Origin of the sequence: Dyadobacter sp. CY351, assembly GCF_021502625.1 — a bacterium.
Taxonomy (GTDB): Bacteria; Bacteroidota; Bacteroidia; order Cytophagales; family Spirosomataceae; genus Dyadobacter; species Dyadobacter chenhuakuii.
In genome coordinates this window covers 403,701-461,371 of record NZ_JAKFFU010000001.1, presented here as the reverse complement: position 1 = coordinate 461,371, position 57,671 = coordinate 403,701, and the positions used below count along the sequence as shown (strand labels likewise).

The 57,671-nt window shown below is 44.5% G+C and carries 44 protein-coding genes and 1 pseudogene (2 of these 45 cut by a window edge); 19 read left to right on the top strand and 26 right to left on the bottom strand.

Going from position 1 to position 57,671, the window contains the following annotated elements; genetic code table 11:
• On the top strand, window positions 1-54 hold the 3' end of the coding sequence (locus L0660_RS01935) for an asparagine synthase-related protein (protein WP_235157306.1). 1,722 nt of this gene lie to the left of the window's left edge; 54 of the gene's 1,776 nt are visible here — the last part of the coding sequence; the start codon falls outside the window, past its left edge; the stop codon is at window positions 52-54.
• A 4-nt stretch (window positions 55-58) separates the two neighbouring features.
• On the opposite strand, the gene L0660_RS01930 is transcribed toward L0660_RS01935, so the two are convergent.
• Together L0660_RS01930 and L0660_RS01925 are read right to left on the bottom strand one after the other, a co-directional pair.
• The gene (locus L0660_RS01930; protein WP_235157303.1) at window positions 59-3,391 is read right to left on the bottom strand and encodes a C25 family cysteine peptidase; all 3,333 of its coding nucleotides are present in this window, start codon (window positions 3,389-3,391) and stop codon (window positions 59-61) included.
• A 66-nt stretch (window positions 3,392-3,457) separates the two neighbouring features.
• Window positions 3,458-6,454, bottom strand: a complete 2,997-nt coding sequence (locus L0660_RS01925; RefSeq protein WP_235157302.1) for a C25 family cysteine peptidase — start codon at window positions 6,452-6,454, stop codon at window positions 3,458-3,460.
• A 471-nt stretch (window positions 6,455-6,925) separates the two neighbouring features.
• On the opposite strand from L0660_RS01925, the gene L0660_RS01920 reads away from it, so the two are divergent.
• The 5 genes from L0660_RS01920 (at window position 6,926) to L0660_RS01900 (ending at window position 13,063) form a co-directional block, all read left to right on the top strand.
• Window positions 6,926-8,452: a malate:quinone oxidoreductase gene (locus tag L0660_RS01920; RefSeq protein WP_235157300.1), complete on the top strand. Its 1,527-nt coding sequence runs from the start codon at window positions 6,926-6,928 to the stop codon at window positions 8,450-8,452.
• Between the two features lie 322 nt (window positions 8,453-8,774).
• A complete protein-coding gene (locus tag L0660_RS01915) occupies window positions 8,775-9,740 on the top strand; it encodes a C1q-like domain-containing protein (RefSeq protein ID WP_235157298.1) in 966 nt (321 codons plus the stop codon).
• Window positions 9,741-10,297: 557 nt separating this feature from the next.
• A complete protein-coding gene (locus L0660_RS01910; protein ID WP_235157297.1) occupies window positions 10,298-10,447 on the top strand; it encodes a hypothetical protein in 150 nt (49 codons plus the stop codon).
• A 194-nt stretch (window positions 10,448-10,641) separates the two neighbouring features.
• Window positions 10,642-11,736, top strand: coding sequence for a hypothetical protein (locus L0660_RS01905; RefSeq protein WP_235157294.1), 1,095 nt, complete (start codon window positions 10,642-10,644; stop codon window positions 11,734-11,736).
• Complete coding sequence (locus L0660_RS01900) at window positions 11,711-13,063, top strand: C1q-like domain-containing protein (protein WP_235157291.1); 1,353 nt, start codon at window positions 11,711-11,713, stop codon at window positions 13,061-13,063. The genes L0660_RS01905 and L0660_RS01900 overlap by 26 nt, the downstream gene beginning before the upstream one ends.
• Window positions 13,064-13,134: 71 nt before the next feature.
• Here the strand turns inward: L0660_RS01900 and L0660_RS01895 are convergent, their stop codons facing one another.
• The 4 genes from L0660_RS01895 to L0660_RS01880 all read right to left on the bottom strand — a co-directional run bounded on the left by L0660_RS01895 (window position 13,135) and on the right by L0660_RS01880 (window position 18,646).
• Window positions 13,135-13,980 carry a sugar phosphate isomerase/epimerase gene (locus L0660_RS01895; protein ID WP_235157289.1) on the bottom strand — a complete coding sequence of 282 codons (846 nt, stop codon included), beginning with the start codon at window positions 13,978-13,980 and terminating at the stop codon, window positions 13,135-13,137.
• Between the two features lies 1 nt (window position 13,981).
• On the bottom strand, window positions 13,982-15,187 hold the full coding sequence (locus tag L0660_RS01890) for a VCBS repeat-containing protein (protein ID WP_235157288.1): 1,206 nt from the start codon (window positions 15,185-15,187) through the stop codon (window positions 13,982-13,984).
• Window positions 15,188-15,266: 79 nt separating this feature from the next.
• A complete protein-coding gene (gene rhaT / locus L0660_RS01885; protein ID WP_235157285.1) occupies window positions 15,267-16,349 on the bottom strand; it encodes an L-rhamnose/proton symporter RhaT in 1,083 nt (360 codons plus the stop codon).
• A gap of 47 nt (window positions 16,350-16,396) precedes the next feature.
• Window positions 16,397-18,646 (bottom strand): T9SS type A sorting domain-containing protein, encoded by a 2,250-nt coding sequence (locus L0660_RS01880; RefSeq protein ID WP_235157282.1) that lies wholly within the window; start codon window positions 18,644-18,646, stop codon window positions 16,397-16,399.
• A gap of 104 nt (window positions 18,647-18,750) precedes the next feature.
• On the opposite strand from L0660_RS01880, the gene murF reads away from it, so the two are divergent.
• The 3 genes from murF (at window position 18,751) to L0660_RS01865 (ending at window position 21,427) form a co-directional block, all read left to right on the top strand.
• Entirely contained in the window at window positions 18,751-20,055 is a 1,305-nt protein-coding gene (gene murF, locus L0660_RS01875; protein WP_235157279.1) for a UDP-N-acetylmuramoyl-tripeptide--D-alanyl-D-alanine ligase, read from the top strand.
• A gap of 230 nt (window positions 20,056-20,285) precedes the next feature.
• Entirely contained in the window at window positions 20,286-20,825 is a 540-nt protein-coding gene (locus L0660_RS01870) for a peroxiredoxin (RefSeq protein WP_409013377.1), read from the top strand.
• 11 nt (window positions 20,826-20,836) lie between these two features.
• Window positions 20,837-21,427 (top strand): carboxymuconolactone decarboxylase family protein, encoded by a 591-nt coding sequence (locus L0660_RS01865; RefSeq protein WP_235157277.1) that lies wholly within the window; start codon window positions 20,837-20,839, stop codon window positions 21,425-21,427.
• Between the two features lie 117 nt (window positions 21,428-21,544).
• Here the strand turns inward: L0660_RS01865 and L0660_RS01860 are convergent, their stop codons facing one another.
• The 7 genes from L0660_RS01860 to L0660_RS01830 all read right to left on the bottom strand — a co-directional run bounded on the left by L0660_RS01860 (window position 21,545) and on the right by L0660_RS01830 (window position 27,426).
• On the bottom strand, window positions 21,545-22,303 hold the full coding sequence (locus L0660_RS01860) for a carboxypeptidase-like regulatory domain-containing protein (protein WP_235157273.1): 759 nt from the start codon (window positions 22,301-22,303) through the stop codon (window positions 21,545-21,547).
• Window positions 22,303-23,136: a hypothetical protein gene (locus tag L0660_RS01855; RefSeq protein WP_235157269.1), complete on the bottom strand. Its 834-nt coding sequence runs from the start codon at window positions 23,134-23,136 to the stop codon at window positions 22,303-22,305. Before L0660_RS01855 ends, L0660_RS01860 begins: the two co-directional genes overlap by 1 nt.
• Before the next feature lie 61 nt (window positions 23,137-23,197).
• The gene (locus L0660_RS01850) at window positions 23,198-23,674 is read right to left on the bottom strand and encodes a hypothetical protein (RefSeq protein WP_235157266.1); all 477 of its coding nucleotides are present in this window, start codon (window positions 23,672-23,674) and stop codon (window positions 23,198-23,200) included.
• Window positions 23,661-23,978 (bottom strand): hypothetical protein, encoded by a 318-nt coding sequence (locus tag L0660_RS01845; protein WP_235157264.1) that lies wholly within the window; start codon window positions 23,976-23,978, stop codon window positions 23,661-23,663. Before L0660_RS01845 ends, L0660_RS01850 begins: the two co-directional genes overlap by 14 nt.
• Window positions 23,979-23,980: 2 nt before the next feature.
• Window positions 23,981-25,450, bottom strand: coding sequence for a PKD domain-containing protein (locus L0660_RS01840; RefSeq protein WP_235157256.1), 1,470 nt, complete (start codon window positions 25,448-25,450; stop codon window positions 23,981-23,983).
• Between the two features lie 150 nt (window positions 25,451-25,600).
• Entirely contained in the window at window positions 25,601-26,326 is a 726-nt protein-coding gene (locus tag L0660_RS01835; RefSeq protein ID WP_235157255.1) for a LytTR family DNA-binding domain-containing protein, read from the bottom strand.
• Entirely contained in the window at window positions 26,326-27,426 is a 1,101-nt protein-coding gene (locus L0660_RS01830) for a sensor histidine kinase (protein ID WP_235157251.1), read from the bottom strand. The genes L0660_RS01835 and L0660_RS01830 overlap by 1 nt, the downstream gene beginning before the upstream one ends.
• A gap of 299 nt (window positions 27,427-27,725) precedes the next feature.
• Between L0660_RS01830 and ahcY the strand changes: the two genes are divergently transcribed.
• The 3 genes and pseudogenes from ahcY to L0660_RS01815 form a co-directional block, all read left to right on the top strand.
• Window positions 27,726-29,042 carry an adenosylhomocysteinase gene (ahcY, locus tag L0660_RS01825; protein ID WP_235157249.1) on the top strand — a complete coding sequence of 439 codons (1,317 nt, stop codon included), beginning with the start codon at window positions 27,726-27,728 and terminating at the stop codon, window positions 29,040-29,042.
• 226 nt (window positions 29,043-29,268) lie between these two features.
• Window positions 29,269-31,332: a T9SS type A sorting domain-containing protein gene (locus L0660_RS01820; RefSeq protein WP_235157247.1), complete on the top strand. Its 2,064-nt coding sequence runs from the start codon at window positions 29,269-29,271 to the stop codon at window positions 31,330-31,332.
• 39 nt (window positions 31,333-31,371) lie between these two features.
• Window positions 31,372-31,718 (top strand): annotated as a pseudogene (locus tag L0660_RS01815) (adenosylhomocysteinase); the annotation flags it as partial.
• Between the two features lie 82 nt (window positions 31,719-31,800).
• Here L0660_RS01815 and L0660_RS01810 read toward each other — a convergent pair.
• The 4 genes from L0660_RS01810 to L0660_RS01795 form a co-directional block, all read right to left on the bottom strand.
• A complete protein-coding gene (locus L0660_RS01810) occupies window positions 31,801-32,175 on the bottom strand; it encodes a T9SS type A sorting domain-containing protein (RefSeq protein ID WP_235157243.1) in 375 nt (124 codons plus the stop codon).
• 2 nt (window positions 32,176-32,177) lie between these two features.
• Window positions 32,178-36,716: a M4 family metallopeptidase gene (locus L0660_RS01805; protein ID WP_235157242.1), complete on the bottom strand. Its 4,539-nt coding sequence runs from the start codon at window positions 36,714-36,716 to the stop codon at window positions 32,178-32,180.
• A 155-nt stretch (window positions 36,717-36,871) separates the two neighbouring features.
• Complete coding sequence (locus L0660_RS01800; protein WP_233795277.1) at window positions 36,872-37,738, bottom strand: mechanosensitive ion channel family protein; 867 nt, start codon at window positions 37,736-37,738, stop codon at window positions 36,872-36,874.
• Between the two features lie 101 nt (window positions 37,739-37,839).
• Window positions 37,840-38,661, bottom strand: coding sequence for an SHOCT domain-containing protein (locus L0660_RS01795; RefSeq protein ID WP_235157239.1), 822 nt, complete (start codon window positions 38,659-38,661; stop codon window positions 37,840-37,842).
• Window positions 38,662-38,935: 274 nt separating this feature from the next.
• Here L0660_RS01795 and L0660_RS01790 point away from each other — a divergent pair, with 274 nt between their 5' ends.
• The 3 genes from L0660_RS01790 to L0660_RS01780 all read left to right on the top strand — a co-directional run bounded on the left by L0660_RS01790 (window position 38,936) and on the right by L0660_RS01780 (window position 41,848).
• Window positions 38,936-39,853, top strand: coding sequence for a hypothetical protein (locus L0660_RS01790; protein WP_233795275.1), 918 nt, complete (start codon window positions 38,936-38,938; stop codon window positions 39,851-39,853).
• Window positions 39,854-40,019: 166 nt separating this feature from the next.
• Window positions 40,020-40,856: a hypothetical protein gene (locus L0660_RS01785; RefSeq protein ID WP_235157238.1), complete on the top strand. Its 837-nt coding sequence runs from the start codon at window positions 40,020-40,022 to the stop codon at window positions 40,854-40,856.
• Between the two features lie 143 nt (window positions 40,857-40,999).
• The gene (locus L0660_RS01780; protein ID WP_235157237.1) at window positions 41,000-41,848 is read left to right on the top strand and encodes a hypothetical protein; all 849 of its coding nucleotides are present in this window, start codon (window positions 41,000-41,002) and stop codon (window positions 41,846-41,848) included.
• A gap of 84 nt (window positions 41,849-41,932) precedes the next feature.
• Here the strand turns inward: L0660_RS01780 and L0660_RS01775 are convergent, their stop codons facing one another.
• The 6 genes from L0660_RS01775 to L0660_RS01750 all read right to left on the bottom strand — a co-directional run bounded on the left by L0660_RS01775 (window position 41,933) and on the right by L0660_RS01750 (window position 48,836).
• Window positions 41,933-43,297, bottom strand: a complete 1,365-nt coding sequence (locus L0660_RS01775; protein WP_235157234.1) for a TolC family protein — start codon at window positions 43,295-43,297, stop codon at window positions 41,933-41,935.
• A gap of 32 nt (window positions 43,298-43,329) precedes the next feature.
• The gene (locus L0660_RS01770) at window positions 43,330-46,455 is read right to left on the bottom strand and encodes an efflux RND transporter permease subunit (protein ID WP_235157231.1); all 3,126 of its coding nucleotides are present in this window, start codon (window positions 46,453-46,455) and stop codon (window positions 43,330-43,332) included.
• A gap of 15 nt (window positions 46,456-46,470) precedes the next feature.
• A complete protein-coding gene (locus tag L0660_RS01765; protein ID WP_235157229.1) occupies window positions 46,471-47,547 on the bottom strand; it encodes an efflux RND transporter periplasmic adaptor subunit in 1,077 nt (358 codons plus the stop codon).
• A gap of 191 nt (window positions 47,548-47,738) precedes the next feature.
• The gene (locus L0660_RS01760; protein ID WP_026630514.1) at window positions 47,739-48,014 is read right to left on the bottom strand and encodes a helix-turn-helix transcriptional regulator; all 276 of its coding nucleotides are present in this window, start codon (window positions 48,012-48,014) and stop codon (window positions 47,739-47,741) included.
• A gap of 130 nt (window positions 48,015-48,144) precedes the next feature.
• Complete coding sequence (locus tag L0660_RS01755; protein WP_235157227.1) at window positions 48,145-48,531, bottom strand: helix-turn-helix domain-containing protein; 387 nt, start codon at window positions 48,529-48,531, stop codon at window positions 48,145-48,147.
• Window positions 48,532-48,542: 11 nt separating this feature from the next.
• Window positions 48,543-48,836: a type II toxin-antitoxin system HigB family toxin gene (locus L0660_RS01750; RefSeq protein ID WP_235157224.1), complete on the bottom strand. Its 294-nt coding sequence runs from the start codon at window positions 48,834-48,836 to the stop codon at window positions 48,543-48,545.
• 198 nt (window positions 48,837-49,034) lie between these two features.
• On the opposite strand from L0660_RS01750, the gene L0660_RS01745 reads away from it, so the two are divergent.
• From L0660_RS01745 to L0660_RS01735, 3 genes are all read left to right on the top strand, one after another.
• On the top strand, window positions 49,035-49,301 hold the full coding sequence (locus L0660_RS01745) for a filamentous hemagglutinin (RefSeq protein ID WP_235157222.1): 267 nt from the start codon (window positions 49,035-49,037) through the stop codon (window positions 49,299-49,301).
• A gap of 94 nt (window positions 49,302-49,395) precedes the next feature.
• A complete protein-coding gene (locus tag L0660_RS01740) occupies window positions 49,396-50,784 on the top strand; it encodes a hypothetical protein (protein WP_235157220.1) in 1,389 nt (462 codons plus the stop codon).
• A gap of 72 nt (window positions 50,785-50,856) precedes the next feature.
• Complete coding sequence (locus L0660_RS01735) at window positions 50,857-55,017, top strand: carbohydrate-binding protein (protein ID WP_235157216.1); 4,161 nt, start codon at window positions 50,857-50,859, stop codon at window positions 55,015-55,017.
• Between the two features lie 78 nt (window positions 55,018-55,095).
• Here L0660_RS01735 and L0660_RS01730 read toward each other — a convergent pair whose 3' ends face one another.
• Window positions 55,096-56,109 (bottom strand): GlxA family transcriptional regulator, encoded by a 1,014-nt coding sequence (locus L0660_RS01730; RefSeq protein WP_235157213.1) that lies wholly within the window; start codon window positions 56,107-56,109, stop codon window positions 55,096-55,098.
• A gap of 230 nt (window positions 56,110-56,339) precedes the next feature.
• On the opposite strand from L0660_RS01730, the gene L0660_RS01725 reads away from it, so the two are divergent.
• Window positions 56,340-56,837, top strand: coding sequence for a DUF1579 domain-containing protein (locus tag L0660_RS01725; RefSeq protein ID WP_235157211.1), 498 nt, complete (start codon window positions 56,340-56,342; stop codon window positions 56,835-56,837).
• 2 nt (window positions 56,838-56,839) lie between these two features.
• On the opposite strand, the gene L0660_RS01720 is transcribed toward L0660_RS01725, so the two are convergent.
• Both L0660_RS01720 and L0660_RS01715 read right to left on the bottom strand, forming a co-directional pair.
• Window positions 56,840-57,289, bottom strand: a complete 450-nt coding sequence (locus L0660_RS01720) for a PDDEXK nuclease domain-containing protein (RefSeq protein ID WP_235157209.1) — start codon at window positions 57,287-57,289, stop codon at window positions 56,840-56,842.
• Window positions 57,279-57,671, bottom strand: the 3' portion of a protein-coding gene (locus tag L0660_RS01715) for a DUF1016 N-terminal domain-containing protein (protein WP_235157204.1). The gene runs 285 nt beyond the window's last position; only the last 393 of its 678 coding nucleotides appear in the window; its start codon lies off the right edge, out of view — the gene reads right to left on this strand; it ends in the stop codon at window positions 57,279-57,281. The genes L0660_RS01720 and L0660_RS01715 overlap by 11 nt, the downstream gene beginning before the upstream one ends.

Genomic DNA, 57,671 nt, shown 5'->3' with positions numbered 1-57,671 from the left:
ATATCGCTGTCTATCTGGCTGAATTGGTTAAAAAGCAAAGGATACAATAGCTAGTGCCTCATTTGATGATCACAACCTTCCCCGTCACAGTCTTATCTTCCTCTGAGTTAAGATATCTAAATATGACCTGGTAAATGTAAAGTCCATCGGAAACGTAATTTGGCTTCCAATACCATTCGTTTGTACCGGATAACGGCGCTGTGCGTTCCCCTTCATCCATAAGCTTGCCCGCAAGGTTAAAGACTTTCCAATGAATACTCGCTGCTGGTTGCTTGGAATTCAATTGTGTTTCAAACCGAATGTAATCAACGGCTGGGTTAGGACTTGCAATCACCTTCACATTTTCATCATTGTCGCCTATTAAAAACTGAATTGTGAAAGGCGATGCAATGCTATTTCCAGCATCATCACTTGAAATCACGAGCATTTCGTAATTTCCGTCTTCGGCAAGCAGATCCGGGTCTAAGTTTAATTGTATAACGCGATCTGAAATATTTTTCAGATCCATCTTCCACTTGTCCGAAAAATTAACCCGCTCAAATTCGCAGCTATTGTCTTCGCAGGTCTTTAAGAAAATACTGATCCGGGCGGTATCAGCTGTCAAAACCCGGTCATCTTGTAAAGTCAGTGTTACTTGCGGTTTAGGGCTGATCTGCTCACCATTTTTGATCGTCCGATCATTGAAGGTAACATCCAGCAACGGCGCGATAATGTCTTTACCACTCGTTAGCGGGTAATAACTTTCATTTTTAGCAATTTCCCAATCAACCAGCAGTTCAGCCGTGTTGTTCTGCTTGTTCAATTCCTTTAATGTATTCTGGGGATCAATTTTAACAACGATGCTTTGCAATTCCTTTTGATTCTGTACATCCAGGATCAATGTGTCGCTGTAAGCAAACCCTTGCAAAGTTTGCGCAGACTTGGTTTGTGAATCCTTATAAATGTAGGTAATCTCCACAGGGACTTTTTCAGTCTTGACAAATCGGCCCAGATTGCGAATGAGCAGGTTGACCTTTAATTTGGAAGAACTGGCTATCGTCTTGTCCGGACTTTCAGAAAATATCTTTATTCCATTATCCGCATTAATGGCATAGTCAGAACTTGCCACAGAAACCAGCTTTAACGCAGGGTCACCTTGTAAGATAGACTGATGTATATTAGCCACGCTGTACATTCCTGAATCTTCCGCAAGAATTTTCCTGGCAACAATCCGCTGAATATCACCAATGGGAAGATTATAGCTGGTTGAATCCGTGAACATGGATGTGTACAACTGACTTAAATATTTCGAGGAAGGTCCGACGAAGCTTTCAAAAGAATTGGCAATGACGGCAATGGCCCCACCATTCGGAGCAAGTAACCAGTCCATTGATAAGGTGTATCTGTCCGTAGCTGCTGGATTAGGATTGAATCGTCCCGCGAAAATATTTCCAACCCCACATCCATTAAAATACATCATCGGATACATTCCCTTGTTGTTATAACCACGGTTTGCATCTGTAATGTAGCCCATATTAAGATCTGTTACGGTGGTCGAGCCGTGTCCGAAGTAGGTTATTAGCCCAACTCCGTTATTAACCTCAGGCGTAATGTTCACATATTCAACCTCGCCGATTGCCTGCTGCTTCACAAATGGGATTACTTTCCCACCAACCACACCATTCACAACTTTCGGCTCCAATGCCGCTAACAGATTTTTCAATTGAGTAATTTCCCCAACTGTTTTGCCACCATTCAAATGCAAAACATCCTTCTTCCAGCCAAAATCCCTGGTTGCACCTTGCTCGTAGTCTTTCACCTTTTGCAGGTAATCCAGAACATTCTGGTTCGTCACCGCGCTTAGCCGGCCTATGGAAACAGCGGGCACGTCTTTCGGTACTCCGCCCAATCCTTCAACCAAAAGTATATCCGAACCGGGATAGCCCACAGAGGGAACTTCATCAGGCAGTTCACGTATCATCCTTTCGTTGAACGTAATACTCCTTCCGATCAGATGTAAATATTTCCCACTGGTGCCGCTCGATACCATGTAATCCACAAATCTGCGGATCGCAACCGGGCTTGGCTCGCCATAGTTGAACTGATTGTAGACATCTTTAATGTTCACTACGATAGGAACAAACCCACCGCCCGCAGTAGAAGCACGGTATGCCGCATATTTATTGGCTCCATCCAGTAAATTTTCACTGGTTAGGATAATGTAGTTTGGATTGGTAGGATATTTAGCGGAGAATTTAACTTCCGTAACCTTCGCCTTTTCGATAGTTTTAGCTTCACTCGTGACAAGCAGGTTAAGCGTCCGCGCAGAAGAATGCGGAACCATTAAGTTGCCAGGCTGCCCGTTGATTACTTTTGGCTTGTTAACATTAGATATATCAAGAATAGTAGCACCGACAGGTGCATTTGCTATATTCAGCCTGTTTATTGGTTGAGCTGATTTGGCAAGAGAAAATTCAAAACTCTTCTTGTCCTTCATATCCGTGAGCTGCGGATAGGAAAGTAAATAATAAGTCAGCGAATAACCGTCTGCTGAGTTGCTGCCTACTGCCTTTAAATTCAGTATTATTTTATTATCAGCCGTCAGATCTTCCGGTTCCAGGTCAAAGGAAAATTCTGATCCTGAAAAGCCGTTGTTATTCAATGCACGCACAAGCCGCAGTGACTGAGCCGTTTTTCCTACCCGAATTTCAATATTCTTATTGCCGGGTGTCCGGCCATGCAAGAGCAGCTTTAATCTGGGTTTGATGCCGCTTTCTTTATAGTAATTTGTTAGCTGTAGTGTATAGTCTGTGGCTTTGCCTTCCATGGAAGACTTTCCAGTCTTGCTGGCTCCTATCTCAAAATAACTGTTAAAAAAGGCGGGTCTGTAAAAGGGAATAGTTCCTAACGAGTATTCATCTTTATACAAGTTTAAATTAGTGCCTGTATGAAATGTTGTCACCGGAACATTGGTGTCAACATTGCTGGTAATCTGCTCAGCCCTGATTCCCGCCTTGTCGCCTACTGTAAGAAAATAGGCACTTTCGTCAGAGTACAAGCTATAATAAGGGTTAATACGCGAACTCATCGGGCGATACAACAAGGAGTCGCTTGCCCCGTCATTAGGCACCGCGTAAAAGACAATTTCTTTATTTTCGGTACTAATAATTGCGACCTCTTCTCCTCTATGCCATAATTGCAATTTCCCCGCATCACCCACCGGAAAATTCGCCGGCAAAAGCGAAAATGGTAATTTATGAATCCCTTTCTGTGTTACGCCGATCTTTACATAAGGCTTTCCATACACAATCCAATTGTTAGTATATGGTGCCCCCCATTGAGCGTTGACGGTTTGTAACATTCCGGATGTTACAAGTAAGAATGTGTATAGAAAAATTTTACCTAATCTCATATGGATATAAGCGAAACGGCTAAGAAAGTACCTAACAAGCACTTCCTTAGCCGCGAATTTAATTGATTATTTCTTAACTACTTTTTTGTGATACAAGTCTCCGTTCTCAGTCAGTATTTCAACAATATATTCTCCCGAAGCAATATTCGAAACATCGATTTTCAGGCCGGTTTGGTTGGACTTGATTACTCTTCCCTTCACGTCTATCAAATTCCAGCTTTTGATTGCTACGGGCGCATCCAGTGCTATCTCGGCCACATCTGAAACAGGATTAGGAGAAATGACCAGGAATTTGCTAACCTCCCGCGAAACAGACACTAATCTTGATTGTGTCACTTTTCCTTTCACCAACTTACCGTTGATCGTTACATCACCATCAACTTGTTTAAGTCTGTAATAACTTGTTCCGCTCAAAGGTTTAAGGTCGTGGAAAACATAGTCAGACTGTGCTTCCGTGGTTCCTTTACCCTCAACCATTCCAATGGATTCGAAGTTTTTCCCATTGTAACTTCTTTCAATCAGGAAATGGCTGTTATTACTTTCTGATGCAGTTTTCCAAGTTACCTTAACCTGATCCTGCTCAGCATGCGCGTTGAAAGAAATAAGGTTAACCGGCAGCGCGCCCTCAGTGATTAGCACGCGTAATGATGGGTCTCCTTGCAGGATTACCTGATGCACATTGGCGCGATCGGCATCGTAATAAGACATTGTCCGCCCATTCTGAGCTGGATTATATGAATAGTTTTTCTCTAGCTTCGTCTGCAGGGCTACGTTTTTAAGAATATTTCCAATGGCCGGTCTCGTTCCGTCTGCTGTTGAAAATATCTGCTCGTAAAGTTTATCAAGATATTGGTTGGATGTAGACGCATAGGCATCCCAGGTATTTCCAAAAACAATTACCGCGCCTTTGTTAGGCGCCAGCAGCCAGTCCAGTGACATAGGACGGACAAAAATCGTTGGAAGTGAGCCAAATTCGCCATTACGCCCACTGAACAGGTTGTTTACTCCACACCCATTGTAGAAAAGGATTGGAAACTTGTTTGTGTCCTTGTAGCCCTTGCTCGGATTTGAAACATATCCAGCATTGTAATCTGTTTTATCAACACCGCCGTGTCCGAAATAAGTGATCATACCCACTCCTTCTACACCCGGAACCTCACCATTCAGTTCGGGGGCCAATGTCATTTCGATAACATTATTGGAAGCAACTGTCTTTAATCTGGGAAGAACCGCTCCTGAAAAAGGTGCAGACGATACTACATTTGAAATACCATTTAAATAATTAGAAAACTGAGTGATTTCATTGTTAGTCTTCCCGCCATTCATATGAACCACGTTTTTCCGCCAAGCCACATCCAGTTGGCTTTCGTAGGTCACAACCTTTTCCAAATAATCATAAACCTGTTGATTTACCGTAGCCGATATTCTACCTACCGGAATAGCGGGAACATCATCCTGCACGCCGCCCAGGCCGTCTACAAGCAAAAGGTCTGATCCCGGATATCCAACAGTCGGCACCTCGTCAGGAATTTCTCTTATGGAACGCTCGAAGTAAGTGATTGACCGGCCTATCAGCAACAGATATTTGTCCAATTGCCCGTCAGAGACCATAAAATCAACAAATCTTCTTATAGCAACCGGGCTTGGCTCTCCATAATTGAATTGGTTATAAACGTCGTCAATGTTAATGACCAAAGGTTTGAACTTCCTGCCTGGCGTCGTTGTGCTACGATACTTTGCATAATCGGTTGCGGATGTGTTCAGAGAATTGCTGCAAATAATCAGGTAATCATTGGCAGCGGGAGACAAGCTTGTAAACTTAACCGTTGAAATTTTTGAGGTGGGAACTGTTGTTACAGTACTGGCCGCCAACAATTTCAAGGCCTTATCGTCACGGTTAATGACCAGCGCCGAAGGCGTTCCCGACACAATTTGAGGTGCATTCGGATTTGAAATGTTATAAACTATGGTTCCTGCTGGTGCATTTGCTATGGAAAGTGTTGACTGGGATCCTGCTACAACGGCTGGGAAGGTAAGCTCATAAGAGGTTAAGCCTTGCATGTTAATCGCTTGCTCGTACACAACTGTAAAGTATGAGATCGAAAAACCACTGCCATCGCTTCCGATTTTGGTAGACTTGAAACCCAATGTTCCGTTCCCGCTCGCATCAAAGTCTGTCGGTTCGAGATTAAATGTGTAATCGTAATCATTCAACTCATTGACGTTCAATGTCCCGACAGATCTCAAAGTGCCGGGCGTTTTACCGACGTAGATACCTGCGATCGTAGTTCCGGTCCTGGATTTGATATGGATCGTAATTTTTTTGGCCAAAGCGCCAACAGGCGATTTTAATTGAAAAGAGAACGGAACCGGCACATAAGAGTTGGTATATGCTACTGGCTTTGGATTAGAAGTTTGAATCGCAGTTCCCACAAACTCGTCCATGATGGATGACCCGGTGGTTTGCTTACCTTCTTCAAAATAGCTGTTCAGTGCACTTGGTCTGTAAAAAGGTATCGTGGAGTGCGTGTGCTCATTCTGATATAGTTTCAAATCTGTCTGAACCTGAGCTGTTAATGCAACAGCGCCAGGATTTGCTGCCACGCCCGGTGCAGCCGCCCGAAGGCCGTTATCACCAGAGCTAACTGTCAAAAAGTAAGTACTTTGGTCAGAATAAATGCTGTAATAGGGATTTTTTCTGGTTGTGCTGAATCGATAAAGAAGCGCATCGGAAGCTCCGTCGTTCGGAACGCCGTAAAACAAAATCTCCGATGCATCGGCTTTGATGATCGCAATCTGCTGACCGCGATACCACATCTGAATTTTGTCCTTATTTGCATTTTTAAAAGCGTCCGGCAAGTCGCTCACATTGATTTTGTGTATGCCCTTCGCAGTGACACCGATTTTAACCCAGGGCTGGCTATACTTTCCTGCCAACCACTCATTCCCGTTCACCCCGCTCCACTTCTGAGCATTGGCCCCACCGATCGTAAGAAAGAGGATAAAGACTATTTTGGAGAAATTCAACAAGCGAAGTGTGTAAAAAGTAAAGTTTGCTTTCATACCAATTGTTAGATGAATTAATTGTTACAACGAATTGTGTTCAAATAGTGACCCAAAATGCGTTTCAAGGACTTGATAACAACACTCTTACGACCGACTTGTAACACCAATGCGACATAAATTTACGACAAGTTTTGAGGTTGACAAATATTGGCGGTTACAAGTTTGGGTTGATTATGCTCTTTGCCAGCGCGATACTCTCCCACGTTGTATTTTGAATGGAACGGTTGTTTTAGCCGCATGGCCATCATTATAGCATCTCATGTAAGTTCAAGGCACACTGTGTCGAGTTTTAAACGATTGCAATCAATAAAGTTTTAATTGCCCTCATCCAAGAACTTGTAACCCGTCATAACTTTTATTTTTTTAATTAAACTATTTTCGGGGCAGGATGTGTTAATTACATTGTAGCAGATTATTTTTTGTACTATTCCGGGCTTTACCGCCCTGTAACATACCATTTTTTCTCCGATGATTACCAAAAAATCTTCAAAGACGATCGCCCCCGACGTCGTTTTGATAGGGGCCGGTATCATGAGTGCAACTCTTGGAGTTTTACTTAAAAAATTAAATCCAGCGATCACCATTTCGATCTTTGAAAGACTGGATCGGGTTACCGCCGAAAGTTCTGACCCATGGAATAACGCAGGAACGGGACACTCCGCCTTCTGCGAGCTCAATTACACACCGCAGCTGGAAGATGGCACGGTAGACACTAAAAAAGCGATTAAGATCGCCGAATCCTTCGAAGTCTCTAAGGAATTCTGGGCCTATCTGGTTGAGAATGACATTATTGATTCTCCTGACGCTTTTATTCACAACATTCCACACCTTAGCTTCGTATGGGGCGATGATAATGTAGAATATCTTAAAAAGCGTTACGACGGTCTCACAAAACACCACCTGTTCCACGGAATGGAATATACGGAGGACAAAAGCGAGATCAATTCGTGGATTCCTCTGGTCATGGAAGGAAGGGATCCTGACATAAAGGTCGCAGCAACCAAAATGGATCTCGGTACAGACGTCAACTTTGGAACGCTCACCAAATTCATGTTTGAATATCTGGAAAAGCAAGAGGGCGTTGCGCTCTATCTGAATCATGAAGTGGATGATTTTGATAAGAAAAAAGAAGGTTCCTGGGTCATTGAAGTGAAAGACCGCGCAACCAGAAAAACTTCAAAAGTCCAGACAAAATTCGTTTTCATCGGAGCTGGCGGCGGATCATTGCCGCTTCTTGAAAAATCCAACATTCCGGAAGGAAAGGGGTTTGGTGGTTTTCCCGTGAGCGGCCAGTGGCTGGTTTGCAACAATCAGGAAATCATTGAAAAGCATCAGGCCAAAGTTTATGGAAAGGCGTCTGTGGGCTCTCCTCCTATGTCGGTTCCGCATTTGGACACACGAATGATTGACGGCAAAAAAGCGCTTCTATTTGGCCCATATGCCGGTTTTTCAACCAAATTCCTGAAAAACGGATCATTTCTGGATTTGCCATTGTCCATTAAGCTCGACAACATCCGCCCTATGCTCGCCGCCGGGATCCATAACATTCCGTTGACCAAATATCTGATTGATCAGGTAAGACAGTCGCCGCAAGACAGGTTGGAAGCATTGAAAGATTACCTGCCCGAGGCGAAACTGGAAGACTGGGATCTTGAAATGGCCGGACAGCGTGTACAAGTCATTAAGAAAGACAAGAAAGTAGGCGGCGTCCTGGAATTCGGAACGGAAATGGTAACCGCTGCCGACGGTTCGCTTGCAGCATTATTAGGAGCATCTCCAGGTGCATCAACGGCTGTCTCGATCATGCTGGAACTCATTCAGAAGTGTTTCAAAGAAGCCAAGTCGGACGAATGGCAGGCTGAATTCAAAAAGATCATCCCATCATTCGGAGAATCCCTTTCCAAAAACGCCGAACTGGCAGCCAAAACACGCGCCAGAACAACTGAAATACTGGAACTGGGCGCTTCACATTATTCGGAGGAGTTTACTGCCTAAAATTTCGCTTCATATTATATTAATGTAAAGTCCCGGCATCGCGTCGGGACTTTTTCATTTCCGTTTAATCACCCTACTTCACCGCCGGCTCATCGCTTTCGCTATCCCTCGCTGTTCCTGACAATCTTGGCTTTTATAAATTTTACATGATCCAACGAAATATGAGAACATCCCATTACCATTATTTAGCAATCAAAAGCTAAAACTTACCTTCGGCAAACTTGCATTATCAGCAATGCTACTTTCATGCGGTCCCAGCATCTTCGCACAAAATGTCGGCATCAACACCCAGCAACCCGATCCCAGCTCAGCCCTTGACATTGTGGGAACAGACAAAGGCCTACTAATCCCAAGAGTTTCCCTTCAATCCCTGACTGACAATGTTACAATTCCAAATCCGGCGACAGCGCTGCTGGTGTATAATACGAATGCGGAATTAGGGAAAGCAGGATTTTACTATAATTCCGGAACGGCGGCGGCTTCTGCATGGAGCCCAGTTGGCGGAGACGCAAGTTTGACGCTCCCGTTTTCACAACTTGGCACAAATAATGGCCCGCTGTTTCTGATTAATAATAACGACGGGAATGGCACATCAGTTGGTATTAGTGGGCTTGCTGCAAACGCAATCGGAGTGAGAGGAGCTACATTATCAGGCAAAGGAGTTGTTGGACACGCAGCTTCAACAGGCACAGGAGTTTTCGCATCCGTTGCTGATACTGACGGAAAGGCGCTGGAAGTAAGCGGCCCAATGCGGATTGCGGGTGCTGGACAATCTCCGGGAAATGGTAAAGTGCTAATGTCGGATGGGAGTGGGAATGCTACTTGGGAGAATATTGCAGGTGGTGTGGCTTTTAGGGCGAGCGGGGTGCTTAGTGGTGGAAATGAGGTTGTTCCAGGAAATGGGATGCCAATTAAAGTGGCATTCGCAGGTGAGAATTATGACAAGGGAGACGATTACATTAATGCTACTGGTACCCCACATAGCACTTTTATAGCCCCTACTAACGGGGTATATCATTTTGATGCTCAGATTCGTACTTACTACAATGCAGTAGATGGCTATCAACGTCGTCTATTATTGATTCTAACAAGAAGTAATAACCGAACAGTTGTGTCAGAATTTAGTGACAGCGGAACAAATATATGCTCGTCTAGCTTATCAATTGATATTGCTTTAATCATGGGTGACCAAATTCATATCGAAGTAAGTACATTTGGTACACAGTCAGCGACCATTGGGATCAACCCCGAAGAGTCACATTTCAGCGGACGCCTGCTTTTTAAATAATGCGATCCCAATGGATAAAATAGCAAATAAAATAGGGTTAAAAATATTTGTCTTTGAACTACCGCCTGGTTTCTGCACAATGATATCGGTGTTTCCTCATTGAAGGAAAGACTTGACTACCAATGCCTTGTTGCTAAACAGCAGTCTGCCAAATCGCCAACGCTCATAAAACCGGAATTCATCCACCGCGATTGCTTCTTCGAAGGCTCTACTAGCCTCCAAATCGAAGCAGCTTTGGCAATGATCTTAACATCAGGAGTGAAAGATTCGATGACACTGTCGCCCTGGTAATTAATGTTATCCAAAGCTGCAAAAATGCAGTCCCAGTTGATTTGGTCGCCGCCGGGTGTTCTGCGCTCGCTGCCTGATACGTGGAGAAGGGCAAGTTTTGTTGCCTGCCATAGTGATTGCCAGGGCTACAAAACAGGTTGGAAGCATTGAAAGATTGCCTGCCCGAGGCGAAACTGGAAGAATGGGATCTTGAAATGGCCCGACAGCGTGTATAAGTCATTAAGAAAGAGAAGAAAGTAGGCGGCGTCCCGGAATTTGGAAGGGAAATGGTAACCGCTGCCGATGGCTCGCTTGCAGCACCTCATTCGAAGAATCCCTTTACAAAAACGCTGAACTGGCAGCTCAAAATACGCGCCAGAACGACGGAAATCCTGGAATTGGGCGCTTCACACTGTTCCGAGGAGTTTAGTGCTTAGTCAGGCGACTACATTAATTAGCTGCTGACATTATATTTATTTTTGCCAAGGCGCTGGATTTAAATCCAGCGCTTTGCTTGTTTTTGACCGTACACTCATCCTACTCCACCGCAGGCTCATCGGTTTCATTGTTCTTATCCTTTCTTGTGAATATTGGACGTTCAAATGTTTCATACTATTCACTCAAAAAAACGATGAGAAAACTAATTACTCCTCTCGCGATCTCAGCTGCACTCTTTTTTGCCAGCCAAAGCTCATTCGCACAAGGTGTCGGCATCAACACCACCCAACCTGACGCCAGCGCCGCGCTCGACATAACCGGAACGGACAAAGGCTTGCTAATTCCCCGTGTTTCGCTGCAATCGTTGACGGATAACGCCACAATTCCAAGCCCCGCCACGGCATTGCTGGTTTATAATACAAACGCAGGATTGGGGAAGGTTGGGTTTTATTACAATTCCGGAACACCTGGAAATCCTGCTTGGAGTCTAATAAACGGGGGAGGAAGTTTGACACTTCCATTTTCGCAGCTCGGAACAAATAATGGACCATTGTTTCTGATCAATAATAATGATGCGAATGGCACGTCAGTTGGTATTAGTGGGATTGCTGTAAACGCAATCGGAGTAAGAGGTGCTACATTATCCGGCAAAGGTGTTGTTGGACATTCTGCCTCCGGAGGCACAGGGGTTTTCGCTTCCGCTGCAAACGTTAACGGAAAAGCGCTGGAAGTAAGTGGCCCAATTACAATCGCCGGTCCCGGGCAATCTCCCGGGAATGGTAAGGTACTTATGTCAGATGCGAATGGGAATGCTACTTGGCAGAGTATTACTGGGGACGTAGCATTTCGGGCAAGTGGAATATTAGGTGGAGGAAATCAAAATGTAGGCCTTGGTTCGCAGGTGAAAGTGGTTTTCGAAAATGAAGTCTATGATCTTAATCAAAACTACAATGACGCCAATAGCGCTCCTAACAGCACTTTCATAGCACCAGTAAATGGTGTATATCATTTTGATTTGAAACTAGCCTGGAAAAAGCCGGTAGATGCCACGTCCTTTTACGCAGTTACTCACTTGGTCCGAACGCGAGGCGGCATAAAAAATGTGATAGCCAGTGACTTTCTGCATAGTACCGTAGATAATGCATCCAAATTATCCACCGAGGTCGATCTTTTGGCAGGAGACATGATGCACATCGAAGTCGCAAACCCTATCACTGAGAGCGGCCTTCAACTCTTTACATCAGCCGAGAACAGCTTCTTCAATGGCCGACTGGTTATTAAACAATAGAGACTGGCTAAGGTTTTCAAATTCAATCCCTGATTGGTTTTGTCTCAATGCAGTTTTCATTTCAAAGTCCCGCAGCGATGCCGGGACTTTTTTATTTCCGATCAATCATCCAAGCCTACCGTCTGCTCAACGCTTTTGCTCTGCTTGTCTATTCTGGCGAATCTTGGGCTTTTATAAATTTCACACATCCGCCAATAACATGAGAACATTCCATTTACCATCATTCAGCAACCAAAAGCTAAAACTGACTTTTGGCAAACTTGCATTATCAGCGATCCTACTTTCATACGGGCCAGGCATCTTCGCACAAAACGTCGGTATCAACACCCAACAACCCGATCCCAGCTCAGCCCTGGACATTGTAGGAACAGACAAAGGCCTACTAATCCCAAGAGTATCCCTCCAATCCCTGACAGACAATGCCACAATCCCAAATCCAGCAACAGCGCTGCTAGTGTATAATACCAACGCAGGATTGGGGAAAGCAGGATTTTACTATAATTCCGGCACACCCGGAAGCCCTGCATGGAGCTTAGTAGGCGGCGGCGAAGGTGGGAATTTAACTCTGCCATTTTCTCAAATCGCTACAAACGGCGGTCCATTGTTTTTAATCAATAACACGGATGCAAATGCCACTTCAGTCGCCATTACTGGAATTGGTGCCAGTGCAATTGGTGTGAGAGGAGCTACATTATCGGGCAAAGGAGTTGTGGGCCACGCAGGCTCAACAGGCACAGGAGTTTTCGCATCCGCCACAGATACTGATGGCAAGGCGTTGGAAGTAAGCGGTCCGATAAAAATCGCTGGACCTGGACAATCACCTGGGAAAGGGAAGGTGCTCATGTCAGATGCGGTTGGGAATGCTACTTGGGAGAATATTTCGGGGAATGTGGCTTTTCGGGCGAGCGGAGTAAAATTAGGTGGAAGTAATTCTGTGCCTGGAGGCAAGATTCCAGTAAAAATAGCTTTTGCTAACGAAAATTATGATATAGGAAACAATTACAATGATGCAAATGGCTCTCCACATAGCACCTTCATGGTACCATCAAATGGCATTTATCATTTTGATGCGCAAACTATGTTAACTAATGTATCTGTTGACTATATTTTTAGGCTTTCACTCATAGTTATAAGAAACGGTAGTAAATCAGTCCTAATCACATCAAGAGATATCACACCAATATCTACCTCTATCTCGACAGACGTAAGTTTACAATTAGGTGACGAGGTACATATTGAGGCCGAGCTTGATGCTGGTGAATCTGGCTTTCTAAGTGATTTTGCGAATGATTCGTTTTTTTCAGGGAGACTGCTTTTTAAACAATAGTCTGATGAACTATCGATGGGATATTGCCATTATAAAATTTGTCGGCTAGCATCTGACTTTACAAAGAGTTGTCAAATCGCCAACCCCCGCAAAAACCGCAACCCATCCACCGCAATCGCCTCCTTCGAAGGCTCCACTTGCCTCCATATCGAAGCCGCTTTGGCTATGACTTTAACATCCGGGGTGAAGGATTCGATAACAATGGCGCCCTGGTAGTTGATGTTGTCCAGGGCGGCGAAGATTCGGTCCCAGTTGATTTGGTCGTTGCCGGGGGTGCCGCGGTCGCTGCCTGATGCGTGGAGAAGGGCCAGTTTGGTTCCGGCCATTTTTATGGCTAGGGCTGGGTCCTTTTCTTCCAGGTTCATGTGGAAGGAATCGAGGTGCACCATTAGTGCGTCGCTTCCTACGTCGGCGATTAATTTAAGCACCTGTTCGCAGGTGTTGATGAAATCGGTTTCGTAACGGTTCAAAGGCTCTAATGCCAGCTTAACATTTTGCTCACCTGCGTAATCAGCAAGGATTCTGAGGTTTTTTACAACTGTTTTCCATTGCTTTTCCTTTTTATCTTCAGGAACAAGATCAGCCCTGCCGACAGACGAATAGACAGGCCCAGCAACTAGCTGACTCCCCAATACCGGGGCAATGTCAATCAAGGTTTGAACATATTCTAATGAGGTAACCTGCTCTTTTCGGGTGCCGCGCAGGTCGCGTCCCGGGCCGGTTGCTGCGCATACGGAACGGCATTCCAGTTCATTGTCATCCAGCGCCTTTCTGACATATTTGGCATCAATGTTCGATGGATCCTCAACGGCAATTTCTACGAAATCGAAACCCCATTCCTTGAATTGCGGAAAGAAGGAAACGCTTTCGTTCGTGAACGGCGAAGAAAACAAATAGGTGTTGATGCCAAATTTCATGTTACCGGCTTTGAGTAAAAATGCGGACGCCCTTTTTGTTTCCTGTTACAATGTCCAGCAGTCCATCCTTATTCAGATCTTCCACGGTGACATGCAGACCCGCACCTGAGTCATTGTCAATTTCGTGCCTGGTCCAGCTTGGGACTTTTCCCGGTTTATATTCAAACCAATAAATCACAGCAGGCTCAAATTCACCCGGATCGTTTCCGTGGTGGGCGAAGTATCTTTTTCCGGTTACAAAATCAATGTTGCCGTCACCATTAATGTCTGCCAAAGCAAGGCCGTGTGTCTGGGAGAATGTATTGTCGATGGTATGATGCCGCCATGTGGCGTTTCCCTGTTCGTCTTTGCCTTGCTCATGCCACCAAATGCCATAATCATGCGCGGATGCACTTAAAACATCGTTCAAGCCGTCGCCGTTGAGGTCCATGACGTACATTTGAGAGCAATCCTTTCCTAAATCAGCGGGATGAAATTTCCAGTCTGCATCTTTTGCAACCTTAGCCGGCCCTTCTGCCGGACCTTCCCACCAGCCGTTTTTGACTATAACATCCTTACGGCCATCGCCATTGATGTCCCCGTAACCAATGCCGTGCGTGTACATATGTGTAGCAATGTTCGGATCATTGCTGATCGTGAATTTTTCCCATTCCGTTTTGCCTTTTTCAGCAGGACAACGCAGCCAGATCACTTTTTTTGCCGTCGGATCATTGCATAGCAAGTCCAGACGACCGTCTCCGTCCATATCCACCAGCATCGGCGACTCGTTTCCTACCGAAGAATGGATCACATGGGTGGGCCAGTGGCCGGGCTTTCCCTTCGGATTTTCATGCCAAACGGCAGCTTTGCCAGGCCAGTCAATTCTGATCAGATCGATCCAGCTGTCCTGGTTCACGTCCATGGCGAAATCGAGAAAAGAGTTGCTATAACCCCCATTGACGATAAATGAATCCGGCTTAGCTAATTCGTGCGCTTTCCAGCTGGGCGCTTCGAACCAATACGCACCGGCGAGTATATCTTTCTTGCCGTCCTTGTTCACATCCCCCATCGCTGCTCCTTCGGCAATGAATTTGTTGACTAAAACCTGTTTTTTAAATGAGACAGTCTTGCCCAGTTTTGCTTTGGTCTGCGCTTGCGACGCATAGCCCGATAGCATTAAAACCGGGATCAGGAAAAGCCATTTTAGCTGTTTTGCAATTGTTCTCATTTATCAAGGATTTAGATTTCTTATTATAAAAAAGAAAAGCAAGTCAATTTTACTGCCATTTACTGAAATGCCGTCGAAACTACTCCCTCAAATAATTACCATATCCAACTATCAAAACAGACAACACAATCACCAAAATGCCCGAAATGATCGTTGTGAGCGTTTTTTTGCTGATCCCTTTCCATTCTTTCAGGATTAAACCCCAAGAATTGGCGACTAATATGATGAATGCCATGTGCAGGATCCATGAACTCGGACCGTTGCCCAGCTTGCTTTCGCCCATGCCGTAAAAGAAAAATTGCAGGAACCAGGTCGTGCCGGCGAGGGCGGAGAAAATGTAGTTGGATAGTAATGGCGTGCGGGAATCGGTGTAATTGCCGAATGTTTTGTTGCGCGCATTGAGCAGCATGCACCAGATAAAATTGGTGGTAAGCCCGCCCAAAAGGATCACGACATAAGTCACATTGTTTTGAAATAAAAACTCTCCCTGATCCGGGTTCAGCGCTTTCCAGGCTGCGTTGGCTTCCTCAGCCATTACTTTTCCTGCATCTATCCCGAATGCGAAACAAGCGCTTAATACGCCGGAAATGATGGAAACGGTAAGCCCTAGGCCGATTTTGAATTCCGTTTTATCATCGGCTACATATCCTGATTTTTTGAGATCGCTGTCCTTCATTGCGCCTGCTTTGCCACAAATGATGATGCCAATCACACAGACCAGCAAACCCAGCAAGACCATTTGCCCCCAGCTGTTTGTCAGCAAGTCGGAAATCGTATCTTTTCCCGGTCTGGGTGAAAATTGGTAGTAAACGGAAGGGATTAAGGCACCGAAAACGGAGCAAAGCCCGAGAATGATGGAACTTCCGAGCGAAACACCGAGATAGCGGACGCCCAGCCCGTAAGTGAGGCCGCCTATGCCCCACAAAACACCGAAAATGTAGGTGATTAGTAAAATCCCTCCATCGGTTGCGGCAATGATATCTGTGAAGCCAGGAATGGTCAGATAAGCGGCAAGGGGCGGGACAATGAGCCAGGAAAAAAGTCCGCCTACGATCCAATAGGATTCCCAGGCCCAGCCTTTGACTTGTTTGTATGGAATGTAAAAACTGCCGGAAGCAAAACCGCCAATAAAATGGAAAATTACGCCGAGAAGAGCTTGCATGAAATTGAATTTTATCTTGTAAGAGCTTTCCTGCGGCTATCTACTTGCTAATTTGCCACCATCACCTTCCTCACTACACGGCTGTTTCCCGATTTTATTTCAATCAAATACAACCCCGCAGACCAGTGTTGCGTGACGATTTCCTGTTCGACATTTGCATTCAGCTTTTGATCCTGGACGACTTTCCTGCCGCTTACACTGACAATGTCAAACGTGGCGGGCTTTGAGGATTTAATCTTCAAATAGTTGGCTGCCGGATTTGGAAAAACGTTCACCAATGGCCCTGCGCCCGGTTCGTTGCCCGTAATGGTCACAGGAACAATGTTGGTTAACAGCCGGAGCCCGCCTGCGTTGCTGCCAATAGCGATATCGGGCTTTTTATCACCATTATAGTCCCCAATGGCCACTGACAGATAAGTGCCGAATGCTGGTGCGGCAACTTTTCCGTTTTGCTCAACGAGCAATGTTTCGCGCGCTGTCCATTTACCCCATTCGGCGCCGTAAAAAAGGCGAATGTTGCCGGTATGATCCGCAGTAATCAGGTCTGCTCGGCCATCGAGGTCGAAATCGGCTACGGCCAGTTGCGGTGAGCGGCCTTCGAAACTGATGCTAACACCCGCAAAAGCATCACTTTCCAGCTTGAAAGCAAACTGCTTGCTGGTTCCAGTGTTGGCATAATAATATAAATTTCCCTGCGTCTTGCCTACCAGCAAATCCAGATCGCCGTCGCCGTCCACATCGTAAAAATGTGGCGAATCGCCCGTTTGCGATTCGGTCGGCAAGGCAATGGTTACGGCATCGGCCAGGTTCAATTTCGCTGGCGCGCCAGCTGGCGCTTTATTAGGAATGTAACGATATTCAGGTTTTAATGTTGTAGTCGAAGTGGCTGCAAAACCGAGGTCTATCACCCCATCCCCATTGAAGTCAGCCCATTGCGGCTTGATGTTGTAAACTGCGAATGCCGAAGCCAGATTCAGATAATTTTCCGATTCGACTTCGTAAGCAGGCGTTGTGTTATTTCCGGTGTTTTTCAAAAGCCAGAAACTGCCCTTAAAACCGCTTTGACCCGGTATTCCGCCGGTGCCGACCAGCAAATCCAGATCGCCGTCGCCATCGATATCAAAAAACGAGGGCGCTGCATTTTCACCGAGATCCAACATTTGATCTTGCAGGAAATTCTTTTTCGAGAGCTTGAAATCCGGCTTGCTATCCGTTCCCGCATTGTGATAAAGCCAGCCGGAAGATTTGAAATCAGTAAGATTACCATCATTGGAAGCCACATTGGGCGCAATAAGCAGGTCTTTTTTTCCATCAAAATCTACATCCTCCATATACGCAGCCGGAAAAATGTGCAATTGCACAGGATTGACGGCCGGAAATGTGTTGGTATAAGCAGTAAAATTTCCAATCAAGCCGCTTGCTGCATTGGTAAGGAAAGAGACGTGCGTGTTGCTGACGTGCCCAACCAAAAGATCCTTTTTGCCATCCCCATTTAAATCCTGCAGCAGAATAGAATTCCCCGCATGCATTTCGCGGTTACCCGATTTTATAGTGACGCCACAATCTAATCCAAAATCAAAACCCTCATTAGTGCCTTTATGGAAATTGCCCCAGCAATCCCCATTACGCTGGAACACCGGATTTTGAGCATTACCCAGACTGTCCGGTTTGCCAAATTTTTCCATGCTCAGATTCTGGTGCAGCTCGATGTAATTTCCGGAAAAATCAAAAAGCAACAAGTCCAGATCGCCGTCGTCGTCCACATCCACAATGCCCGGAATGTCCGTTCCGGAAACCTGCAAATTGATATTTCCTGAAAAACCTTTGGTATAAAGCACTTCCTGCATTTGCCTGAATGTCCAGGATTGCGCGGTTTTTGCCTGTCGGTACACGCTGATTCCCAGCGAAGTGCTGGTAAACAGATCTTTATGACCATCGCCGTCATAATCGGCCAGGATCATCCAGTTATCTGCTTTTGGAAAAAGCGATTCGTAGTAAGGTGCGTGAATGAATGCCTTTTTGCCCGGGTTCAGCGGGTCGGCGGCGGTAAGGAATGTGGTGATCTTGCTGTTTGTACGATCATAAACGACCAGATCTTCATCAGCATCATTGTTCAAATGCATTTTCAAAAACTGCGAGGCATTAAGACCACCGGCCCAGGGATTGGTCAGTTTCACGCCTTTGGATGTTACGCTGGTCAGGGTGTCAATTTTAAACCACGACTTTTGTGAAAAAGCATTCGTAAGCGTTATAATGTAAAAAAGGAAGAGAAAAAAGGAGGTAAATTTCGTTCGCATCGTTGAGGAATAATCTGTTAGTTTTGCAGGTTAAAGGGCTTACTGATCGGGCTTTTAAACCTAACGAAATAAGCGCTTATTACTTTATATTGATTCCAGATTTCATGTATACTTCGACCGAAACGCTCTATAACCACTTCCAAAACGGCGCTGTGATCTCAACCGACACCCGCAAAATCAGCGAGGGATGTCTGTTTTTCGCATTAAAAGGTGACAATTTCGACGGCAATCAATATGCGGCCGAGGCATTGGGCAAAGGCGCCGCTTATGCCGTGGTGGACGATCCGGAAGTTGTGATTAACGAGCAATTTCTATTGGTTGAAAATGTGCTGGAAGCATTACAGGACCTGGCACGGCATCATCGCAAAACATTCACTTTCCCGGTGATCGCATTAACCGGCTCGAACGGAAAAACCACAACGAAAGAGCTGATAGCAAAGGTGTTATCCATGAAATACAACACGTACGCAACCAAGGGAAACCTGAACAACCACATTGGCGTGCCGCTGACCATCCTATCGATTGATCCACAGAAACACGAGATGGCGGTTGTGGAAATGGGCGCAAACCATCAGCAGGAAATTGCCTTGTTAAGCACCATTGCCATTCCCACGCACGGCCTGATCACCAACATTGGCAAGGCGCACCTGGAAGGTTTTGGCGGAATAGCGGGCATTATGAAAGGAAAAGGAGAGCTTTTCGATTTTCTTTCCAAAAAGAAGGGCACCGTTTTCGTCAACACCAAGGACGACGTGATCATGGAAATGGCGAGCAAGCGCAGGGCTTTTGGAGAAATTGTGTTTTACTGCTCGGAGAATGCTGCGGTTAATCCTGTTTTGGTGCAGGAAAGTCCTTTTGTAATTTATCAAAACAATGGAAAAACTGTTTCTACGCAGCTGACTGGCGGGTATAACTTCGACAATATGTGCGCCGCGCTGGCCATTGGAAAATATTTCGGTGTGGAAGATAGCGATGCCAATGAAGCCGTGGCAACGTATAAACCCGACAATAACCGTTCGCAAATTGTAAAAAAAGGAAGTAACACGGTGATAATGGACGCCTACAATGCCAATCCATCCTCCATGTCGGCTGCTGTTGCCAACTTTGCCACGATTGATGCGCCAAGGAAAATGCTAATTCTGGGCGATATGTTTGAGCTTGGCGAGGCTGCTCCGGCAGAACATTTGGCACTGGGTGAACAAATTGCAAAGCACAATTTTGATATCGTGATTCTGGCCGGCTCCTTAATGCAGCATGCGTTGCCTGCACTGCCGAAAGCCTATTATTTTCCCGACAAATTTTCCCTGCATAATTGGGTTATGGACAACCCGCAAGAAAATACATACATGCTCATAAAAGGCTCGCGCGGGATGGCGCTGGAAACGGTACTAAACCTGATGCCGGAATGAGTTTTATAATTTAAGTAATTATTAGTTAAATTATATTGGCTGAATCTATCCTATTATTGACAAAATTGATAAATATCAGTTTCTAATCAATAAAATCAAATTCATTTGATTCTAACAACTCTTTCCTGATATAGTACCAGGCGAAAAGTTGCCTTCTGAGAGCGGCGTTTGTAGTTTTGTAACACTAAAAAGTACAAATTATATAATCAACGCATATCATGTCAAATAGGATTTTATCCGTGGGATCTACCTTCCCTGCATTTAAAAAAACATCTGTTGTTTCTCTTGAAAAAGGAAACGAATTCTACGATATTACCTCAGAGGATCACAAAAACGCCGAAAAGTGGATGGTAATGTTCTGGTGGCCAAAGGATTTCACATTTGTATGCCCTACTGAAATTGCTGAGTTTGGCAAACACGTTGAAGACTTCGCGGATCGCGATACAATGCTGATCGGCGCTTCTACGGACAGCGAATTTGTTCACCTGGCATGGAGAAAAAACCACGATGATCTTCGCGACCTGCAATTCCCGATGCTGGCTGATACTTCCAAGTCATTGGCAGAAGAACTGGGCATTCTTGAAGCAAACGAAAAAATTGCTTACCGTGTAACTTACATCGTTGATCCACAAGGAATTATTCGTTGGGTGAGTGTCAATGACCTTTCTGTTGGCCGTAATGTTGGTGAAGTAATCCGCGTTCTGGATGCTTTGCAAACAGACGAACTTTGCCCTTGCAACTGGGTTAAAGGAGAAGCAACATTAGCTTAATCAAAAACCAAATGTATCCATTCGCAACAACAGGAAATACGAAAGATTCCCTGTATAAAGAAGTGAATTTGCCAGCTGAATTCGAAAGCGTGCTGATCAACAAGCTGGCGGCATTGGACCATCGTTATCTTAAAGATTTGAAGATTAATCTTGGTAATGTGTTGAAATCTCAGACATTGAACCGTAAAGAAGCATTGCTGATTGCGCTTTCAGTGGCTGTGAATGAGAAAAATGCAGCGTTGATCACAGCTCTTGAAGAATTGGCGAAAGCAGAAGGCGCAGACGAGAAGGAGATTGCAGAAGTTACAGCCTGCGTTTCTTTAATGAATGCCAACAACGTTTTCTATCGTTTCAGGCACTTCATGCACAAGGAATTTTACGACAATGCTCCTGCCGGAATTAAAATGAGCATTATGGTGAACCCGGTTCTGGGTAAAGAATTCTTTGAACTGCTGAGCCTTGTGGTTTCTGCATTGAACGGCTGCGAAATGTGCGTGACTTCACACGAACAGTCGGTGCTGAACCATGGCGGAACACCTGCGCGTATTTTCGACGCGGTTAGGGTTGGCGCTATCTTTAAAAGCTTTTCAGTATTGGTGTAAAATAAAACTTCCCGTCCCATAAAAGGGTCGGGAAGTCTGCACTACTACTCTTTACTCCGTAACTTTTACAATCCCAAGTCCTGGCGATCCTGTCTCCACGACTTGGGATTTTTTCTTCTATTCTGAATAGCTGATGAAAGCAATGTTATTCCCCCACATTGTCGAAGGCTCAAAATCAATGGTAATCTCGCTCTCATATGCATCCTCAGAAAAGTGCTTTCTAAGTTTCAATGGCATTTTGCCAGCCTCGCCGTTGTAATGGGCGGTCATGGTGTACCGGCCAAGCGGGATGTCAACCAGTTTCCCGTATTCATCAGTGAACGGCTTCCCATGCTTTAATTTTAAGGTTTTACCTTTTGAACCGTCAATCAGGTTGCCGACCGGAATGAGCGTGAACTCAATGTTTTCTGAGTCATAAATGCTGCTCATCACGTCTTTATTGACCTCGATCGTGACACCATAATAACCTTGTGCTTCCACTGGCCGCCTGCCCGTAAGTTTCCATTGAAAATTCCTGACCGCGCCGTTAATGCTAAATTCCTCATACACATCGGGGTGCAGGTCCAGTTCATATTCCTTGCCGTTGTACTTTTTCACAATATGAGCTGACGCCATAAATGTGCCCACTTTCGGCAACTGGATTTTATAATTCCCATTCTCATCCGACGAACCGATTGAGTAGGAAGCATAGAACATTGTGTTATCTACCACCACCTTCACCCCTGGCATGGGAGAACCGTCCGTACTCGTGATTTTTCCGGTGGTATACCCTTCTTCCGGGCTCGATCCATCCGGCGAGGGGCTTCCGGAATCTTTGCAGGCCACCGCCATGAGCACCAAAAGCGCCCATTGAAATAGGAATGAAATCTGTTTCATTACTTGGTGATTTTCTGCAATTCTGTGGTAGAAACGTCGTCATCGGATGTTTCGACGGTTTTCACAATGCCGATGCCGGGCGCTGTCCACAGCTCAACGTTGTACACAAATTCCTTCTCTTCAACCGGGATGAAAAGGCTCGATAATTTCAGGTACATCTCATATTTATACTCCCATTTCGTACAATTGAATGTTCCCGCAGGGGTTGTGATCGTTTCTTGCTTGGTCGCCTTTCCATCCAGATAGGTGATTTTGGTTTCCAGATCTGCTTCTATGGAGTCGTTTTCGTCAATCGGGATCAACAATTCCAGACCGATTTCCATGGGTTCCTTGCTGAAAGTAATGTTGCTGCCCACAGTGCCCTTGTTTTCCATAACCTGCTTTTGCGGAAAACCTTTCATCGTAACTTTCTCAATGGTAGCGAATTCCTCCGTGTTAGCATAAAGCGAATTGATTGCATCTTCGTAAAACAACTCGTAAGTCGTCACACCATCTTTGCTGAATGCGCGGTTTCTGGTGGTAACATAAACATTTCCCTCTTTGATTTCATTTTCAATGTTATAAACCGAAATACCCGAGGAATCTTTTACACTGACCACTTTCATTGTGGAGCTGCTTTTTGAGCCGTCGCTTTCGGAGATCCTGTATGTGTAAACCTCGTCTTTGTTTGGCAGAAATGCTTTGTCTTCCGTCGCCGGGTTGCCGTCGTCTGGCTTAATGGTGTCTTTGTCGTCCTTGCAGGATGCGAATGAGAGCGCGGCGATGGCCAGCGTAAAAAATGCCTGCCTTGCCTGACGGGCGGCTGTAATAGAAGGTTGAATTTTATTTAACATGGCTTTTTCGTAAAAAAAATGAAACATGGAAACGGATAATGTTATACGTATTAAAATTGCATTACCTGACTTTGAAAACGAGATGAATCAGGAGCAAGAAAAACCCTGCAATGGACAGATAGCCCCTGATCATGATGAATTTCAGCCATTCGGATCTTACAGTTTGAAATTCTGCTGTGCTCAGCGTATCGCTGTTAATCAATGCATTAACTGGTTCGCTAACTTTCACGATCAGCGCCATATCAGCCACTAACAGCAGGAAGGCCAGCAAAACGGGCGCATAGGAAAGGAATCCCGCACTATTATCACTCATCAGAAACCAGATGAACATAATCGCCAATGCCGAGAGATAAAGCACTTTGAATCTGCCCCTCACGATCGGATCGACGGCTTTGCGCAGCACTATAAAGTCCTCGGACGGGATGTTATACAATGCTTTGCCAAAACCAAAATGGTAAAATGCGCCTTGTGCAGCAATGAAAAAGTAAAGCACAATGCCAACGATCCGCACCACGGAAATTAACTCAATTGGTTTCATACAGTTTTTGAATTGAGGCTTTTGTCGTATCCCTTGACAGCTCCGCGGCAAGTTTTCTGTTCAAATATCTCCTAACCGAAAGTTTGGTAATATCCAGGTTTGCAGGTTCCGCGACTGTCGAAACAAGGCGATTGCTGTTTGCATAATACCGCACGATCGTGCCGGTTTTCCCGGGCTTGCTTTCGGTCACCCAAAAACCGGTTGCGGGATAAGGTTGCCGCAATGGTCTTTTTGGAGACTTCATCGTGTATTGCATGCCAGCGACCATGAGCATGGCCGCGAGCATTACATTGAGCGTCACCATTATTATTCTTTCAGGACCTTGCCTTCTACATTGTCCGCAAAAGTGTTCGCGGTCTCAATGTCTTCATTCACTTTGGCCTGATAGTTCACATAAACACCATATCCGCCGCTGCCCGAGATTTTCGAGTTTTTGATCTGGAAACTGGCTTGACTTCCGTAAACGGCAATGTTCACTTTCTTACCCGAAACCAGCGCTGTGCTGCCGCCGCCGGATATTTCAACATATTCGAATACATTCATTGCACTGGTCGAGAAGCATATCAGCCCTCTCCAGTAAGCAGGCTTGTTCTCGGCGCCTCTGATAATGATCTTCGAAGCCTGGGTTCCTTTTGCGTTGATATAACCGTTGTCAACGGACATTCTGGCGCCTGCTGACATTTCAATGATTACACCTGGCAATAATTTCCAGTTTGCATCCACCGTAAGGCTTTCCAGGACGCGGTAAGGTGTTTTGTCTTTGAAACCCTGCCAAACAATTTCCCCGGCAGAACTCTTGGGAAGCTGCGATGCAGATATTTCCACCACATTCCGTCCGTTTCCACCCGTAAAAACGGAGTTAGGATCCAGTTTCGCAACGTTTCTGGCAGTCAGCAAAATGCCTGCTTCCGTGTTGTCCTTGAACACATTGAAAGCAAATGCGGACAAAATAACAGCATCTTCAACCCACAAACCATAACCGTCATTCTTTTCAAAAAGGCAGTCTTTGATTGACAATTCTGCCTTGGAACTGCCCGTAACGGCCATACCAGCTTTAATTCCGCTGTAAAGCACCTTACTGCCCGCATGCAGCACATGCACATTTTCCAATGTATTGGCACTGCTTGCAGAACGGAAAATCACGCCAGCCCAAAAGCCCTTTTTTGCTTCCTGACCTATCAGGCGGATCGGTTTGTTAGGTTCACCGGATGCAAGCAATATCCCGCCTCTATCATTTACTTCGAAACGCGCGTCCCTTGCAAACGCAATGACCACGCCGGGTTTCACAGTCAGTTCGGCATTCACTGCAACATTGCCATTAGCAATGTAGTCGGGAAGATCAGGATTATCAATGCGGTCTTCCAATGTGGTTTTTGCATTAATGTTCGCATCCAGCACAATCGGCTGAATAGCAGCTGCTGTGATCAGGACTTTGTCTTTGCTTTCGCCGTTCGCGTTGCTGGTCGTCAGCTCAACTTCGTATTCACCGGGGAGGTCCGTTTTGAATGTTGGCTTACTAACCGTTGCTGAACTCAGCGCCACTGCGCTTCCGGCAGGTTTTTTGGTAAACGTCCACCGGAAATCGAATGGTTTGTTCTCGCTGTCGGTCGAAGCACTTCCGTCGAGGGTTACGATGTCACCGACCTTCACATTCTGGTCCGCACCGGCGCGGGCGGCAAGCGTGTTGCCTGGTTTTACGTCTTCATCTTCCTTACAGCTTGTTACGAAAAGGGCAAGCGAAAAGAGGGCAAGCAGAATTCTTTTACTTTTTAACATGGCTATTTTGAATTAACTGGACACTGATTTTCGCCATCGGCTCAATGGCGGTGCAATGGTAAGTCGAAATAGCGAAGTGAGAAATTACTGTCGATTAACAGCAGGTTTTATCGACAAAAGGCGTCAGTAGACGCTAATTTTTACCGTTTGCTAAAAAGTCAGCTTGAAGCGTCGCTGACAATCATTCCTGAAATTACGGCCGATGGGAAGTTCTTTCCCGGCAATTTCGATTTTGTGGGCATGGTAACTTTCCACTTTATCCACCGCCACAATAAACGACCGGTGAACGCGGATGAAGCTGTCTTCGGGGAGCAGCTCTTCCAGCAGGCTGATTTTTTGTTTTGTAATCAAAACTTTGTCTTTCAAAACCACCTTAATGTAATCACGAAGGCTTTCTACCCAAAGGATATCATTCACATTGACCTTCACCATTTTCCTATCCACTTTGAGATACAAAAAGACGTCCTGATTACTCACAGTGGCTTTTTGCGCGATAGAAACAGACTGATTGGTGACATTCAGGCTTGTGAAAACTTTGTCCATAGCCCTCAAAAATCGCTCGAAGGGGATAGGTTTCAGCAAATAATCGACTGCATTTAAATCGAAACCTTCCACAGCATAATCCTGGTAAGCCGTTGTAAAAACCACTTTTGGCGGCGTTTTGAGGCTTCTTAACAGTTCAGTCCCGGTTAACCCAGGCATTTTCACATCCAAAAACATCAGATCCACTTCCCGCTGCCGCAGCACCTGAAAAGCCTGAATGGCATCCTGGCATCGCGCAACGATCTCAATTTCGCTGAAATTCCGGAGATAGTTGTCCAGCACTTCAATGGCATGCGGCTCATCGTCGACCAAAATTGCTTTGATTTTAATCATCAGGCTATCTCCATTTTCTTATCCAATTCCAATTCCAGAATCACTGCGAAAACCTCATCTTCTTCCAGGATTTTGAGCTGATATGCAGACGGATACAAGATATCCAGGCGCTTCCGGACATTGGCTAAGCCGATGCTTGCATGATGGCTTCGGTTGTCTTTCAAATCTGGTCGTTCGGGTTTGCTGTTTGATATTTTAAATTTAAGAAAATTATTTTTGACCCGCAGATCCATATTAATCCACGCCTGCCCTACCTGCTCGCTGGCGCCATGTTTGAATGCATTTTCAACTAATGGAAGGATCAGGAGCGGCGCAATTTTGTATTCGCCGGAAAGACCATTAATGCTGAAATTAATGTCCAAGCGTTCTTCATAACGGATTTTTTCCAGCTCGATATAGCGCTCGACTATGCTTATATCACGCTCTAAATCAACGACATCCGTATTGGCCTCATAAAGCATATAACGCAATATTTCTGCCAGCCCAATAACTACCGAAGGGGATTGCGGTGATTGGTTCAATGTTAGTGCGTAGAGATTATTGAGTGTGTTAAACAGAAAATGCGGGTGTAACTGACCTTTCAAAAAGTTCAGCTCAGCCTCTATCGCCGCCTGTCTTCTTTCAAACCACATTTTAAAAAATTTAACCGATAAGGCGATCCACACAAAAATATTGGTCTGCTCGAATGCGCTGATCAGATACACCGGTTTCGAAAGCTGCTGCCAGAAATCCCCTTCCAGTTTTTTCCAGACAAATGTCGGGTCAGTTTTTATAACTGCGCCGTAAATGATGGGATCAGCAACAAAAATTTCCATTAACCGGAACGCCAGCGTGGATAGCAGCACGGCGGCAATGAGCAGGATAAAAAATTCGATCCGCTTTTTCCTGTTGAAAAATTTCGGGATTATAACATACCCGATCGAATAAAAATAGGCAATGTGTATAGGCAAAAACAAGGCAACAACCCCAATCGCAATCCAATAATCCGGCATTCCCGCGCCGTAAATCAGTGTCAGGACAACCAGGACGGCGATCCAGAATGCGGCATGCTGCAAAATCCTTAGTCGGGTCTGATGAGTAGGGTAAACGTTTGGGCGCATAGGCAAATATAAATAATTCAGCGCCTATTTTTCGAGCCTGAAAACATTGTCGACAAAGATCACCCTAAGATCGACAAACAGCATAAAAGCCATAGTTTCAGCCCTGTTAAGACAAAATATCTGCCAGGCATGTGGATTGAGCCGATACTCACTTACAAATTGAGCAATAGGGCACAATAGGAAGATAAAACATCCAAATTCACGCACAAAATCACAATTTGTATCTAAAATTCTTCCCGTCCGTGGTTTTTCTACTTAGTTTTGTATTAAAATAAAGATATTAACTAAACTGTCAAATAATGGCAACGTCAACAGAAACGTACATTCCTTATAAGGTAAAAGACATCACTTTGGCCGAATGGGGCCGTAAAGAAATTACACTTGCAGAAGCTGAAATGCCGGGTTTAATGGCAATCCGCGCTGAATACGGTCCATCACAGCCCCTTGCAGGTGCACGTGTTGCCGGTTGCTTGCACATGACCATCCAGACTGCGGTTTTGATCGAAACATTGACAGCATTAGGAGCTGAGGTTACCTGGTCTTCATGTAACATTTTCTCAACGCAGGATCACGCAGCAGCGGCAATCGCAGCAGCGGGCACCCCGGTTTACGCTTGGAAAGGCATGAACGAAGAGGAATTCAACTGGTGTATCGAGCAAACATTGTTCTTCGGTGAAGACCGCAAGCCATTGAATATGATCCTGGACGACGGCGGTGACCTTACGAACATGGTTTTCGACGAATATCCTGAATTGATCGAAGGCATCAAAGGACTTTCAGAAGAAACAACAACAGGCGTTCTTCGTTTGTATGACCGTTTGAAAAACGGAACGCTTCATTTGCCTGCAATCAATGTAAATGACTCGGTTACTAAATCTAAATTCGACAACAAATACGGCTGCCGCGAATCGCTTGTAGATTCGATCCGTCGCGCAACTGACTTGATGCTTGCTGGTAAAGTGGCAGTTGTAGCAGGTTACGGTGACGTTGGTAAAGGTTCAGCAGAATCACTTCGTGGCGCTGGCTGCCGTGTATTGGTTACTGAAATTGATCCAATTTGCGCGCTTCAGGCTGCAATGGACGGTTTTGAAGTGGTAACAATGGACGAAGCTGCAACGCGTGCAAACATTTTTGTAACAGCAACTGGAAACTACAAGATCATCACAGATCGTCACTTCCTGGCGATGCGCGACAAAGCCGTTGTTTGTAACATCGGTCACTTCGACAACGAAATCGACATGGCTTGGTTGAACTCCACTTATGGCGATTCAAAAGTGCAGATCAAACCACAGGTTGACATTTATTCGGTTGCCGGCAAAGACATTATCATTCTTGCAGAAGGCCGTTTGGTAAACTTGGGCTGCGCAATGGGTCACCCATCATTCGTAATGTCCTGCTCGTTCTCGAACCAGACATTGGCACAAATCGAACTTTGGACCAACACTGCAGCTTACGAGAAAAAAGTATACGTACTTCCAAAAGCACTCGACGAAAAAGTAGCAGCCTTCCACCTGGCGCACGTAGGCGCGAAACTGGAAACGCTGTCAGACGAGCAAGCGGCTTACATTGGTGTTAGCACCGAAGGGCCGTTCAAGTCGGAGACTTATCGCTATTGATAATAGCGTGACCCTCTGGGTCAGACGTTAATTAAAAGAGACTTCCTAAGTGACACTTGGGAAGTCTTTTTTGTGCGCTTGATATCTAATATATTTCTAAGTACTGCCTCTATGATTTTTTACCGATAAAAAAATCAAACCCACCTCGGACTCATTTGATTTCATAGAATGAACTATTGCGGTGCATATTGCTTGCATCACTTATAACATCGTAAATGGTCTCCCTATGCAAAAACTTTTAAAGTTCGCGTTTATCTTTATCATAATCATTTCTTTATCAGGTGGATCTATTGCATCAAAAACGCTCGTTAATTCCAATTTTAAGAGTAATGTTGGTGCGCCCACTGTTCAGTTTCTTTCTTACACTTCCGCAGTAAACGAAGGAGAGGCAAAAAATGTCGGAAACGTGACCAATCCCTGTTTGCCTTACGTGGATAAAATTGTGACAGTGACAATTAGTCAAGACCCCTCTCTTCCTGTAACAGTATCATTCAATCCTTCATCCGGAACTGCAACTGAGGGTTCCACAGGTGACTATACAATTATACCAAATAGCTTTAATCTGGAAGCTGGTAATCTATCTAAGGACGTTATTGTAAGAGTTTATAATGATGGATATGTTGAAGGAGACGAAACTATAAAATTAACTTATAATTTGGCTACTCTGGCAGGCGGTGATGCAGTCCACAATAATATCAAACAGCAACACACTATAACTATTGTCGACGATGATTTCCCACCATCATCCAATGGCTCTATTAACATTCTTTACAACGATTTTAACAGTAAATTTAATAAGTTACCTGGCTGGCAAGTTGTGGGAGGTGGTGGCTATCCGAAAACATGGGAAGTTATGGATTTTGGCCCTGGAAATGGACTCGATCCGAATGGAACACCCTATTTAGGAATCGACGGGTGGCAATCTGGTGGATATCTGGACAAGGTAATAGAAACACCAAGTTTTAATTCTTTAGGCATGTCATCTATTAATCTATCTTACCTAGAATACTTCGGAATTTTTCCAGGTGATTTTGACTCAAGAGCGATTATCGATGTTTGGGATGGCTCCGTGTGGCAAAATCTATTAACACAAAACACGGTAACAGGCAATAGCGGAAGCTTTAAAAACCCCTTTAAAAGAAGCATTTCAATTCCACTTGCCTATTCAAACATCGCAATGAAACTAAGATTCAGATATGTTGCAGGCGCTAAGCATGTGGAGAACGTTTGGCTCATTGACAATTTCAAAATTTCTGGTACTCATCATACCACTATCAAAAATGGTATATCTCTCGAACCTGCCCAACAATATCTTGGCCCGTTCGCAACAACTCATTTTTTTGATCCAGTTACCGGTGACCTTATTTTGAAAATCCAAAACTTTACTGCTCAGGACTATGGCTGCACCTGGGTGGAAGTGGACAGAGCCGGACAAGATGAAACGACCTGGTTCGGAGCTCACAAAATTACCAACAAGACATTCAAGGTAATACCCACCAACAATAACCCCAATGGTAAGTATGAAATAACGTTGTATTATAGGGCGTCAGAGCTTCCTAATTTTAATGGAGCTGCTATTAAATCCATGGGTAAAACTGAACCGGAAGTTCAGCAAGCGACTCTAGCCAATAGTATTTCAGAACCAGTACAGCTTTCTATGTTTAATAGCGATTTCGCCTATACTGCAACTTTTAACTCGGGATTTGGTGGCTTTGGGGTATCGGACGCACCAGCAGGTGACGCGCTACCTGTTACTTTATCCAAATTTGAAGGAAAATCCAGTGTTGAAGGAAATGTTCTGTTTTGGGAGACTGCATCAGAGGTTAATAGTGATTTTTTTATCGTTGAGCGTTCTATCGATGCAAAAGCGTTCTTCAATATAAAACAAATTCCTTGTGCTGGAACTTCTCAATTGGCTAATCGCTATGCCTTTACAGATTCCAATCTAAAAAATCAAGTGTATTATTACCGGCTAAGGCAAGTTGATCAAGACGGCACATTTGCATACAGCCGAATAATTAAGATTGATTCCCCTATCACTAGTCAGGTAAAGTTTTTTCCCAATCCAGTTCGATCTTGGCTAGACATTGAGTTGCAGGAAATGGATTCAGAATTATTTGATGTAAGTATTGTGAATGCTTCCGGGCAGGTAGTTTGGATTGGTGATAAAAACAAATGTCAAAATGGGAAATTAAGGTTGGATTTATCTAGACTGACCGATGGTATTTATCAAGTTGTCGTATCTGCAACCAACTATAGACAAATATTTAAGATTGCGAAGATTCAATGATCTGCTAGTTTTAAGTCTATTACTTAGAAACTCAGCGCTTCTGAAACGCAAATCAAACCATAGGTCGACATTTATTCGGTTGCCGGCAAAGACATTATCATTCTTGCAGAAGGCCGTTTGGTAAACCTGGGCTGTGCAATGGGTCACCCATCATTCGTACTGTCCTGCTCGTTCTCTAACCAGACGCTTGCACAGATCGAACTTTGGACAAACACTGCTGCATACGAGAAAAAAGTATACGTGCTTCCAAAAGCATTGGACGAAAAAGTAGCAGCCTTCCACTTAGCCCACGTAGGCGCGAAACTGGAAACGCTTTCAGACGAGCAGGCGGCATACATTGGTGTTAGCACTGAGGGCCGTTCAAGTCGGAGACTTATCGGTATTGATATTGGGTTTGGCCTTATGGTCAGACACTGTTAAAAGGACTTCCCAGGGTTATCTTGGGAAGTCCTTTTTTTGCGAAGATTATTAATTATTCAATTGCATTTCGCTTCCGACCGCCAGCTTTTGCGAATAATGCTCCTTGCCTTTCGTAAATTTTACAATGTAAATTCCAGCTTGCAGTCTGGATACATCAAGTTTCTCACCTGTCCATCGCTCCTGCTTTAAACAACTTATTCCAGCTTCATCAAATACTTCGACATTAAATCCTGCGAGAGGCCTTACTGATTTGAAGGATACAAAAGATGCCGTTGGGTTTGGATAAACGGTTATCGGGTTTGATGTTGTTTTTGCAGGATAAACTGTCAACCCATATTTGCTTCTGATAATTTTATCTTGGGCATGCGTTTCAACTGCGCAGAAAACCAATGATACTAAAGTATATAATATGATCCTTTTCATGTTCAAGGTTTTTTAGTGGTGTAAATATATTCATAGTCAAAGTTGATGCTAGACCCAACCCATCGGCCACCAAATGCACCAGAAAGCGGTATCTTTTCAATAAGGGGCATTTTAAGGCCCTGAGTGGCCGGCAGCCCATTATATAAGTACAGCCAAAATTGATAAGATGGCGTAGCAGCGTAATCATCGTCAAAGCCGTTGAGGTCAGTAATTTCAATATCAAAATTGTACATAGCCGTTTCCTCTGACAAATCACCATTAGCGCTTGATCCCGTCAGGTCTTCTGGAACAAATGGGATCCCTACACCATTTACATAGCCCGTCCACTGCCTGTAATAACCTTTGTTACTCGTAACGGTCACAGTATAGCTGTAGCTGTTAGGGGTAGCGGCTGTTTCACTGTCTGTAACGTCAACGGTGAAGCCCAGTACTGGCAGAAAGTTTTTGTCAGAATCCTGATCTGGATCATTCGGCTCTGGTTCCGCGTCAACTTCATTAGGATCATACTCCTTGATGTTTTCTCCATCCTCCTTTTCTTCTTTTGCATTTGCAGTTCTAAAATGTCCAAAAGTGTAAACTTGGGGAAAGTGGGTTGCCGTTGGGGTTTGGGTCATGGCTGGGGCATCCCAGGTGTAATCAGTGTTTACGTTCAGGTTTGAAAGTGTAATACTTGTGCCAAAAACGACTTGCTCAAATATCTTCTGGTTGCCTTTATACAATCGGAATAAATGCCCTGCCGGCGCCCATTGTTCATACCAGGAGAATTCAGCTTTATCGTTGTCGACAGTTTGGGCACCTTCTGATGGATATTTAAGATTTGTGGTTGGTGGTCTCAACCAGTAAAATGACATTGGTGAATATGGCCCGACAATCCAATCCCCGTTCTCATCTCTCGCTTTTGCCCTTACACGCCATTTGTGCCCACCCTTTGTGCCGACAGGATCACCACCGACCTCCCTTTGCATACTAATCTCAGAAGTGGAATTATAATTATCATGAACTTCATCCTCAACGAAATCCGAATAAACGTCAAACTCCTCCGCGCCTGTAACAGGCGACCATGAAAAGACTTCCATTGCTTTGTCATAATCGAAAACAGCATTATTGATCGGAGAAAGCAACTGAGGCGCAGGAATCAGCGCATAATCGACTACAAAAGTTGAAAAGTACTTTTTGCCAAATTCTTTCTCTGTAATAAATGGAAGCTTAATGTCAATGTGTGGTTCAAACGCCCAGGTGTATACTTTACCGTCTGAAATATCAGGGAGTTTCAGGTTATCATGGTCATACAGCACTTGCGGAATTGCCATATCGTCTTTTTTATCCTGGATATGATAGCGGTAACCACTTGCGCCAGGCGCTTCCTTGGCAGAAAGCAAAATGTCTTCTCCGAACGGGGCAACGTGTTCCTGGTCGGCTGGACCAGGAGGAACTAGCAACGGTGCTTCAGGCAGGCCAGTCTGGAAGGATATTGGATCAGTCCACGTGCCGAAAATGTCTGTATCAGTTAGCCCGGTTTGTACGAATTTCTTTAACCCTTTGTCCCAGGTAACACCCTCTTCTGATCCAAGCTTGTGTGTGGCAGTAATTTGCCAGCTATAATCACGTTCCTTGGCTAACGCCAGCTCCGTCGCTTCTGCCTCATCACTGGTCGCTTCAACCGGAATATCCTGGACGGGCACTTTGCCTGTTTGATCTGTTATCCTCATAACATAACCAGCCGCGCCAGGTGTCGCCTGCCACTCAAAGACACTTTTCCAGGCTGCAACTTTATCATATTCCAAAGGACTGATTGGATTAGTTGTGATCGGAGCAGCTGTTACTTGTAACACCGGGCTCCAATTGTTCACCATCTTTTCAAGGGCACGACATTCCAGATTTCCACCCAACGAGCTCGCACAACCCGGCCCGCCAGCGGCATAAAGCCTGGTTCTGACGTAGTATGTCCCTTCTTCTAAGAAAAACTTGGCAGTATTTGTACGCTTACCCGGGTCTTTTTCATCAATGTAAGGAAGCAACACCTCGGTTGTATGCTGAAAGGCGCGGTAAACCGGTGATACCAAATCGTTGAATGCTACATCTTTGGAAACTTCGAACAGGCGATATTCGATCTTGTCCGGGAAATATTCGTCTGAGCGAAATTGTGCATTAAATGGATCCACCACTTTAACTTCGTTACCATCCGCATCAACCGCCCATAATTTAGGTTGAGGAACAAATTCTTTGCCAATTACGCAGGTGAGTGCATCATTGCATTTCTTCCAGGTTCCTGATGTTTCCTTGTAGCCATGGAACAAAATTGAAGATTGAATAGCGGTGACTACATCGTCAAAAGTTGGGTTTGAGGGAAGAAAATATAGGAAAGCAGCAAACATGATCTTTTCCGGAACACCTTCTTCAAGCCCGGTAAAAACGCGGGTCTGACCCTTTTCATTAGCAAAGCCGCCCAACGGGGTCCCCTTGGAGATTAAATAATAAAATTGTGTCCAAACTCCCGCCATCTGATCAGGGTTTGCAACGTCCCAGTTTTTTCCGTTGTAAAAATTTAATTGCCCTTTTGCTTTTGGGTCGGAAAAACTGCGCAAGTAATTGCCGTCCGCAAATAGCTCTGACCCGATCGTCCACAACGCTTCGTCACCTTTCGATAATCGATATTCATTGCTGATTTCTAAGCCAAAAATGTCTATCAACGCCTTGCGAATGGCAATTGACTCTTTGGATTCGGGAAGCTGTATACTTTTTACCGTGTTATAAATTCCCGCGAAGTAATTTCCTGCAATTTGATCCAAGGTCATTTTTGCAGGATCTGAATCAGATTTGATTTGAGCAAGATATGCTCCTGGGATAAAGTCAGGACTCGGAGAGCCAATAAGGTGTTCAATAAATTTACTTGTGCCCTTAAGCCCTATAAAATTGAACTTTTTAGCAAAATGGTCCACACTTGCTCTTATACCATGATTGAGACTAACAATCGATTTAGACAGAGATACATTATTATCAATAGTATAAATGCCATCGTTATCCAGATCAATTGGATAATAGGGAGCGTTGGGACTTATTGGGTTAAAAATTTCCGTAAGTATTAAAACATCAACATCCTGACAATCTCCAATCCATTGGGCTTTTTTACCTTGGGGGTCATTGTCCAGACCTGTAACCTGTACGTTAATTGGGACTGATCCATTCCAACCTTGCGCAAGCGTCTTTGGACCTGAAACACAATTTGGATTAGCGAAACCCCATCCGTCGCCAATTCCAGCTGCCTTGAAAGCATTTTTAATTTGTTGGTAAACATGCGAGCCATCCCCATATCCCATTTCCTCTGCCACTTCCAGCATTTTGACGCGGACATCAGGGAATGTCGATGACCATGAGAGTTTCTCCGTAAATGTCTTAAAAGAGAGTTTTAATGACAGTTCATAAGTTGCCGCTGGATTGTTTGGAATAAGCGGCAATACAATGAAAGTTCCGTTTGCGGGGTTCTGATCAATATAACCTGTCTCCCCAACGTTCATCCGAAATAAGATCTTGCTGAGAACCATACCATTGCCATGTGAATCGAATCCAGGTTCATCTGGGTTTTTCCAAAACAATCCTTTGTAACACTCAGGCAATGACCAAAAATGAGGTGAAATTGAAAAATTTCTCTTGCTATCCAGCCCCATTTCTTGTATCAGAAATCCCCAGTCAGGATTTGCAAAACCTGCTCCTGGTGTGTTCTGAACGGCAAAATAGTTTTTCAGGGCACTACCAATTACGTCTGCAAAACCTTCCCCTAGCGAACTGCTTTCCTTGTTATACTGACCTGGTCCCCAAGCTGACAGCCAAATAAGGTGTGTAAGCTCGTGACCTATCACATCCCTGGTCAAACATGGATTGGATAATCCCTGCCCTACATTATAAGCAACTATGGCTGGGTCAAACTGAGTTACAGCTGTCGGCTGAGAGTTTGTAATGACGCTTGTAACCGTTTTTAAGCCACCAATATCGACTCCTTTCCAACCAAAAAGATCATATGTCATACGATGGAATTCCTGAGTATGAGCCAAAGCACTGATTCCATGTACCGTAGGATACGGATGTGTAAAGTCGGCTGATAAGGAATTTAAAAATTCCATTGTGTTGAATGGCCCATTTTGCCCCTTTGCACTTAAGGGCGATGCAAAAAGTAAGGCAACTTTATCCACGCCGTTAACCGGATCGATACCCTCACCGATAACTTCTGTATTACTATACAACCCTTTTAATTCATCCTTAAACGAGCATAGTGCAACCGAGGTTGATGTTGGATCATTTGGATCTCGCAGATATTTGGTCGCATACAAAGGGACCTTGTCATGATAGTAAGTTTTTCCAGCTGGAATTTTATAGTGCTGCGGAGCATACATTGTTCCAAACGGACCCGGCTTTTCATTAGGTAAATAATAGAGCTGCGAATAGCATAAGAAAGATAAAATGGACAAGGCCAGCGTTAACAAGGATTTTCGAAACAGGGCATGTCTCACTTTTTCCTTCCAAGTCATTGGATAGAATTCTTGCATAAAAAGTCGGGTTAAAATGTGCTAAATAAAAGATAGCTTGTGCTATCCTTTGTACTGAAATGCAAAGGATAGCACAAGCCATTTAAGAGCACGAATGCAATTAGCCTCCGGTGAATGTGAGCTATCCAGAGGGTGTAAGAAAATTACGGTTAACGCTAATCCTTCGTCAGCGAAGGCAACAGCTCCACCGGCCGCGCCGGCGTCGGGAACGCAATGTTATTTTCATCAAAAACCTTTTTAATGCCCTTCATAGCGACACTTTTTGCAGGACCAGGGCCGATTTTTGATTGGTCGATCCAAAACAGGATTTCAAAGTCGATGCTTTTTTCGCTGAACCGGATGAAGTTGAGTTCGACTGGCTTTTTTTTGTCTAAAAAAGGGAGGAGTTTGATGGCTGAGAGCGCGACATCTTCTACAACAAACAGGTCGTCTTTGTAGCTGATGCTGCATTCGAGCTGCACTCTGCGATCGCCTGAATTGGTAAAGTTTACAATGGGTTTTTGAAAAATATCCTTGCTTGGAAGTTCAACAAGCTGGCCGGCGAAATTATCCAGCTTAACAGACCGCAAACCTATGGAAAGCACTTTGCCCGTAAATCCATTGGTTTCAATAACGTCACCAACTTTGATAGGACGCTGAATGGCGATGAATGCGCCGGAAATAAAATTGGTGGTAAGATCCTGAAAAGCAAACCCAAGTGCCAGAGCAAGCACCCCCGCTCCTGCCAGCAACGACGTCACTGTTTTATCCAACCCCAAAACACCAAGTGCGAAAAACAAGCCAGTCATCACAATGGCAATACGCGTTATTGCAGAAATAAGACTTACCAGCGCGATATTTTGAGAAGCCCTGGCAAGGCCTTTTTCCATGAACCGACTTCCGTAACGCGCCAGGAAACGGAAAACGACTAGGATGAGGATCGCAATGACAAGGTTAGGAACAAACCGAATGCTCTCGTCAAACCATTTGTCCAGCTTCACGACAATGGGGTCCGTTATTTTTGAAATCTGCGCGAATAACATGGGTGCAATTTTCACGCAAATAACGCGAATAACAATCATCACGCAAAAGGGCCAGGAAATTGACTTTCCCGGCCCTTCAATATTATCTTAACGAAGCGAACTTACAACCTCGAAAGCAGCTCTTGCTTTTTGGCTTTAAACTCCTCCTCTGTAATCTGTCCTTTCTCAAACAAAACATTTATCTTTTCAATAGTAGCAATGATAATGTCCTGCGGGCTGCGATCAGCCGCCTTTCGGTCAGCAGCACTCAGATCAACCGTTTCAGCGTTCAAATCGGCATTAGACGTAACGTCATACGCAATTTCCGGTGTAGGCTGTATCTGTTCGCCCGGTTCGGATATCAGGGCCAAGCTTCGCAAGTCGACCGAACCATCCTGGCTCGTAAATGTATACGAATTCCCACCTCCCTGCTGCTGCGCAATGCCGGTAATGTGGTGATGTTTCGTGTCATAAATAGTCCGTTTACCATTATCTTCAATAACCAGCCTTCTTACTGGCGCAAAATAGGCGTAACGAAAATTATTCTGGGAACCGCTCGCAGTAGGAGTTCCGAAAACTGAAGGCCAGGAACCATCCCTGCTAGACGATGCGCCGATTTCCTGGCGCTGCACATTCGAGCAATCTTCAATTTGTTCATCAGCCGACTCCTCGTATAAAACCCTCGTCGAGATCTGCTCCGACAGCTCGCTGCAAAGCTTATCAACTGTGCTCTTGAGGGAATTGTTAAACATATCCCCTATCATGGTCATCCCTCCCTTCATCCACTGTCCCGAACCACCCAATTCGGCAATGTTAAATTGGGCCATTGTCCCGTTCCCACTGATCACAGCACGCAAAAGTGCCTCAACACTCTCGGTCTTAAGATTATATTTCGCAGCAATGTCTTCAACATATTGCCTGCCTGAACCTGTAAGTGCTTTCATAATTTTTTCTTTCTTTTCCTATATGTATTAAAAAATGGTGCCATTGAGCGATTGTAAGCAACTCATCCTATAAATACCAGCGTCTGTTTTCAATCCGTAGCCCACTAATTACTACTACTAATAACCTGTCAAATTACTATTTGGGCAATCTAATTTGGATGATCCATTCTGCCGCAGGCTCATCCAACCGTACCATTCAACCAACGCATTTCTTTCCATAGCAAGCTTGCGATAAGTTTGATGCAGTAAAATTTTTTAACAAAACACAAACATTATGAAATTACTTCACAATGCCCCAGCAATCACAAAAGCGATCGTTCTAGCCGCCATGATGAGCGCTTGCCAAAATGAGAAAGATGCTGTTGTATCTCCTGCAACATCGGTCGAGCAGGAAAAGGATGCAAATGCAAAAACAGCTATTACATATCTAATTAAAGACGGCGGAACCAAGCTTACTTATTCCGGAATCAGAAACCAATTGGTGAAAGAACTGGATGGCGCCGGATGGCTCAAAGAGTACACTTACAGCGGCAACAATATTACTTGTGCCCTCAAAACGAATGGGATTACGGTATACAAAAACTTCATTACTTATACTTTGAATGCGAAAGGGCAATGTGTTGAAAGTGTACATACTGCCACTGACAAAGTTATTGGAGGAACTTACATTTATGTATACAATGAACTGAACCAACTTACCTTGGTGTATCACAAATCCCTTCCTAAGCTGCGCCAGGTATTTGAATACGAACAAGATGCCGACAATAGCCTGCAGGGAAAATCTCTAAGCAAGATCACTTTCTATGATCAATATGACAAAAAAGAGAAGGAAATTATTTTTAAACACGCCAACGGCAAGTTCGTAGCGCAAAGCAATAGTAGTGGTAACGTATACGAAACTTCGCTTGAAGCTAATCCTTTAAATCCAGTAGGACTTGCGGAAGCAAATAGCGCATACCTACCAATATTTGGCAAATTCAGCAGATATGTCTTAAAACAAACGGTTCATAAAGCATTTGTTGGGCAGATCATTTATCCATACCCAGTTTTCAATTACAATTTATCAGCAAAAAGCTTGGGAGGAGAAATTACAACATATGATTTTATAACAAAAGATGATTTTGGGAAGATATTGTCAAAAGTTGAGCGAAAATACTCGACTACACCACAGGCTGTAATGATAGGCCAGTAGTCTTATTACTTAAACAAAGTCGTCTGTCAGCAAATGTTAACAGACCACTTTACTTTCCGCCGAATTAAATTAATATAACCACTTAGCCATTTGATTTTCGCTTAGGCATAATCAAGCGATAACTTGACCCGGTTAAAATGAATTTCCAAACACAACTATGAATAACATGAAAATACTTCAAAATTTACCCACACTTACAAAAGCAATCATTATCGCCGGCATGCTGGGAGCTTGCCAGAATGAGAAAGATGCGGTTGTAACCCCAGCTGCTGAAGACGCACAAAATGCAGATAATCCAAATGCGAAGCTTACACCCACCTTTAAAGTAAATAGGCTACTTAGTGATGGCAATGCGACGCTTCTATATTCCGGACCATTAAGACGGACTTATAAGTACATTGATGCAGGTGCAAATGAACATACGCAATATGGGTATGCAAATGCGAATCAAATTGGTGCCACAAAATATAATACATTAAGTGGTGCTGTATTGGAGACATCGGTTTATAAGCTTGATGCAAATGGTAAATGCACGGAAAGTCATCACAAAAAGACTGGTGCTTCCGTTACAGAAGTTCATATTTATGAATACAACTCTGACGGCCGCGTTAAAAAGTCGTACAAATTGAATAACCCGAACGAGTTCCAGGAATTCATATATGGATCAGTTAATGGGAAAATTAATTTACAGTCCATCAAGTATTACAATGGCAGTTCAAAATACAAAGAGCAAACCTTTGTTTATTATTACATGGAGGAAGATAAGGCGAAAATAAATCCTGCGTGTATAGCAATTGGACGGGGGAAATATTTGCCAATCTTCGGTCAATTTAATGAACATTTAGTAAAAGAAATAAAAGAGAGTTCTTTTACAAATCAAGGGATTTCTTCCTCAACTGTTTATCGCGAATTTAGTTACTCATGGAATGAAGACATCGAAACGGTTAAAGAAAAAAATAACTTGGGTGTAATTTCGACTAAAAGAAAATACGGAGTCTTGTAAACAAGTATTTCAAACAAAAGAAGAACCCCAATCTGGGGTTCTTTTTATGCTACAACCAATTGTTCATTAGATTTCAGTTGCTTCCTTTTTAGCAGTATTTATAATCCGTCAACATTAACTTAATGGCACAAAATACGAACATTATGAAATTAATTCAAAATGCACCAAATATCGCAAAAGCACTTATTCTCACCGGCATGCTGGGTGCCTGCCAAAATGAGAAGGTTGCTGTCGTAAATCCAATGGCTGAACAAGCTCAGCGCCATGACTTTCAGAACTCCAAAATATCAGCTGAAAGTAAATTGATTAAAGATGCATCAAGAGTATTAGCATATTCTGGCCCTAGGAATTTGCTAACGAAGGAAACGCTCGAGAGCTACAATTACTACATCGAGTATGCCTACAATGGGCAAAGTATAAGTGGTACCAGGTATCAGATCAGTACGAAAAAGCAGGTCGAAAAAAATGTGTATACATTGAACGCAAACGGTCTTTGTATCCAAAGCATCGTCGGCAATAACTTCAAAGTAACAACTGTGTACGAGTACAACGAAAACCAACAACTAATCAAAGCTTATAACAAATCCGAACCGAATGAGCGACTGGAGTTTGATTACTCCGACGAAACCAATGGCCAGGCAATGTTGCTGTCAGTAACGTTTTATGATAAAGCGAATTTGAAGATAAAAGAATTGTCTTATAGCTATGCGGGTTTAACGCCAGATATATATCCAGTTAATCCAGAATACCTGGCGGCAGGCACTACCAAGTATCTTCCGATTTTTGGAAGATTTAGTCCTTATTTAGTTAAGATGGTTACTGAAAAAGAATTCACTTATCATCCTTTCAAAGAGTACACCTCAGCCCGACTCTACGCTTACACGCAATATGCTGATGGTAAAGTTAAATCTATCAAAGCGACGGATGTGAAATCAGGTAACACATATTCGTCGACTGAAAGGCAATACTCATCTGCAATGGCGAGCAACTAAAAAGACAAAAACGAACCCCAATTAAGTATCCTGGGGTTCGTTTATACTACATAAACTATTGATCTTTCTAACGCTGAGTAGATCTTACAACTGCTCTTTTACATTTCCTGTAATACGATCCAGCTCTATCTTTGAAGATAAGTAATCGTAAACCGCTTCCAGATAGTTGGACTTGGCGGAGGTTAATGCGAATTCGGAATCGATTAGTTCTAGCCTGGATGCCACTCCTTTTTCGTAGCGGTATTTGGTGATGGAATAACTTAGCTCTGCAGTTTCGGAAACATTCTGCTGGGTTTTGATCCTTTCGGAGGTTTCAATTAAGCTAGCCAGAACCTGTTTTACTTCGGATTTAAGTTGCTCCTGCGCATTGCTGTAAATGACATCGGCTTGCTGTCTTTCAATTTTACCTAACGCTATTTTGTTAATATTCTGGTTTCCGCTGAAAATGGGAATAGCAAATTGCACCCCGGCATAAAAAACAGGTGGATAAGCAGCGTTTCCTAAGCGAAACTGATTGGTTTGCGTCTGGATCTGATACTGGCTGATAAAGCTCACAACCGGCAAACGCGCTGATTTGTATAACTCAATTTCTTTGTCACTGATTTCCTTGTTCAATGTCAGAATTTGTAAATCAGGGCGCTGCTGGATGGACAGCTTGTAGGTTTCGTCTTCCGCCGGGACTGATTCACTGGCATTAAGTTCCAGCGAGTCCGAGAGAATGTAGTTTGTTTCCGAAACGTCCCCTAACAAATTCCTTAGTTGCTGTTGGCTTATTTGCAATGCATACGTCAGCCTGAGCACGTCTGGTTCCAGATTCTTTACGGATGTATATGCGCGTAATGTGTCCACCCGCAATGCGCGGCCTTGCGCGAGCAGCGAGCGTGAATCATTTAAGGCTTTCTGGTTTCTGACAATGCTTTCCTTTTGCAATTTCAGTCTTTCATTCAGAACAAGCAGCTGAACGTAATTTTGCTTCACCTGCGCCACCACATCCACTTCTCTCTGGCGAAATGAAAGCTGACTTTGTTTTTCAAGCAGTTTGCGGCGCTCGATCTCGTGCTTAGCACCGGAATTATAAATGGGCTGAACCAGCGAAACTTGTGCTGCACCAATGTCTTCACCACCAAAACGTGCATACCCGATTTTTTCAGAATTCCCGGTGTTCCCATTCAAACCAAAGAAAACCGGCTTTTGCAAATAATGCTGAAACTGCCCTGTAAGACTAATGTTTGGCATCAACAAACCGCGCGTAATGGCGGTCTGTTGCTTGGCTTTGTGAATGTTGATCGAATCGATCCGGAGATCGCGGTTCCGGCTTTGCGCTAACTCAATGGCTTTTTGCAAAGACAATGTTTGGCTCTGCCCCAAAGACAGTAAGGGGCTCAGCAGCAATGCAATAACAAATGCTTGCGCCGATATTTTATATGGATTTAAAACTGACTTTTTCATGATTTCATGTGGTATTAATATTCCTGAAAGGATTAATGCGTGTGTAGTAAGGCCTCTTCTGCAACCGACTCGTTTCCGTCTTTCATTCGCTTTTTGTGTGGTCGGGACAGGTAAGAATAGATGGAAGGAATGACATAAAGAGTGAGCACGCCGGCGAAGATCAAGCCTCCTACAACCACGATACCGAGCGACTGGCGACTTCCCGATGCTGTTCCGAGCGACAATGCGATGGGTAATGTTCCGAAAATCATGGCGAGCGTGGTCATCAGGATCGGGCGGAACCTGGATATCGCTGCTATTTTTGCGGCTTCAAATGTGGAAGCACCTCCTTCTTTGCTCTGGTTGGCAAATTCCACGATCAGGATTCCATTCTTGGTGATCAAACCAATGAGCATAATGATCCCGATTTGACTGAAAATATTGACAGTTTGTGCTGTAAACCAAAGACTTAGCAATGCCCCTGTTAATGCCATAGGAACTGTCAACAGAATGATAAACGGATCCACAAGGCTTTCAAACTGTGCTGCCAGAACCAGATATATCAACACAATAGCAAAAATGAATGCAAAAATCAGGCTTGAACTACTTTCGGAGTAGTCCCGGCTTTGTCCTGCTAATGCGGTGCTGAAACCCTTAGGAAGTTCTTTGGACGTAATTTTATCCAATTCCTGAATGGCTTCTCCCAAACTTACGCCCGCAGCCGGGGTTGCAGAAATGGTTGCGCTGTAAGATTGGTTGTAACGGTAAATGGCGGGAGGGCTGATGCCTTCATTTTGCTTCGTAAGGTTATCCAAGGTCACCATTTGACCACTTCCCGACTTCAAATACAACGATTTCAAGTCATAAGGCGCGGACCTGTCTTCCCGATCGAGCTGGCCGATCACTTCATACTGGCGATCATTGTGAATAAAATAGCCATATCTCCTGCTGCTCAGCGCAAGTTGCAACGTCTGCCCGATAGCCTGGGTGGAAATACCCAGTTGCGCAGCCCGCTGACGGTCAATGCTGATGCTGATTTCGGGACGGTTTATTTTAAAATCTGCGTCGGCGAAAACGAGTTTTTTATTTGCACTTACTTCCCCCATTAACTTGGGCATAATGTCGATAAGCGCTTTCAAATCAGGCGCCTGAACCACATATTGTACAGGCTGCGTATTTCCGTAACCTCCAATTGTTGGTGTTTGGACTGGAATAATGAGGACATTTCTGAACCGCTGAGAAGCAACAACCAATTTATTGAAAATCTCTCCCTGCGTCAGTCCGCTTTTACGGTCTTTTGGTTCTTCCAGGAAAATCCATTGAAATCCACCATTCACCGGCTGCGTTAATGTTCCACCCGCTGCTGCAACGGCTGTATAAGTGCGCTGCTGGTTCAAATCCGGAATAGAATCGCTGATAAAATTCCCTATTTCCTTCATACTCTGCTCCATACTCTCATAAGATGTTCCCTCGGGAGCCATTACGGCCAGCCCGATCATGGACCTGTCTTCCAGAGGCGCCAGCTCGGAAGGTAACTTCGGAGCAAGCCAGAAAGCGACTCCAAACGAGACCAAAAGCAGCACAATTCCCAGCCAGCGCACTTTCATAAATGCGGAAAGCGATCTTCCGTAAGCGTCGTTCATGGCTATAAACCAGGGCTCCGTTTTCTTGTAAAGCCAGTTTTGCGAAGTGCCCGATTTGAGCAGATAGGCGCTCATCATGGGGGTTAAAGTAAGTGCTACAAAAGCTGAAACAGTCACCGAACCGGCCACAACAATCGCGAATTCTTTGAACAAGCGACCTGTAAGGCCACCCAAAAAGAGGATGGGCAGGAACACGGCAACAAGTGTAATAGTGGTTGAAATTACCGCGAAATAGATCTCATTGGAGCCCTCCCGCGCCGCCAGAATGGGCGACATCCCCTCTTCCACCTTGCTGTATATGTTTTCCAAAACAATGATGGCATCATCTACCACCAGCCCAATCGCCAGAACCAGTCCTAAGAGTGTTAAAACATTGATCGAGAAATCGGCCATGTACATGATAAAGAATGCCGAAACGATTGAAACGGGGATGGCCAGCAGCGGGATCAATGTGCTTCGCCAGTCTCTCAAAAAGACGAATATAATGAGTGAAACCAATGCAAATGCAAGCAGCAATGTTTCTTCAACTTCTGATAATGAATTTCTTACGGGAACTGTAAAGTCTTTACCAAGGGCGATTTCATATTCTTTTGGAGCTGTTTTTTTAATTTCTTCAAACCGTTTCTTAAACTCATCCACAATAGCCAGCGAGTTGGCGCCACGTTGCGGGCTTACACCCGTTCCAACGCCGTATTCAGCTATTTTACCATTATAAATGATCATCGCCGTGCGCTCATTCTGCGATGACATTACGGCTTGGCCCACATCTTTGAAGCGAACAATAGCGCCGTCACTTTCCCGCAGGATCATGTTGTTAAAATCATCCTCAGTAACGAGCCTTCCCTGCGTCCGCAAGGTGACTTCTGTGTTCTGGCCCTCAATGCGACCGCTTGGTAAATCCACATTTTCACGTTGCAATGCAGTTTGAATATCTGTTGGCGTCAGACCATAAGAGGCCAGTTTCACGGGATCCATTCTCAACCGCATCGCGCGCTTTCTGCCTGCATACGAATCCACCAGCCTTACCCCGGGAATGGATTGGAGCCTTTCCTTAATGTTGATATTAACAAAATCGGTAACGTCTTCCAGTGTTTTGGTCTTACTCTGAACGGTTAGAAAGACCAGGAAATCCGCAGGCCCGGCTTTCTCTACAATGGTTGGTTCAATGTCTGTCGGCAGTTGCTGGCGGGATTTTGAAACCTTATCCCGAACATCATTCGCAGCTGCTTCCAGGTCTGCATTCAATTCAAATTCAACGGTGATAATGCTCACCTGTTCGCGGGAAGTAGATGAAACAGAACGAATTCCGTTCGCTTCGGCAATGGCTTCCTCTAATGGTTTTGTAACCTGGGAAGCGATGATATCGGCGCTGGCACCAGGATAAACCGTTGTTACCATCACAATAGGCGAATCTGTAACGGGATATTCGCGTGTCCCAAGGAAGGTGTAACCCACAATCCCGAAAAGTATAAGCAGTACGGACATCACCCCGGCCAGAACCGGCCGGGAAATACTTACTTGTGAAATAGCACTCATGACTAATAGATTTTTTTATTTAACAGAGACCAATTGAATGGCGGAACCGGGTGTCAGACGCAGCATATTGCTTGTAATAATCGTGTCGCCGGGCGCTAGTCCCTTCGTCACGTGCACAGCATAAGCGTTTCGCTCGCCTACTTCAATGGCTTTAAAACCTGCCTTGCCTGCATTGGCCACATACACGCTATAACCTTTTGAAGAGGGGATCAGAGCCTGGTTCGGGACCATTAATGCATTACCGGTGTTGCTTAAACGTAATGTCAGGCGCGCACTTTGCCCGGGTAAAAGTTCACTCCCCTTGTTATCCGTCACCGCACGCATCAGCAATGTTTTGGTTTTTTGATCCAATCCGGCTTCATGCGCTACAATCCTTCCTTTGTAAATTTTGTCGTTGGATTCAACATTATACTGCACTTCATCGCCTGTTTTCAGCGTATTTGCATGTTTTTCGGGAACGGCGAAGTCAATTTTCAGGCGGCTGTTGTCTGTTAGCAAGGCAAGCGGGCTTCCCGGCGTGACGAAAGCACCGGTGTAAACATTCACAATGCCCAGGTAACCGCTGAACGGAGCACGTATGCTCGTTTTCGCGATCATTACTTTCAGCTGTTCAATTTTTGCTTGTAAAACTTTAAGATTTGTAAATGCCTGGTCGTAGTCCTGTTGAATCGCTGCTTCTTTGTCAATCAGATCTTTAAGTCTTCTTTCGTTGAGCAGAACCAGTTTTTCCTGCTGTTTCAATTGTTCCAATTCGGCGAGAAGGTCCGCGTCATCCAATTTGAACAACAATGTTCCTGCGTTTACGAATTTTCCTTCTCTGGCATGCACCGCAACCACTTTGCGGTTGAGTTCGCTTGAAATATTCACCTCCTGATACGCCATCAACGTTCCTGAAACGGTCATTTCCTCATTTAACGATTCCGCTTTAAGCACCTGCCCGTCGACCGGAGTTCCGGTTGGCAACGTGGCAGCTGCCGGCGTAGCTGGCTTTGGCTTTTCGGATGTGTATCCTTTGAAGAATACGGATAGCAATATTACGCCCGTAATAATGAGGCCTGATATGATTTTGGCTGACTGAATGGTCTTTTCCATATATAGATTAATTTAAATATTTCGATTGATTAGATAATGGTTTATTATTTTTCATGGCTAATAGTGCTTTACTTTTCATGGCTAATATCGCTTCGCAGCATTTATTTCATTCCAGAAACCGAGACGGATCAAGTAAACTTCGGTTACTTATTAATATATCGAAATGTATCGATATATTAAGGTAAAAAAACTCAGATTTTTAATTTATTCAAAAACTGAACGTATTCATTGAGAACCTCTTTGTTCAATTTGTATTTCACGTTTCTTCCTTCTTTTTCAACCAGGATCAGATCAGCGTCTGCCAGTTGCTTAACATGATGGGAAATCGAGGGTTGGGTTAAATCGATAAAATCAGAAATCTCGTGACAATACAAACAATCTTCTTTCTGGCGCAACTCCTGTAATATGAGAATACGGCTGGGGTCGCTCAACGCTTTCGATATCCGCTCCACTCTCCTGACCTCCATGATTACGATATATAGATAAATTTGAATGTATTAATAAACTGCACAGTGCGTACATTACAAAGCAAAGGAATAAATAATTCCACGACCGCCAAAAATCTTCCCCGAACAACCAAAATATTTTTAAACGACCCTAAACCCGATCCAGAATAAAGTTGCCGTCGATGCCTAGTTTTTCGTGAACTGCTTTCAGAAACGGCACATCGGGCTGTCTTTTACCATTGAGGATTTGCGAAATCTTCGCCGACCCCATTCCAAACATTTCTGCCAGTTTGCCTTGAGTAATGTTCATTTCATTGATCCGCTGCTGAACAACTGCGCTAATAGAAACAGTCAAGGGCATTACATTTAATACATTATCTTCATAGTGTTCCGCCAGCAATGTGAGTTGGTGCAATTCCTCAGACTCGATTTCAGATAGTGCATTAAACCCACCGGCATCGGTGGCCTTCTGAATAAATCCCTCGATCAACTTCATAACCTGCTTGTACTGCGTCTCATTTCTTATCTTATCGATCATAACGACATCTTTCAAATTGTGGAACAGTTGATTTTATCATAACTAGCGTGTGTCCCGATAAATCGGATATATAATGTTCGCCTATCGAAATGAATCATGGCAACCAGTCGGTAAGTATTGCCTTTGATATTAAAAACAAAACGATCATTACCAACAGCATCCACCGAGTTAAAAGTCCTTTTTATATCTGCAAATGTTGCCCAATCACTGTTTCGAACTTTTTCGTACCATTCATTAAGCGGCTCCATAGCATTGTGATGCACTTTAACGAAATCCTGTAAGGCTGACTTTGCAATGATCACCATGAACAAATATAGCTATTTTTCAAAATATGAAAAATATTTCGTCTTATGAAAGTACTGTATTGATTGAAGTTTAGTTGTCAATGTCGTAACGACTAGCCAGGGAACATGACAAGCATGCGATGCGCGGCATGCGATGCGCGGCACAGTTATTGTATCCTTGCCTTTTACATTTCTACCAAGCAACAAACGTTTGAAACCATGGATATTTATCAAATAGCTTCTGAATACTGGGACGGGGCTGGCATTGCGAATGACCCTTCTGATCCGCGCGAAACACCGCCTTTTGATCCGCGCCCGGAAGTGCCGTCGCCTGAATCACCGGAAGAAACTCCACCATTTGAGCGGGAACCTGAAACGCCGCCGATTGCCCCGGAACCTGAACTTCCGCCTGTCGAGCCGGTTATTCCAGAGGTTGAACCACTGCGTGAACCAGGCGGAGAACCCGGTTTCCCTGCTTTTAATTAGGCCGCGGCACCGCCTGAATAAGTCTCATCTACTCCTATTACAGTTCTGTCGATTAAATATCAGTTCGGAGTAAAGTGGCTTAATTTTTAAAATCATGGACAACAATCAGATCGTAACGGCACTTTTTGACGCCGTACAAAACAATAATCTTGACATTGCCGACGCAGATAAGAAATTTTATACAAAACTTGTTTTGCATGCGGCAGAAATTCGAGACTTATACACACAACTTTATAATGACCACCCGGAATCCAGCGCCAACTTCACAAAGCTGATCGAAGTGCTGATATCCGCTCATCTGAGCAGGCCCCAGGATTTAAAGGAACGCGATAATAGAAAGCCGGAAAATTGGTATCTGAGCAATGAGCTTGCCGGAATGCATATTCAGGCGGACCGTTTGAATGATACGCTGAACCATTTAGCTGAAAGGCTTCCATATTTGCAGGATTTGGGTATCAATGTCCTGCATCTGACACAGGTTAAAGAAGATCTTGACGAAGTAACGAGAGTAATTCACCAGCATAGCATGTATCTGATGCTAGACCTTGCATTGAAAGACAAGGACAGATCGGATTATTCTCAATCTGCGTCGATTGTAAACCTATTGCAAGAAATTTTTCTCTGCGCCAATCATGGTGCGGATATATTGCGGATTAATGCTCCGGACTTCCAGGACGCCCAATCGCAAATTCATACCACGCTGCAATTAATCAAACAATGCTTGCAGGTTACGGCGCCTGGCCTGGCTCTGGCTGTAAAAGCAACGACTTCATCAGAAGATGCTTTGAAGTTCTTTGGTGAGGGAAGATATAGTGCCAAAGAATGTGATTTTGTATATAACGATACGCAAATGTCACTGCAATGGGACGCGTTGGCTTCGGGTCAGGTTACCGCCATGATCGAAGTAGAAACTAATTTAACTGAGAAACCTTTTGGCACAACCTGGATTAACTTTGTAACACCAGATGATGACGAAAACAGCGCCACATTAGCTTCGCTATGCGGTCTGGACAAGGCAATTCAGGAGAAAAGTGAAATGCAGATCAGCATGGCTATTCAACGCATTTTGCTGATGCAGGCAAACAGCTTCTTTCTCGGCGGGCTTCCTTTTCTGTCTTATGAAAATGAGGTCGAAGGCAACGTTCGCGACGAAATTTTTTCAGGGATCAAAAGATTGCTGCGGATCAGAAAAAGCCTTGACGTCGTTTCTGATACAAAAAATACCAGATGGCTGCCCAGGCATAATATTCACATTGCCGGTTTTGTACGAAATGGCCGGGAGAAAGTACTTTACTGCATTTTTAATTATAGTAATGAAAGTGCATACCTTACCTGGCAGGCGTTCAGGCACAACGGCATTGCGCCTGAAAAGCTTTACGACCATTGGCGGGAAATTTGTGTTGAGCCTGGGAATGATGCTGAATTTCTGGTACTGGAACCATACGGATTCTATTTAATAGAAGTAGTGGCAGACAAAGCCTAGAAAAGTTTCTACATATTTTATAAAATACTTTAAACAAATTGTATCTTCCGACGAAAATTATACCCGTCACGAATGAAAAAAATTTTACTCTCCTATTTTCTATTTGCTTCTTTTCTAATTCAGGCACAGTCCTATAAAGCACTTCCCGGAAGAGTAGAAGCAGAAGACTATGCAGCCATGAACTCAGTAGGCACTGAGGCGACGTCAGATGCCGATGGCGGTCAAAATGTGGGATGGATCCAGGACGGTAGCTGGATGGATTATAGCGTTACTGCCACAGTTGCAGGCTACTACACATTTCGTTTCAGAGTTGCCAATGGATACAGTCCGGAAGCTGCCCTTTCCCTGAAATCTGCTAATGGCGATAAGCTAGGTCAACGCGTTCTGCCACAGACGGGCGGAATGCAAAATTACCACACCGTAAACTTTGTAGTATTCCTTCCGCAAGGCAATCAAACATTAAGAGTATATGCCGAGAAAGGCGGTTTCAACCTGAACTGGTTCGAAGCTGCGGCGTCCCGTAATGTTTCGGGAAGGATTGAAGCGGAAGATTTTGATGCGGTAAGCGATGTCAGAACCGAAATAACGTCCGATACAGACGGAAACCTGAATGTCGGTTACATTGACGACGGCGATTTTTTGGATTATAACATTAATCTTGCAGGCGGCACTTACACGGCCAATTTCCGGATCGCCAATAGTTATGGATCAGGTATAATAGAGATTAAAAACGCAGCCGGAACAGTACTAGGGCAACTGAATGTACCGCAAACGGGCGGCTGGCAAAATTGGGCCACCATATCTACACAATTAACTTTACCATCTGGAAGCCAGCTTATTCACATAGCAACGCCTCAGGGCGCGTTCAATTTCAACTGGTTTGAGCTTGTTCCCCAGGCGGCAGCAGCCAGCGGCACGGCGTTACCAGCAAAAATTGAGGCTGAAAGTTTCGATGCTTCCAATAATGTAGGAACTGAAACAACTGCTGACGATGGCGGCGGTGAAAATGTGGGCTGGATCCAGGAAGATAGCTGGATGGAATACCAGGTAAACACTGCTGAATCAGGTATTTACACAATGAGTTACCGCGTATCGAATGGTTACAGCCCGGAAGCTTCCTTTGCCCTTAAAAAAAGTGATGGAACGGAATTGGGCAGAACCACGGTGCCACAAACCGGGGGAATGCAGGTTTACAAGACAGTAAATATGCTGGTTTCACTTCCGGCTGGAAACGAAACATTGAGGGTGCAGGCGCTGAAAACCGGCTGGAATTTCAACTGGTTCGAAGCCAAGGCGTCGCGCCCGCTGGCAGGCAAAATGGAAGCAGAAACTTTCGACCTATCCAGCGAAGTGCGTCTGGAATCAACAACTGACACGGATGGCGGTACGACCGTTGGCTACATTGACGATGGCGACTGGCTTGATTACAATGTGAAAATCGCAGCAGCCGGTGCTTATACGATCGGGTTTCGGGTTTCCAACAGTTATGGCAATGGCAACATTGAAATTAAAAATGGTGCAGGTGCTGTCTTGGGCAGCATTGCTGTCCCTCAAACAGGTGGCTGGAACAACTATAACACGATCCGCACAACTGTGAATCTTCCGGCAGGAAGTCAGATCCTGCGCATTTATGCAAATCGCGGCGCGTTCAATCTGAACTGGTTTGAGATTTCGGCTGGCTCGGTTCAGGAACAATCGACGATCACATTCAACGAAATAGGCGATAAAGGCTTGGAGATAGGAACATTTGATCTGGTAGCCAGCAGCAATAATAATGAGTCGCCAATCACATTCACGTCTTCCAACACCGCAGTAGCAACCGTTTCCAATGCAACGGGCTCCTGGAAAGCAACACTTGTTGGTGCTGGTCAGACTACGATAACAGCTTCGCAATCGGGCAGTGAGCATTTCCTGGCCGCAGAAAACGTAAGCAGGAACTTAACCGTAACCGGACAATCCAATCCAACGAATCCGACTGCCGGGGCGAAAATTGCATTAGATCCGAAACGCTGGTATCAGGTAACCAATGCAACGACTGGCCTGGACAAACTGTTTGACGGCGACACGCAAACGGAAGTTTTGACGGGCTGGGGAAAAGTTGTCAACTATTACGATGCATATTATCCGCTTCTGGATGGTGAGCAAATAACACTCGAAGGTGTTAAATTCTTTGACTATGTGGGTTCGACAGTTGATCGCCCAATGATTTTGTCGGTCATAAATGATCAATGGCAGCGGATTCCTGTTGCTACGTTTACCGGAACCGTATATAATGGATGGGTAGGCCCCTATCCTGACCGGGCTTCGAACAACCAATTCAACCTGGATGCACCCGTTTCCAACATTCGTTATCTCGTTTTGACTCTTCCTGACGTCCTTCCAACCGAAATAGAATTTTACGGAAGTCATACGCCCGCAGCGCCTTCCAATGGCCCTACACGCGCCAAGAATATCAGATTAAAAGACATGATGGGTGTTAACGGTTACGAGTGGAATTTTCAGGACGGCGCACATATTGAATCGCTCGTAGAGCCAAAAGTGACGGCAGCAAAAAGTTTTTCAGGATTCCGTCACTATATGGACTGGGAAAAACTGGAAGCCGATGAGGGCGTATTTTCTTTTAACCCTACGCGCAGCGGAAGCTGGAACTATGACCTTATTTATCAAAGGCTGAAACAGGAAAATATCGAAGTGCTCGCTTGCTTGAAAACATTGCCGCCATGGATGCTGCAATCGTATCCGGAAAATGAGAGAGATTCTGAAAATGTGCCTGTACGCTATGGACAAGACTTTAAAGATCCGCTTTCTTACATCGAGCAGGCCAAAGTTGCATTCCAGTATGTAGCCCGTTATGGCAGCAATTTGAATGTTGATCCAAGCTTGCTGAGTGTCTCCACGATTCCACGCTGGACCAATGATCCGCCTAATGAGGTGAAAATCGGCATGGATCTGATCAAATACATTGAATGTGATAACGAACGGGATAAATGGTGGAAAGGCCGCAAAGGTTATCAGACAGCCCGCGAATATGCGGCTAATATGTCGGCATTTTATGATGGTCACAAGAATACGATGGGAACTGCTGTTGGCGTGAAAAACGCTGACCCGAATATGAAAGTGGTCATTGCTGGAATGGTAACGGGGCCTGATTATCTCCGGGGAATGGTGGATTGGTGCAAAGAATTTAGAGGTTACCGTGCGGATGGAAGTGTGAATCTGTGCTGGGATGTTGTGAACTTCCACCTTTATACGGATGATGCCTCATCCAGCCAGGGTGGAAATTCAACCCGCGGAGCTGCGCCGGAGGTGACAAATGCAAACGTTGTCCTTGACAATTTTGTAAAGGCATCAAGAGAAGTTTCTCAGGATATGCCCGTCTGGATTACAGAAGCCGGTTATGACCTGCATCAGAGCAGCCCGCTCAAAGCCATCCCGATCGGCAATAAATCAGCGCAGCAAACTCAGGCCGACTGGATTTTGCGGACTTCGCTTTTCTCCGCCAGACACGGAATTGAAAAAGTTTTCTTTTATCAAATGTATGATGACAATCCTGCTTACGACTGGATGTTTGGAACATCGGGAATGATCAACGACGATTTCTCACGCAGACCTGTCACAGATTATTTTATCCAGACCAAAAACCTTTTCGGTGATTATGTTTACAAAGAGACCATTCACGCCAACCCGGTTGTAGACCGTTATGAATTGAATGGCAAGTCGCTGTTTATCCTTGCTGTGCCTGATGAAGTGGGCCGCACAGCCGAATACACACTTAGTCTGGGAGAATCCGGAATTGCAAAAGTCTACACGCCAACCGCAGGAAGCGACTATATGGCTGTGCAGGAAAAAGGCATCGTGGATGGAAAAGTGACAGTTACTGTTACAGAAACACCCATTTTCGTAATCGCTTCAAACGCACCTAACGCGCGGACGGCCGCAGCGCCTGCTCCTGAATTAACCCCGGAACTGCCCTTGCACGAAGATGTAAATGTCTTCCCAAATCCTGCAACGGACTTTGTAAACGTTGAGTTGGCGAATGAAAGCAGTGCAAATGTTGAAGTGAAGGTTTTTGATGCAAAAACAGGGAGACTATACAAAAATGACGTTGTAAACAAGTCTGCAAACAAGCTATCTCACAAACTGAACCTGACGCATATGCCCATCGGCGCTTATATTATTGAAGTGAAACAGGGAAACCAAAGCACATTTCGCAAAGTAGCAAAAGTGCATTAAGGAGCCATTAGTACATTGAGGCCATTCTTTTAGCGCGCCTGGGATTTAACATTGAAGTTAATCCCAGGCGTTTTTGGTTTAATTCAAATAATGCGCTGTGCCGCGATTTGCCATGCGACTGCCATCGAGTTTTGAAATATTGAATTTGTCCCGGTATTCCTTTGGCGTAACGCCCGTGCTTTTTTTAAACAGCTGCCGAAACGATTTCAGGTCGTTATAACCTGAGTTCAGCATCACTTCCAGGACACTCTGATCCGTTTGCGCCAGCAGTTTTTTGGCAGCTTCTATGCGCGTTCGCTGCAAATATTCGATGGGCGTAACGCCAACCGCCTGCTTGAAACGGCGAACTACATTGCGCCTGCTGGCTGGAATGTCCTGGATAAGGGTTTCAATCGTGCTTCCTTCCTGATATTCCTTTTCAATTTTTTGTTGCGCCATATTCACCAAACCATCACCATGATCCAATGATGGGGAAAATGTCCCGAAATAGGTCTGTTGCTCACGGTCCATATCAATTGCAAACATTTTTGCCGTACGCAATGTCAGTTCCTTTCCGCAAAACCGCTGGATCAGATACAGCATTAAATGAAAGCTGCTTGTTGCGCCGCCGCTTGTGTAAATGCCCTTATCGTCGGTCACAACCGCGTCACTTTTCATGATCACGTCCGGGAAGTTAGACGCCAGCGCCATCGCGGAATCGATGTGCGTCGTAGCCTCTTTTCCATTGAGTAACCCCGCAGCGGCCAGTAAAAATGCCCCTGTGCAAAAACTCGCTATCTCGGCCCCGTTTTGATACTGTTCCCAAAGCCAGGGGATACAGATCTGATTCTTTGCAATGGACGATTTCAGGTCTCCAGCGCCGAATGCAGGCACTAAAATCAGATTTTGCTGCGCGGCGGAAGTGACTGAACTGATCTCATAAGCCCCATAAAACTGAGATGGGGAAGCTTCGGGAGAAAAAAGATTAATATTGAAAAACGGAGCTCCGTGCTCGCGTTCATAAAACATGTTTGCCGATTCGAAAACATCCAGAATAGCCGCTACACTTAGCAAACGATGCTTATTGGTAATCAAAAGACCTAACTGTATCATTGTTATAGCGATTTAAAGCAAAATGCCCGACAATATAATATTATTTTGTCTCAAATGCCCCTATTTGCTGATTTTAAAAGACATAAATTATCAGTGATAACCTTATTTTTGTCATAAATAAAAGCATTAAATTGACATACGATGAAGTGTAATTCCCAATCCAGCGCAAGTTTGCCGGGTTTAAATGCTATTCGTGTTAATCCGTGCATCCGTGGCTAAAAACAAAAACAATGAGCAAATCAAAATTTGAAACTTCCCTGGAATCAGGCGTCCATAATCAATTGCAATCCCTGATCGGAACCTGGAAAGGGACCACCAAAACCTGGTTCGAGCCAGGCGTAGTAGCAGATGAGTCGCCCATGGAAGGAACGATCCGCCCTATACTGGGAGGCAGGTTTGTCATGCACGAATACAAAGGCTCCTTAACCGACAAGCCCTTCGAAGGCATCGCTATCTACGGTTTCGACATTCAGAACAACAAATTGCAATCGGCCTGGATCGACAGCTTCCATATGGGCACAGGCATCATGTTATCCAGCGGCGCTCCTCAGGCATCAGGCTTTTCAGTCCTCGGCAGCTACGGCGGCCCGGAAATTCCCGAACCCTGGGGCTGGCGCACCGTAATTGAGCTCATCGACAACGATAATCTCATCATCACAGCCTACAACATCTCCCCTGAAGGCCAGGAAGACAAAGCAACAGAGACCGTATATAAGCGGGTTGGGTAAAATTATAGCTGTGCAAGTTCTTTATTGATAAAAATTTCAAGTTCCTCCTTCGTAGGCAACTCAACGATATACTTGCTAACAAACAGCGGCATATCACTATCTGCAACTGCATATTCGATCAGCGCTTTATTCTGGTCCGTAACAAGTAACAACCCAACGGGTGGGTTGTCGCTTGGTTGCGCTATTTCCTTTTTATAATAGTTAATGTAAGTTTTGAGCTGCCCGATATGCTCATGCTTAGCCTCTTTTGTCTTCAATTCGACCAGCACATGGCATTTTAGAATGCGATGGTAAAAGACCAGGTCAAATAAAAAATATTCCCCGCCTATCGTAATGCGTTTTTGCTTCGCTTCAAAACAAAATCCATGACCAAGTTCTATCAAAAATTCTTCAAGATTATCAATCAGCGCCTGTTGCAGATCGTTTTCATAAACCACATCCTTAGCCTTCAACCCCAAAAACTCGAATGTGAATGGCGATAAGATCTGCCATGTTCGTTTTTTCAGAAGTTTCATTCGCATGCAAACGGAGCTTCTGCTTATCAATGCTCAACCCCGATCGCTCATAGTAAAGCGTATTAATCTGACGCTTCAACTCACTCACACTCCAATTGCCCTTAATGCACTCGGATTCGTAGAAGGCTCTGCTTTCCGCGTTTTTCAATGGTAACAGCAAACTAAAATGAGAAAAGGAAAGCTTTGAAATCAGTGTGTTAGAATCTACTTGATCTGCTGTTGCAATGATGTTATCAAATGGTGCAAGTGCATTATCACTAATGGTGCCGCCTGAGGGTAAATTTTTTATAAAGGGCTGTAAACCAAAATATTGCAATTG

Coding starts and splice junctions, on each gene's coding strand:
- L0660_RS01930 (WP_235157303.1), bottom strand. CDS start 3,391: ATGAGATTAGGTAAAATTTTTCTATACACATTCTTACTTGTAACATCC.
- L0660_RS01925 (WP_235157302.1), bottom strand. CDS start 6,454: ATGAAAGCAAACTTTACTTTTTACACACTTCGCTTGTTGAATTTCTCC.
- L0660_RS01920 (WP_235157300.1), top strand. CDS start 6,926: ATGATTACCAAAAAATCTTCAAAGACGATCGCCCCCGACGTCGTTTTG.
- L0660_RS01910 (WP_235157297.1), top strand. CDS start 10,298: ATGGTAACCGCTGCCGATGGCTCGCTTGCAGCACCTCATTCGAAGAAT.
- L0660_RS01905 (WP_235157294.1), top strand. CDS start 10,642: ATGAGAAAACTAATTACTCCTCTCGCGATCTCAGCTGCACTCTTTTTT.
- L0660_RS01900 (WP_235157291.1), top strand. CDS start 11,711: ATGGCCGACTGGTTATTAAACAATAGAGACTGGCTAAGGTTTTCAAAT.
- L0660_RS01895 (WP_235157289.1), bottom strand. CDS start 13,980: ATGAAATTTGGCATCAACACCTATTTGTTTTCTTCGCCGTTCACGAAC.
- L0660_RS01890 (WP_235157288.1), bottom strand. CDS start 15,187: ATGAGAACAATTGCAAAACAGCTAAAATGGCTTTTCCTGATCCCGGTT.
- rhaT (WP_235157285.1), bottom strand. CDS start 16,349: ATGCAAGCTCTTCTCGGCGTAATTTTCCATTTTATTGGCGGTTTTGCT.
- L0660_RS01880 (WP_235157282.1), bottom strand. CDS start 18,646: ATGCGAACGAAATTTACCTCCTTTTTTCTCTTCCTTTTTTACATTATA.
- murF (WP_235157279.1), top strand. CDS start 18,751: ATGTATACTTCGACCGAAACGCTCTATAACCACTTCCAAAACGGCGCT.
- L0660_RS01865 (WP_235157277.1), top strand. CDS start 20,837: ATGTATCCATTCGCAACAACAGGAAATACGAAAGATTCCCTGTATAAA.
- L0660_RS01860 (WP_235157273.1), bottom strand. CDS start 22,303: ATGAAACAGATTTCATTCCTATTTCAATGGGCGCTTTTGGTGCTCATG.
- L0660_RS01855 (WP_235157269.1), bottom strand. CDS start 23,136: ATGTTAAATAAAATTCAACCTTCTATTACAGCCGCCCGTCAGGCAAGG.
- L0660_RS01850 (WP_235157266.1), bottom strand. CDS start 23,674: ATGAAACCAATTGAGTTAATTTCCGTGGTGCGGATCGTTGGCATTGTG.
- L0660_RS01845 (WP_235157264.1), bottom strand. CDS start 23,978: ATGGTGACGCTCAATGTAATGCTCGCGGCCATGCTCATGGTCGCTGGC.
- L0660_RS01840 (WP_235157256.1), bottom strand. CDS start 25,450: ATGTTAAAAAGTAAAAGAATTCTGCTTGCCCTCTTTTCGCTTGCCCTT.
- L0660_RS01835 (WP_235157255.1), bottom strand. CDS start 26,326: ATGATTAAAATCAAAGCAATTTTGGTCGACGATGAGCCGCATGCCATT.
- L0660_RS01830 (WP_235157251.1), bottom strand. CDS start 27,426: ATGCGCCCAAACGTTTACCCTACTCATCAGACCCGACTAAGGATTTTG.
- ahcY (WP_235157249.1), top strand. CDS start 27,726: ATGGCAACGTCAACAGAAACGTACATTCCTTATAAGGTAAAAGACATC.
- L0660_RS01820 (WP_235157247.1), top strand. CDS start 29,269: ATGCAAAAACTTTTAAAGTTCGCGTTTATCTTTATCATAATCATTTCT.
- L0660_RS01810 (WP_235157243.1), bottom strand. CDS start 32,175: ATGAAAAGGATCATATTATATACTTTAGTATCATTGGTTTTCTGCGCA.
- L0660_RS01805 (WP_235157242.1), bottom strand. CDS start 36,716: ATGCAAGAATTCTATCCAATGACTTGGAAGGAAAAAGTGAGACATGCC.
- L0660_RS01800 (WP_233795277.1), bottom strand. CDS start 37,738: ATGTTATTCGCGCAGATTTCAAAAATAACGGACCCCATTGTCGTGAAG.
- L0660_RS01795 (WP_235157239.1), bottom strand. CDS start 38,661: ATGAAAGCACTTACAGGTTCAGGCAGGCAATATGTTGAAGACATTGCT.
- L0660_RS01790 (WP_233795275.1), top strand. CDS start 38,936: ATGAAATTACTTCACAATGCCCCAGCAATCACAAAAGCGATCGTTCTA.
- L0660_RS01785 (WP_235157238.1), top strand. CDS start 40,020: ATGAAAATACTTCAAAATTTACCCACACTTACAAAAGCAATCATTATC.
- L0660_RS01780 (WP_235157237.1), top strand. CDS start 41,000: ATGAAATTAATTCAAAATGCACCAAATATCGCAAAAGCACTTATTCTC.
- L0660_RS01775 (WP_235157234.1), bottom strand. CDS start 43,297: ATGAAAAAGTCAGTTTTAAATCCATATAAAATATCGGCGCAAGCATTT.
- L0660_RS01770 (WP_235157231.1), bottom strand. CDS start 46,455: ATGAGTGCTATTTCACAAGTAAGTATTTCCCGGCCGGTTCTGGCCGGG.
- L0660_RS01765 (WP_235157229.1), bottom strand. CDS start 47,547: ATGGAAAAGACCATTCAGTCAGCCAAAATCATATCAGGCCTCATTATT.
- L0660_RS01760 (WP_026630514.1), bottom strand. CDS start 48,014: ATGGAGGTCAGGAGAGTGGAGCGGATATCGAAAGCGTTGAGCGACCCC.
- L0660_RS01755 (WP_235157227.1), bottom strand. CDS start 48,531: ATGATCGATAAGATAAGAAATGAGACGCAGTACAAGCAGGTTATGAAG.
- L0660_RS01750 (WP_235157224.1), bottom strand. CDS start 48,836: ATGGTGATCATTGCAAAGTCAGCCTTACAGGATTTCGTTAAAGTGCAT.
- L0660_RS01745 (WP_235157222.1), top strand. CDS start 49,035: ATGGATATTTATCAAATAGCTTCTGAATACTGGGACGGGGCTGGCATT.
- L0660_RS01740 (WP_235157220.1), top strand. CDS start 49,396: ATGGACAACAATCAGATCGTAACGGCACTTTTTGACGCCGTACAAAAC.
- L0660_RS01735 (WP_235157216.1), top strand. CDS start 50,857: ATGAAAAAAATTTTACTCTCCTATTTTCTATTTGCTTCTTTTCTAATT.
- L0660_RS01730 (WP_235157213.1), bottom strand. CDS start 56,109: ATGATACAGTTAGGTCTTTTGATTACCAATAAGCATCGTTTGCTAAGT.
- L0660_RS01725 (WP_235157211.1), top strand. CDS start 56,340: ATGAGCAAATCAAAATTTGAAACTTCCCTGGAATCAGGCGTCCATAAT.